At 61.1% G+C, this 55,015-nt stretch carries 56 protein-coding genes and 1 pseudogene (2 of these 57 running past the window's edge); 24 read left to right on the forward strand and 33 right to left on the reverse strand.

Annotation, left to right across the window (positions count from 1 at the left end; translation table 11 throughout):
- Together ACIPZH_RS18805 and ACIPZH_RS18810 are read left to right on the forward strand one after the other, a co-directional pair.
- Positions 1-763: the 3' portion of an ABC transporter substrate-binding protein gene (locus ACIPZH_RS18805; RefSeq protein WP_400637305.1), read on the forward strand. Its footprint begins 206 nt before the window's first position; only the last 763 of its 969 coding nucleotides appear in the window; its start codon lies off the left edge, out of view; its stop codon occupies positions 761-763.
- Positions 760-1,779 (forward strand): FecCD family ABC transporter permease, encoded by a 1,020-nt coding sequence (locus ACIPZH_RS18810; RefSeq protein WP_400637306.1) that lies wholly within the window; start codon positions 760-762, stop codon positions 1,777-1,779. Before ACIPZH_RS18805 ends, ACIPZH_RS18810 begins: the two co-directional genes overlap by 4 nt.
- 42 nt (positions 1,780-1,821) lie before the next feature.
- On the opposite strand, the gene ACIPZH_RS18815 is transcribed toward ACIPZH_RS18810, so the two are convergent.
- The 5 genes from ACIPZH_RS18815 to ACIPZH_RS18835 all read right to left on the reverse strand — a co-directional run bounded on the left by ACIPZH_RS18815 (position 1,822) and on the right by ACIPZH_RS18835 (position 7,039).
- Positions 1,822-3,873, reverse strand: a complete 2,052-nt coding sequence (locus ACIPZH_RS18815; protein ID WP_400637307.1) for a TonB-dependent receptor — start codon at positions 3,871-3,873, stop codon at positions 1,822-1,824.
- Between the two features lie 78 nt (positions 3,874-3,951).
- The gene (locus tag ACIPZH_RS18820) at positions 3,952-4,359 is read right to left on the reverse strand and encodes a DUF2946 family protein (protein ID WP_400637309.1); all 408 of its coding nucleotides are present in this window, start codon (positions 4,357-4,359) and stop codon (positions 3,952-3,954) included.
- Positions 4,360-4,461: 102 nt separating this feature from the next.
- Positions 4,462-4,602 (reverse strand): DUF2474 domain-containing protein, encoded by a 141-nt coding sequence (locus ACIPZH_RS18825; RefSeq protein ID WP_241806925.1) that lies wholly within the window; start codon positions 4,600-4,602, stop codon positions 4,462-4,464.
- 12 nt (positions 4,603-4,614) lie between these two features.
- A complete protein-coding gene (cydB, locus tag ACIPZH_RS18830) occupies positions 4,615-5,622 on the reverse strand; it encodes a cytochrome d ubiquinol oxidase subunit II (RefSeq protein ID WP_241806926.1) in 1,008 nt (335 codons plus the stop codon).
- A gap of 1 nt (position 5,623) precedes the next feature.
- Complete coding sequence (locus ACIPZH_RS18835; RefSeq protein ID WP_400637310.1) at positions 5,624-7,039, reverse strand: cytochrome ubiquinol oxidase subunit I; 1,416 nt, start codon at positions 7,037-7,039, stop codon at positions 5,624-5,626.
- Between the two features lie 290 nt (positions 7,040-7,329).
- Between ACIPZH_RS18835 and ACIPZH_RS18840 the strand changes: the two genes are divergently transcribed.
- From ACIPZH_RS18840 to ACIPZH_RS18855, 4 genes and pseudogenes are all read left to right on the forward strand, one after another.
- Positions 7,330-7,707 carry a DUF2946 family protein gene (locus tag ACIPZH_RS18840; RefSeq protein WP_400637312.1) on the forward strand — a complete coding sequence of 126 codons (378 nt, stop codon included), beginning with the start codon at positions 7,330-7,332 and terminating at the stop codon, positions 7,705-7,707.
- Between the two features lie 160 nt (positions 7,708-7,867).
- Positions 7,868-8,263, forward strand: coding sequence for a DUF2946 family protein (locus tag ACIPZH_RS18845; RefSeq protein WP_241806929.1), 396 nt, complete (start codon positions 7,868-7,870; stop codon positions 8,261-8,263).
- 77 nt (positions 8,264-8,340) lie between these two features.
- The gene (locus ACIPZH_RS18850; protein WP_400637314.1) at positions 8,341-8,916 is read left to right on the forward strand and encodes a putative natural product biosynthesis protein; all 576 of its coding nucleotides are present in this window, start codon (positions 8,341-8,343) and stop codon (positions 8,914-8,916) included.
- 72 nt (positions 8,917-8,988) lie between these two features.
- Positions 8,989-9,234 (forward strand): annotated as a pseudogene (locus ACIPZH_RS18855) (LysR family transcriptional regulator); the annotation flags it as partial.
- A gap of 80 nt (positions 9,235-9,314) precedes the next feature.
- Here the strand turns inward: ACIPZH_RS18855 and ACIPZH_RS18860 are convergent.
- On the reverse strand, positions 9,315-9,803 hold the full coding sequence (locus tag ACIPZH_RS18860; RefSeq protein WP_267823698.1) for a copper chaperone PCu(A)C: 489 nt from the start codon (positions 9,801-9,803) through the stop codon (positions 9,315-9,317).
- A gap of 334 nt (positions 9,804-10,137) precedes the next feature.
- Here ACIPZH_RS18860 and cydB (ACIPZH_RS18865) point away from each other — a divergent pair, with 334 nt between their 5' ends.
- Positions 10,138-11,268 (forward strand): cytochrome d ubiquinol oxidase subunit II, encoded by a 1,131-nt coding sequence (cydB, locus tag ACIPZH_RS18865; protein WP_400637316.1) that lies wholly within the window; start codon positions 10,138-10,140, stop codon positions 11,266-11,268.
- Between the two features lie 176 nt (positions 11,269-11,444).
- Here cydB (ACIPZH_RS18865) and ACIPZH_RS18870 read toward each other — a convergent pair whose 3' ends face one another.
- The 7 genes from ACIPZH_RS18870 to ACIPZH_RS18900 all read right to left on the reverse strand — a co-directional run bounded on the left by ACIPZH_RS18870 (position 11,445) and on the right by ACIPZH_RS18900 (position 19,242).
- The gene (locus tag ACIPZH_RS18870) at positions 11,445-11,876 is read right to left on the reverse strand and encodes a copper uptake system-associated protein (protein WP_267823702.1); all 432 of its coding nucleotides are present in this window, start codon (positions 11,874-11,876) and stop codon (positions 11,445-11,447) included.
- Between the two features lie 54 nt (positions 11,877-11,930).
- A complete protein-coding gene (locus ACIPZH_RS18875; protein WP_241806932.1) occupies positions 11,931-13,847 on the reverse strand; it encodes a TonB-dependent receptor in 1,917 nt (638 codons plus the stop codon).
- A gap of 109 nt (positions 13,848-13,956) precedes the next feature.
- A complete protein-coding gene (locus ACIPZH_RS18880) occupies positions 13,957-14,337 on the reverse strand; it encodes a DUF2946 family protein (RefSeq protein WP_400637317.1) in 381 nt (126 codons plus the stop codon).
- A gap of 182 nt (positions 14,338-14,519) precedes the next feature.
- On the reverse strand, positions 14,520-14,810 hold the full coding sequence (locus ACIPZH_RS18885) for a cytochrome c5 family protein (RefSeq protein ID WP_267823708.1): 291 nt from the start codon (positions 14,808-14,810) through the stop codon (positions 14,520-14,522).
- A 341-nt stretch (positions 14,811-15,151) separates the two neighbouring features.
- Positions 15,152-16,627, reverse strand: coding sequence for a PepSY domain-containing protein (locus ACIPZH_RS18890; protein WP_400637367.1), 1,476 nt, complete (start codon positions 16,625-16,627; stop codon positions 15,152-15,154).
- Between the two features lie 5 nt (positions 16,628-16,632).
- On the reverse strand, positions 16,633-18,786 hold the full coding sequence (locus ACIPZH_RS18895; RefSeq protein WP_400637319.1) for a TonB-dependent receptor: 2,154 nt from the start codon (positions 18,784-18,786) through the stop codon (positions 16,633-16,635).
- A gap of 66 nt (positions 18,787-18,852) precedes the next feature.
- Positions 18,853-19,242, reverse strand: coding sequence for a DUF2946 family protein (locus ACIPZH_RS18900; protein ID WP_400637320.1), 390 nt, complete (start codon positions 19,240-19,242; stop codon positions 18,853-18,855).
- Positions 19,243-19,586: 344 nt separating this feature from the next.
- On the opposite strand from ACIPZH_RS18900, the gene ACIPZH_RS18905 reads away from it, so the two are divergent.
- The 4 genes from ACIPZH_RS18905 to ACIPZH_RS18920 all read left to right on the forward strand — a co-directional run bounded on the left by ACIPZH_RS18905 (position 19,587) and on the right by ACIPZH_RS18920 (position 22,405).
- Entirely contained in the window at positions 19,587-20,252 is a 666-nt protein-coding gene (locus ACIPZH_RS18905) for a metal ABC transporter ATP-binding protein (protein WP_400637322.1), read from the forward strand.
- Entirely contained in the window at positions 20,252-21,112 is an 861-nt protein-coding gene (locus ACIPZH_RS18910; protein WP_241806939.1) for a metal ABC transporter permease, read from the forward strand. Before ACIPZH_RS18905 ends, ACIPZH_RS18910 begins: the two co-directional genes overlap by 1 nt.
- Before the next feature lie 9 nt (positions 21,113-21,121).
- Positions 21,122-21,997, forward strand: a complete 876-nt coding sequence (locus tag ACIPZH_RS18915; RefSeq protein ID WP_400637323.1) for a metal ABC transporter substrate-binding protein — start codon at positions 21,122-21,124, stop codon at positions 21,995-21,997.
- Positions 21,998-22,063: 66 nt separating this feature from the next.
- Entirely contained in the window at positions 22,064-22,405 is a 342-nt protein-coding gene (locus ACIPZH_RS18920) for a hypothetical protein (RefSeq protein ID WP_267823721.1), read from the forward strand.
- 125 nt (positions 22,406-22,530) lie between these two features.
- On the opposite strand, the gene ACIPZH_RS18925 is transcribed toward ACIPZH_RS18920, so the two are convergent.
- Together ACIPZH_RS18925 and ACIPZH_RS18930 are read right to left on the reverse strand one after the other, a co-directional pair.
- The gene (locus ACIPZH_RS18925) at positions 22,531-23,253 is read right to left on the reverse strand and encodes a DUF4198 domain-containing protein (RefSeq protein ID WP_349975472.1); all 723 of its coding nucleotides are present in this window, start codon (positions 23,251-23,253) and stop codon (positions 22,531-22,533) included.
- Positions 23,254-23,267: 14 nt separating this feature from the next.
- Positions 23,268-25,358: a TonB-dependent siderophore receptor gene (locus ACIPZH_RS18930; RefSeq protein WP_400628038.1), complete on the reverse strand. Its 2,091-nt coding sequence runs from the start codon at positions 25,356-25,358 to the stop codon at positions 23,268-23,270.
- A 283-nt stretch (positions 25,359-25,641) separates the two neighbouring features.
- On the opposite strand from ACIPZH_RS18930, the gene ACIPZH_RS18935 reads away from it, so the two are divergent.
- Positions 25,642-25,899 (forward strand): type B 50S ribosomal protein L31, encoded by a 258-nt coding sequence (locus tag ACIPZH_RS18935; protein WP_241806943.1) that lies wholly within the window; start codon positions 25,642-25,644, stop codon positions 25,897-25,899.
- Positions 25,900-26,004: 105 nt separating this feature from the next.
- Here ACIPZH_RS18935 and thrS read toward each other — a convergent pair whose 3' ends face one another.
- Genes thrS through ACIPZH_RS18965 form a run of 6 tightly spaced genes read right to left on the reverse strand, consistent with a single transcriptional unit; the run spans position 26,005 to position 31,606 of the window.
- Positions 26,005-28,011, reverse strand: a complete 2,007-nt coding sequence (gene thrS / locus ACIPZH_RS18940) for a threonine--tRNA ligase (RefSeq protein ID WP_400637324.1) — start codon at positions 28,009-28,011, stop codon at positions 26,005-26,007.
- Positions 28,012-28,051: 40 nt separating this feature from the next.
- Complete coding sequence (locus ACIPZH_RS18945; protein WP_400628042.1) at positions 28,052-28,642, reverse strand: 6-pyruvoyl trahydropterin synthase family protein; 591 nt, start codon at positions 28,640-28,642, stop codon at positions 28,052-28,054.
- Positions 28,636-30,066, reverse strand: a complete 1,431-nt coding sequence (gene cysS, locus ACIPZH_RS18950; RefSeq protein ID WP_400637326.1) for a cysteine--tRNA ligase — start codon at positions 30,064-30,066, stop codon at positions 28,636-28,638. The genes ACIPZH_RS18945 and cysS overlap by 7 nt, the downstream gene beginning before the upstream one ends.
- Positions 30,059-30,970 (reverse strand): GTP cyclohydrolase FolE2, encoded by a 912-nt coding sequence (gene folE2, locus ACIPZH_RS18955; protein WP_400637327.1) that lies wholly within the window; start codon positions 30,968-30,970, stop codon positions 30,059-30,061. The genes cysS and folE2 overlap by 8 nt, the downstream gene beginning before the upstream one ends.
- Positions 30,971-31,020: 50 nt before the next feature.
- The gene (locus ACIPZH_RS18960) at positions 31,021-31,158 is read right to left on the reverse strand and encodes a hypothetical protein (protein WP_400628048.1); all 138 of its coding nucleotides are present in this window, start codon (positions 31,156-31,158) and stop codon (positions 31,021-31,023) included.
- A gap of 46 nt (positions 31,159-31,204) precedes the next feature.
- Positions 31,205-31,606 carry a Fur family transcriptional regulator gene (locus ACIPZH_RS18965; protein ID WP_400628050.1) on the reverse strand — a complete coding sequence of 134 codons (402 nt, stop codon included), beginning with the start codon at positions 31,604-31,606 and terminating at the stop codon, positions 31,205-31,207.
- Positions 31,607-31,735: 129 nt separating this feature from the next.
- On the opposite strand from ACIPZH_RS18965, the gene ACIPZH_RS18970 reads away from it, so the two are divergent.
- Positions 31,736-32,902: an N-acetylmuramoyl-L-alanine amidase gene (locus ACIPZH_RS18970; RefSeq protein ID WP_400637328.1), complete on the forward strand. Its 1,167-nt coding sequence runs from the start codon at positions 31,736-31,738 to the stop codon at positions 32,900-32,902.
- Between the two features lie 19 nt (positions 32,903-32,921).
- Here ACIPZH_RS18970 and ACIPZH_RS18975 read toward each other — a convergent pair whose 3' ends face one another.
- On the reverse strand, positions 32,922-33,908 hold the full coding sequence (locus tag ACIPZH_RS18975) for a GlxA family transcriptional regulator (RefSeq protein ID WP_400637330.1): 987 nt from the start codon (positions 33,906-33,908) through the stop codon (positions 32,922-32,924).
- 131 nt (positions 33,909-34,039) lie between these two features.
- Here ACIPZH_RS18975 and ACIPZH_RS18980 point away from each other — a divergent pair, with 131 nt between their 5' ends.
- Positions 34,040-35,257 carry an S-(hydroxymethyl)glutathione dehydrogenase/class III alcohol dehydrogenase gene (locus ACIPZH_RS18980; protein WP_400637332.1) on the forward strand — a complete coding sequence of 406 codons (1,218 nt, stop codon included), beginning with the start codon at positions 34,040-34,042 and terminating at the stop codon, positions 35,255-35,257.
- Between the two features lie 53 nt (positions 35,258-35,310).
- Here ACIPZH_RS18980 and hemB read toward each other — a convergent pair whose 3' ends face one another.
- Positions 35,311-36,330, reverse strand: a complete 1,020-nt coding sequence (hemB, locus tag ACIPZH_RS18985) for a porphobilinogen synthase (RefSeq protein WP_400637333.1) — start codon at positions 36,328-36,330, stop codon at positions 35,311-35,313.
- Entirely contained in the window at positions 36,327-36,761 is a 435-nt protein-coding gene (locus ACIPZH_RS18990; protein ID WP_400628057.1) for a DUF4440 domain-containing protein, read from the reverse strand. The genes hemB and ACIPZH_RS18990 overlap by 4 nt, the downstream gene beginning before the upstream one ends.
- A gap of 97 nt (positions 36,762-36,858) precedes the next feature.
- Here ACIPZH_RS18990 and hisI point away from each other — a divergent pair, with 97 nt between their 5' ends.
- From hisI to ACIPZH_RS19010, 4 genes are all read left to right on the forward strand, one after another.
- On the forward strand, positions 36,859-37,272 hold the full coding sequence (gene hisI, locus ACIPZH_RS18995; protein ID WP_241806955.1) for a phosphoribosyl-AMP cyclohydrolase: 414 nt from the start codon (positions 36,859-36,861) through the stop codon (positions 37,270-37,272).
- Entirely contained in the window at positions 37,269-38,615 is a 1,347-nt protein-coding gene (locus ACIPZH_RS19000) for a dihydroorotase (RefSeq protein ID WP_400637334.1), read from the forward strand. Before hisI ends, ACIPZH_RS19000 begins: the two co-directional genes overlap by 4 nt.
- Before the next feature lie 36 nt (positions 38,616-38,651).
- Entirely contained in the window at positions 38,652-39,056 is a 405-nt protein-coding gene (dksA, locus tag ACIPZH_RS19005) for an RNA polymerase-binding protein DksA (protein ID WP_241806957.1), read from the forward strand.
- 299 nt (positions 39,057-39,355) lie between these two features.
- Positions 39,356-39,628, forward strand: a complete 273-nt coding sequence (locus ACIPZH_RS19010) for a PepSY domain-containing protein (protein WP_400637335.1) — start codon at positions 39,356-39,358, stop codon at positions 39,626-39,628.
- Between the two features lie 153 nt (positions 39,629-39,781).
- On the opposite strand, the gene ACIPZH_RS19015 is transcribed toward ACIPZH_RS19010, so the two are convergent.
- From ACIPZH_RS19015 to ACIPZH_RS19050, 8 genes are all read right to left on the reverse strand, one after another.
- Positions 39,782-41,761: a response regulator gene (locus tag ACIPZH_RS19015; RefSeq protein WP_400637337.1), complete on the reverse strand. Its 1,980-nt coding sequence runs from the start codon at positions 41,759-41,761 to the stop codon at positions 39,782-39,784.
- A 109-nt stretch (positions 41,762-41,870) separates the two neighbouring features.
- Entirely contained in the window at positions 41,871-43,373 is a 1,503-nt protein-coding gene (locus ACIPZH_RS19020; RefSeq protein ID WP_400637338.1) for an ATPase domain-containing protein, read from the reverse strand.
- A 243-nt stretch (positions 43,374-43,616) separates the two neighbouring features.
- Positions 43,617-44,120 carry a CinA family protein gene (locus ACIPZH_RS19025; RefSeq protein WP_400637340.1) on the reverse strand — a complete coding sequence of 168 codons (504 nt, stop codon included), beginning with the start codon at positions 44,118-44,120 and terminating at the stop codon, positions 43,617-43,619.
- A 101-nt stretch (positions 44,121-44,221) separates the two neighbouring features.
- Positions 44,222-44,914: a DUF421 domain-containing protein gene (locus tag ACIPZH_RS19030; protein ID WP_400637341.1), complete on the reverse strand. Its 693-nt coding sequence runs from the start codon at positions 44,912-44,914 to the stop codon at positions 44,222-44,224.
- Positions 44,915-45,098: 184 nt separating this feature from the next.
- Positions 45,099-45,524, reverse strand: coding sequence for a hypothetical protein (locus ACIPZH_RS19035; protein WP_400637342.1), 426 nt, complete (start codon positions 45,522-45,524; stop codon positions 45,099-45,101).
- A gap of 476 nt (positions 45,525-46,000) precedes the next feature.
- Positions 46,001-47,008 (reverse strand): zinc-binding alcohol dehydrogenase family protein, encoded by a 1,008-nt coding sequence (locus tag ACIPZH_RS19040; RefSeq protein WP_400637343.1) that lies wholly within the window; start codon positions 47,006-47,008, stop codon positions 46,001-46,003.
- A gap of 147 nt (positions 47,009-47,155) precedes the next feature.
- Positions 47,156-47,677, reverse strand: coding sequence for a carboxymuconolactone decarboxylase family protein (locus tag ACIPZH_RS19045; RefSeq protein ID WP_241806963.1), 522 nt, complete (start codon positions 47,675-47,677; stop codon positions 47,156-47,158).
- 23 nt (positions 47,678-47,700) lie between these two features.
- Positions 47,701-48,498 carry an SDR family NAD(P)-dependent oxidoreductase gene (locus tag ACIPZH_RS19050; protein WP_400637345.1) on the reverse strand — a complete coding sequence of 266 codons (798 nt, stop codon included), beginning with the start codon at positions 48,496-48,498 and terminating at the stop codon, positions 47,701-47,703.
- A 104-nt stretch (positions 48,499-48,602) separates the two neighbouring features.
- Between ACIPZH_RS19050 and ACIPZH_RS19055 the strand changes: the two genes are divergently transcribed.
- The 4 genes from ACIPZH_RS19055 (at position 48,603) to ACIPZH_RS19070 (ending at position 52,341) form a co-directional block, all read left to right on the forward strand.
- Positions 48,603-49,553, forward strand: a complete 951-nt coding sequence (locus ACIPZH_RS19055) for a GlxA family transcriptional regulator (RefSeq protein WP_400637347.1) — start codon at positions 48,603-48,605, stop codon at positions 49,551-49,553.
- Between the two features lie 810 nt (positions 49,554-50,363).
- Entirely contained in the window at positions 50,364-51,146 is a 783-nt protein-coding gene (locus ACIPZH_RS19060; protein ID WP_400637348.1) for an EAL domain-containing protein, read from the forward strand.
- Positions 51,147-51,345: 199 nt separating this feature from the next.
- A complete protein-coding gene (locus tag ACIPZH_RS19065; protein WP_400637349.1) occupies positions 51,346-51,672 on the forward strand; it encodes a hypothetical protein in 327 nt (108 codons plus the stop codon).
- 198 nt (positions 51,673-51,870) lie between these two features.
- The gene (locus tag ACIPZH_RS19070) at positions 51,871-52,341 is read left to right on the forward strand and encodes a hypothetical protein (protein ID WP_400637351.1); all 471 of its coding nucleotides are present in this window, start codon (positions 51,871-51,873) and stop codon (positions 52,339-52,341) included.
- On the opposite strand, the gene ACIPZH_RS19075 is transcribed toward ACIPZH_RS19070, so the two are convergent.
- Positions 52,342-53,247, reverse strand: coding sequence for a polyprenyl synthetase family protein (locus tag ACIPZH_RS19075; protein WP_400637352.1), 906 nt, complete (start codon positions 53,245-53,247; stop codon positions 52,342-52,344).
- 203 nt (positions 53,248-53,450) lie between these two features.
- Between ACIPZH_RS19075 and fni the strand changes: the two genes are divergently transcribed.
- Together fni and ACIPZH_RS19085 are read left to right on the forward strand one after the other, a co-directional pair.
- Positions 53,451-54,506: a type 2 isopentenyl-diphosphate Delta-isomerase gene (gene fni / locus ACIPZH_RS19080; protein WP_400637354.1), complete on the forward strand. Its 1,056-nt coding sequence runs from the start codon at positions 53,451-53,453 to the stop codon at positions 54,504-54,506.
- Positions 54,503-55,015 carry the beginning of a glycosyltransferase gene (locus ACIPZH_RS19085; RefSeq protein ID WP_400637356.1) on the forward strand. Its footprint extends 762 nt past the window's final position, so 513 of the gene's 1,275 nt are visible here — the first part of the coding sequence; it begins with the start codon at positions 54,503-54,505; its stop codon lies off the right edge, out of view. The genes fni and ACIPZH_RS19085 overlap by 4 nt, the downstream gene beginning before the upstream one ends.

Raw genomic sequence — 55,015 nt, forward strand, 5'->3', positions numbered from 1 at the left:
CACCCGCCACAAACACCGCGACCCATGGATCGATGACGCGCTGGAGGGCGTGCCGCAACTGGCCAGTCGTTACCCCTCCATCGAAACCTTGCTGGCGGTGGACGCCGACTTGTTCTTCGCTGGCTGGAACTACGGCATGCACGTGGGGGGGCCGGTCACGCCCGCAACGCTGGCAGCGTTTGAGATCCCGGTCTATGAACTGAGCGAGTCGTGCTCCTGGGTCATGCCCCAGCGACGCGCCAGCTTCGATGATGTCTACCGCGACCTGGGCAATCTGGGCCGCATCTTCAGTGTCGAGCCGCAAGCCGAAGCCCTCACGGCGCAGATGCGCCAGCAGGTTGCCGAGGTGCGCAGGCGGGTAGCTCAGGCGCAGCATCGGCCACGGGTATTCCTTTACGACAGCGGTGAAGACCGGCCGACCACGTCGGGGCGCCTGGGCATGCCGCAGGCCTTGGTCGATGCTGCCGGTGGCGTGAATGTGATGCAGGACGTGGCGGCCAGCTGGACGCAGGTGAACTGGGAGAGCGTGGTGGAGCGCGACCCTGAAGTGATTTTGATCGTCGATTACGGCCCTAGCACCTGGCAGCAGAAGCGCGACTTCCTGTTGCGCCAACCTGCGTTGAAGGATGTGCGGGCCATACGCGAGCAGCGCTTTGTCCCCTTGACGTACCTGCAAGTCACCCCTTCGGTGGAAAACGCCGAGGCCGTCGCGAAGATCGCGCGGGCGTTGCATCCGGCGTTGTTCAAGGAGGCAACACCATGATCTGGGGGCGCAGCCCGGGGAGTTATCGCTGGCTGATCGTGATCCTGGTTGTTCTGTTGGTGCTTTCTTCAGTGATCGCTCTGGCATTCGGCCCGGCCTCGGTCCCGCTGGGCCATGTGTTCGGGATCGTTGCCCAGCAGTTGGGCGTCGATCTGCCAGGGGCGTGGAGCAACAGCCAGGCGCAGATCGTCTGGATGATCCGCGCACCGCGTGTGTTGTTAGGGGTAGTGGTAGGCGCGGGGCTGGCATTGGTGGGTACCGCGCTGCAGGCCGTCACGCGCAATCCGCTGGCCGACCCGCACCTGCTGGGCGTGAGCTCTGGCGCCGCGCTGGGCGCGGTGCTGGTCATGCTGTACCTCGGCGAATTCATCGGGGTGTTCAGCCTGCCCCTGGCAGCTTTTGTGGGGGCAGCGGTGAGCATGCTGTTGGTTATCGCCGTGGCCAGGCGTGGAGGGCGCATGGAGAGTGACCGCCTGCTTTTGGCGGGGGTCGCGGTGTCATTCGTCCTGATGGCCTTGGTCAACCTGTTGCTGTACACCGCTGACCAGCATGCTGCAGCCTCGGTGGTGTTCTGGATGTTGGGTGGGCTGGGCGCGGCGCGCTGGAGCGTTATCGGCTTGCCGGCAGTGTGTGTGTTGCTTGGGTTGCTTGCGCTACAGGCGATGGGGCGTGGCCTGAATGCGCTCATGAGCGGAGAGCAGACCGCGATCAGCCTGGGGTTCAGCGGCCGCCGCCTGCGTCTTCATGTATTCATCTGCACGTCGTTGCTGACAGGGGTGCTGGTTTCGCTTTCGGGCGCCATAGGCTTCGTGGGGCTGATGGTGCCGCACGTGGCGCGTGCGCTGGTGGGGGCGGAAAACCGACGGTTGATGCCGGTCAGCGCGCTGCTCGGCGGGCTGTTCATCGTTTGGGTGGATGTGGCTGCGCGCACGCTGATCGCGCCGGAGGACCTGCCGATCGGCATTGCCACTGCAGCCTTGGGTGGGCTGTTCTTCATCGTCCTGCTCAAGCGTTGAGAGCACGGCAAGCGACGGCCTGGTCGCTTGCCGTGCCTTGCTTCAGAAGTCGACGGTGAGCCCGGCATACAGGGCGCGACCGTCGCCGGGGGAATGCAGCGATGCATCGGCACCGTCCGGGTCGTACCAGACGTATTCGTAGTAGCGATCGGTCAGGTTCTTCAGTTGCAGGTCGACGCTCAGCGTTCCGCTGAGCTTGTAAGTGGCGCCGAGGTTCATCAGCACGTAGCCGCCATACGTACCTTGGGTGTTCTCCCGCTCCAGGTAGTAGTTGGTCTGGCCATTCGCCCAGGCAGTCAGCTGCAGCTTTGGGGTAGCCTGGTAGCTGATGCCGGTGTTCCACAGATGGTGGGGCACGTGATCGATTTCCTGGCCTTTGCTGCCTGGTAAGGCGCTGCTGGGCTCAAGGATCTTGGAGTACTGCCAGGAGTAGGACATCCACACCTCAGTGCGTTCGTCCGGGTGCAGGTTGACCTGCAGGTCATAGCCCCAGCGGCGTGTTTCACCAACGTTGTCCGACTCCCCGCTGGGGTCGTTCAGGCGACGGCTCACTTCGCCAGAGGCGTCCTGACGCCAATAAGCCACGCGGCCATCGATCCAGCTGGCCGGGGTGAACTTGACGCCCGTTTCCCAGCCTTCGTTGATCGATGGGTCCAGGTCCTCGTTGCGCGGCGGCACCTTGTAGGCTGCGGCGCCCGTGCCGACCTGGAAGGTCCGGCCCCAGTTGGCGTAAACGCTGGCGAACTTCCACGGCGAATAGACAATGCTGAGCTTGGGCTGCTTGATCAGCCCGTAGTCGTTGATGTCCGAGTCCAGCCCGGTCATCTTGTTGGTGAAGTCACTGCTGATCTTGTCGACGCGATAGGCCGGCACGATCTTCAGCGACTCCACTGGCTCGATTTCAGCCTGCACATAGGCCCCGACCGTGTTGAAGTCGAAGTCCTGGTCACGGGTCTGCGCCTGCCGCACGCGATTGATCGTGCGGTATCGCTCGCTACGGTTCTGCTGTTTCTGCACATCGCTTCCGCCTTCAAGGGCGAACGCATGCAGCCAGTCCACCTGTGGCCGCCAGGTCAGTGAGGTGATGGCGCCGTACTGGTCCTCGTAGGTGTCGCGCTCTTGCTGTGAACTGGTGCGCCAGTACTGCGTCCAGCGACGGTCGTCATAGGTGTTGAGGTAGGTCTTGGCCGACCAGGACAGCGTTTCGGCCAGGTCGGTGTCGAAGTGCACGCTGACCTGGTTCATTCGCCGCGTACCTTTGTCCGTGGCGTTGTAGTCATTGCTCATGCGTGGATGATGGCGGGCGTCATCCTCGGTCAGGTAGCCGGCCTCCTGGGCTTCGGACTCGTAGTGGCGGGCGATCAGGCCAAGGCGATAGCTGCCATCGTCAGGGGTATAGAACCACTTGCCGCCGAAGCTGTAGCGTTCGGTATCGGCATGGTCGCGGTAACCGTCGACCTGCTGGCGGGCGAAGAAGTAATTCTGCGTCCAGTTGCTGGTCTCGATGCCCTTGGCCAGTTGCACCTCGCGGGTGTTGAAGCTGCCGTAGCGCAGGCGCGCCTTGTTGTAGTTGCCGCCGGTGCGGGTGTTGATATTGACGTTGCCGGCGATGTTGTTCAGGCCGTAGCGCGGGTCGCTGGTGCCGCGCACCACCTCGATGCTGTCGATGTCCATGGGGAACACCGAGTCGATGAAGGGCATGTTGCCGTCATTGGTGTTGCTGGGGATGCCATCGATCAGCAACTTCACCGCGTTCACTTCGCCTTCGCCATTGAAGCCGCGGAACGACAATTTGCCTGAGGTGGTGCCCTGATTGAATTCGGTCAGCATTACCCCGGGCGCGCGGCTGAACAGCTCCCAGCTGTAGGTCACGGGCATCTTTTCGAGGATGTCACCGCCCAGAATGTCCACCGAACTGAGCACGCTGCTGGTGGCCAGCGGGCCGCTTTCGGTACTGGTCACGTTGACCGCGCCAAGGGTGAGGGTGGAGTTTTCAGCAGGCAGAGTTTCGGCAACGGCCAGCGACAGGGGGCTGAGGCTGAACAAAGCGAGCACGGGCAGGACAGCGCGTGCGGTGCAACGGAACGCAGGCATGGAAGGTTTCCTGGTCAGACAGTCGGGCAGGGCTGCGCACCGAAGGTCACGGGGCAGCCGTGGGCAAGCAACGACAGGTCAGGCCAGGGGAGAGGCGCGCGGGTTGAGCTTTGGCCACTGCTCGCGCGGCAGCAACAGCGTGTGGCTGGCGCCGAGCAGCAGCGCGTCGGGCCAGTAGCGGGGATAGAGGTGGCGATAATGGTCGCTGGCCAACATGGCATGGCCGGCATGACCACAGCAGCAGTCACCTGCCGGGTGTTTCGTCTCGGACTGATCGCCGAGTTGCGGCAGTTCGGCTTTGAGCTGGGCCAGCAACGATTTGGGCAGGCTCTGCGCACCGTGCAGGCTGCAGAAGCTGCCGAGAATCAGCGATTGGCTGTCGATGCGGGGGGGGGGCAAGGCACGGTCGAGCGGCATCGCCAGCAGGTTGAACAGCATGGCGAGACAGGCGAACAGACAAAGATGTGCACGTGCACGTGAAAGCATGAGTCAACCCGAACGAATATGGCGCGCATTAAGCCGCATCCGTTGCGGGCTGTACAAGTTCCTTGGTGCTCCATTTTGTCGCAGGCGCACCCCGCCGAAGGCTCAATGACTGCGCATGCCGGCGGCCACCATGAACAGTCGGATCAGCCAAGCGAACAGTCCCAGCGCCGCCACGCTGCCTGCCCAGATCAGCACCAGCCAGGCCAGCCGACGCCATATCGGTTGCTTCACACTGGGTGTCATCAGGTAGTACTCCTAGTGATAGCCGTCTTCATGTGTCACCTTGCCGCGGAACACGTAATAGCTCCAGAACGTGTAGCCGAGGATGATGGGCAGGATGAACAGCGTGCCTACCAACATGAAACCTTGGCTCTGCGGCGGTGCTGCGGCCTCCCAGATGCTGATCGACGGTGGGATGATGTTTGGCCACAGGCTGATGCCAAGGCCGCTGTAGCCCAGGAAGACCAGGGCCAGGGTCAGCAAGAACGGCGTGTAGTGCGCGTTGCGCGCCACGGCACGTAGCAGCCCGTAGAACGTCACCAGCACCAGGATCGGCACCGGCATGAACCAGAGCAGGTTGGGCATGCTGAACCAGCGCGCAGCGATTTGCGGGTAGGCCAGCGGTGTCCACAGGCTGACCACGGCGATCACCACCAGCAGTACCAGCGCCAGAGGCCTGGCAACATCGTGCATGCGTTGCTGCAGCGGTCCTTCGGTCTTCATCACCAGCCAGGTGCAACCGAGCAGGGTGTAAGCGATCACCAGGCCCAGCCCGCAGAACAGGCTGAACGGAGTGAGCCAGTCGAGTGCACCTCCAGCGTATTTGCGCTCGACCACCTTGATGCCTTCGATGAAGGCGCCCAGGGCAACCCCTTGGGCGAATGTCGCGACCAGCGAGCCCCAGATGAAGGCCTTGTCCCAGAGGTGACGCTTGGCGGGTTTGGCCTTGAAGCGGAACTCGAAGGCTACGCCCCGGAAGATCAGGCCGATCAGCATCAGGATCAGCGGCAGGTAAAGCGCCTCCAGCACCACCGCGTAGGCCAGCGGAAAGGCGCCGAACAGGGCTGCACCGCCTAGGATCAGCCAGGTTTCATTGCCGTCCCAAACCGGGGCGACGGTGTTCATCATCACATCCCGGTCACGTGCGTCCTTGACGAAAGGGAAGAGCATGCCGATCCCCAGGTCGAAGCCGTCCATTACCACATACATCATCACACCGAAGATGATGATCACCGCCCAGATCAGTGGAAGGTCGATGCCCATGTCAGTTCACCTCTGCCTGATAATCGTCGGCGGCGGACAACGGCCGTGCCGGTGTATGTTGCTGGCCTGGGCCGCCTGGGGTGTGTTGGTCGCCCTCGCCAGGTTTTGGTCCTTTGCGCACGAGGCGCATCATGTAGCCGAGGCCGGTGCCGAACAGGGCGAAGTACACCACCACGAATGTCACCAAGGTGATGCTGAGCTGTGTGGCGTCATGGTTCGACACGCCATCGGCGGTGCGCTGCAAGCCGTACACCACCCATGGCTGACGGCCTATCTCGGTGGTGAACCAGCCGGCAAGTATCGCCACCAACCCGGACGGGCCCATCCACAGTGCCAGGTACAGGAACGGCCGCGAGGTGTAGAGCGTGCCGCGCTTGCGCAGCCACAGGCTCCACAGGCCGACGAAGATCATCAGGAATCCGAGCCCAACCATGACCCGGAACGACCAGAAGACGATGGTCGAGTTGGGCCGGTCCTCAGGCGGGAACTCCTTCATCGCCGGTACCTGCTTGTCCAGGCTGTGGGTCAGTATCAGGCTGCCGAGGGCAGGGATCTCGATCTTGAAACGGGTGGTTTCGGCTTTCATGTCGGGGATGCCGAACAGGATCAGCGGGGTCGGTTCACCCGGCTTGTTCTCCCAGTGGCCTTCGATCGCCGCGATTTTCACCGGCTGGTGCTTGAGGGTGTTAAGCCCATGGAAATCGCCGATGACAGCCTGCACCGGCGCCACGACCAGGGCCATCCACATGGCCATCGACAGCATCTTGCGGATGGCCGGGTTGTCCCGGCCGCGTAGCAGGTGCCAGGCCGCCGAAGCGCCGACGAAGAATGCCGTGGCCACGAATGCGGCAGTGGCCATGTGCATCAGCCGGTAGGGGAAGGAGGGATTGAAAATGACGGCCAGCCAGTCCACTGGAATCACCCGGCCATCGACAATTTCATAGCCTTGCGGCGTCTGCATCCAGCTGTTGGAGGCCAGAATCCAGAAGGTCGAGACCAGTGTGCCAAGCGCCACCATCACCGTGGAGAAGAAGTGCAGGCCACGACCGACACGGTTCCAGCCAAACAGCATGACGCCCAGGAAGCCTGCTTCCAGGAAGAACGCGGTGAGCACTTCATAGGTCAGCAACGGGCCGGTAATGGCACCGGCGAAATCTGAGAACCGGCTCCAGTTGGTGCCGAACTGGTAGGCCATGACCAGACCGGACACCACGCCCATGCCGAAGTTGACGGCGAAGATCTTCGACCAGAAGTGGTAGAGGTCGCGGTAGACCTGCTGGTTCGTTCGCAGCCACAGCCCTTCGAGCACTGCCAGGTAACTGGCAAGGCCGATGGTGATGGCGGGGAACAGGATGTGGAAGGAAACGGTGAAGGCGAACTGAATTCGAGCCAGGTCTAGCGCATCGAGCACGCTCATTATGATGGGGCCTCACGGGGTAGCGCGCGTCGGCGCCGGTTTCGGGAAGCAGAGCCCGGGTCCTGGCCGGCTCTGCGCTGGTGTCTGCGTGGGGTTGCACGGAGCCATTGCGATGGCGGCGCCACTGTAAGGAGCATGGTGGGTCTGACCAACTGCGACAATCTGTCCCTGGGGGGCGCCCGCTCTGGCGAATGGAGGCCAAGTGCGCCAGGTGTGACGGCTTGTCGCAGACGGGGCAGGCTGCAGGTGAAGCTTCTACGAGGCCGGTTTCGATGCTAAAGTCGCCGCCCATGAACCGTCTGCCTTCAAACCGACCCCTCATTGCCTGGGCACTGTACTTCTGTGTCCTGTTCAATGTACTTGGCTGTGGCCTGGCCCACGGGCAGGCAGTGGGGCTGGCGCTGAATGGATTCGGCGGCGCGTTCTGCAGCTTAGGTGGCGATACCGCCCCTCTGAAGGCCAAGCAGGACGGCGCCCTGGCGAGCGACTTGAGCATTCCGTTCAGTTGCCCGATGGGCTCGGCGGCTTTTCTTACCCTGGTCTTTCTCATCGCTGTCGGCTGGCTGCTGGCCAGCAGCGAGCGCCGGCCAATCGTGCGTGAAGTACGCAGCCATGCCCCGCCGCGTTATTGCTGGCCCTCATCCAACCCTCGCGCTTCACCTCTCTGACGCTACCTGCGCCTAGGCGCCGTGGCGGGCCAGTGCCTGCCATTAACACGCCGGATCTACGGTGCATGCTCAGGCATGCACCTGCCGGTTGGTTTGGCCGTCGTTGGAGGTAAGCCCTCATGACCTGTCCAATCTCCACGCCCGCGCTACCTGGCGAGGCATGAACATGCGCCATTGCGGCCTGCGCGCACGCACCTGGGATAGCCTCTGGGTCGCCGCGTTGCTTGCCATGCTGCTCAAGGTATTGGCATTGCCCATGGCCAGTACCCTGGGCGACCTGAGCCTGGCGCAGTTGCTGGCGGGCAGTTATTGCTCGTCGGGCGGCGTTCAGCCGGCCATGCCGGACAAGGACGGCAACCTCAGCGCGAAGACGTCCGCCCCGGGGCATTGCTGTTGCGCCCAGGGCGGCCCTGCACCTCTGCCTGCCTCGTTGATCCTGGCCGGCTTCGTGCTGCCCGTGCTGCCGGTCGACCAGCAGCCCGCCGTTCTGGTGCATTCACCGCGGCACTGCTGGCCGTCGATCAACCCCCGTGCCTCCCCGACGTCGATCGCCTGACCCGCAAGGACCCAGGCCGCACCCGCTGGAAGCGGGGCGTCGGCCTGCCGATGGCTAGCCGTACCCAGGAGCACACGATGTCTCGCACCCTGACCGCTTCAGCGTTGCTGGAGCCCTCCCTTCGCCCGTCGCGCGCGGGCGACTTCCTGTTGCCGTTTCCCGATTACCCCTGCAACGCCCGCAGTTTCGTCAACCTCGATGCGCGCCTGCTGCCTTACTGGCACACGCTATTCGATGTCTGCCCAAGCTTGCTGAAGCTCGACCCGCCTGAGGGGCTTGAGTTGTTCCGACGCTTCATGACATGGGCCTACCGGCACCATCCGGCGCTGGATTGGACGTATTACATCAGCGTTTGCCGCTGGTTGCTGAGCTCCCCCTACCAGGCGCGTGTGACTGAGGAGCACATCGAGGCCTTCATGGTGGCCGCGGCCGCCTTGTGGGTGGCGACTGATGTGTCTCAGGCGCGTGGCTTGGTGCTGGCCTGGCAGCCTATGGGCGAACGGGTCGTGGAGTGGAAAACCGGCGTACAGCCGGCGCTGCCAGCCTCCCAGGCGGACGAAGACTTGCCGTCACCCCCTTGGGAATTTTCCTGGAGCCCACTCAGCGCCAAAGGCCAGAGCAGCTTCCGGCGCTGGTTGCCGGTACCTGGCTAAGGCAGGGCGGCACAGGGGCGGCCTTGCGCCGCCCGTTTTCCTATTCATTGAATGCTTAGCGAGAGACCGACGATGGACATACTCCAAGCCATGCGCGCGTTCAGTTGCGTGGTTCAGGCCGGCAGCCTGACCGGCGCGGCCGAACGCCTCGACACCACCACCGCCAGCGTTTCCCGGATGCTCTCCAACCTGGAGGCGCATCTGCATATTCGCTTGTTGAACCGCACGACCCGCCGCATCGCCCTGACCGAAGCCGGCAACCGTTACTTGAAGCGCTGCCGGGTTATCCTCGAACTGGTGGATACCGCAGAGAACGAGATACAGCGCCACACACTGGACTTGCCCGCGAACGGGCAGGCCAACACCCGAACGGGCGCAGCGCTCCAACTGGGCGCTTGTTAATCGGGTAGGTCGTCTTCACCGCTGGCCAACGGGCGCACAGGCGCATCGACCTTGACCGAGGTTTCGTTACCCGCGTCATCGACCACGGTCAGGGTCAGCGGCACAGTGGCGCCTTCCTTGATCTGCTCTTTGGGGTTGATCAGCATGATGTGGTAGCCGTGGGTGTCCAGCACCACTGGCTGGCCCGCTGGCAGTGACAGGCTCGCCAATGGCTTCATGGTCATTACGCCGTCCTTCATGGTCATCTCGTGCAGCTCCGTCTTGGCGGCCACGGGTGAACTGACCCGAACGAGCTTGACGTCCTCGTTGGCGGTAAGGCGCATGAAGGCTCCGGTGGCGGGCTGGCTGGGTACCGTGGCCCTGACCCAGGGGGCCTCCACCTTCACTTCGACCTGAGCCAGGGCGGTGCTGGCGAAGCTCGTCATTAACAAACCGAACAGGAGGCCATTGGCTTTGCGCAAGCCTTTGAGCGCGAGTGGTTTCATCAGGAACTCCTTGTTGATTGGCGGCGCCAGCCTTGTGTATGAAGGACGCCTGGTCAAATAGCATAGTCGGTGCTGTATGAGGGCGTGGCAGGTGCTGTGCCGGCACGTTGTGGTGCGACAGACTGCCGCAGCGAGCCCAAAGCCACTGCTCGATGCCCGTGCAGTCAGCGCGTTGCGCGACATGCGACGAGCTGTCGCAGTTGGGCGGGCAGCAGACAGCGCCTAGCATGGCCGGCGCCTGTATTCCTTCGTCCCCTTCACGCTGCACGCCAGGCGACCCGCAACGCCCCCCGCCTTTGGGCGGGCCGCTTTATTTCGAGCCGAGAGAGCCGTCATGGACCATGAACTGCTGAAAATCGTCTGGTGGCTACTGATTGGCGTAATGCTGATCAGTTTTATGCTGGGCGAAAGCCTGGACGTGGGCGCGCGGGTACTGGTGCCGTGGTTGTCGGGTCGAAGTGGCGACCCGCTGCCGCAAGCACCGGCGGCGCCAGCGCATATCAACCTGCTGTGGTTGCTGGCCCTGAGTTTCACCCTTGCGCTGGTCTGGCCATCGCTCGGTGGCCTGGCCTGCCTGATGACGGGCCTGTTGGGCCTGCTGGTACTGTTGCGCCGATCTGCCTCGCAAGCCGCCCGGCCACGACAAGCCTGGCGCGTGCTGGCAGTCGGCCTGCTGCCGGCAGTTCTGCTGGGGGGCATGCTGGGCAACGTGCTTCTTGGATTGCCATTGAGTCGCTGTGGCCAGGCGGGAATACAGTTTCACGGGAGCGTGGGCGGGCTGTTCAGTCCGTTCGCCTTGCTTACAGGCGTGGTGAGCCTGGCGATGGTTTGCCAGTTTGGCGCTGCCTGGGTGATGCAGCGCGGCGGCGGCGGCTGGTATCAGCCTGCAAGCCGGGTCGCAGGCGTTGCAGGCGTTATGTTCCTGGCCAGTTTCATAGTGGCTGCGATATGGCTGGCAACGAATGCGCGCGGCTACAGTGTGTGGGCGGTGGAGCGTCCCGCTACCCTGTGCGGGCCTGGCACCTGGGTGGTGCTGGCCAACAACCCTGGCTGGCTGGACAATTTTCAGGCCTGGCCTGCAGCTGTTCTGGCACCATTGTTTGCCTTGTCTGGCACTGTCATCAGTCTGTTCGCTTGCGCCAATGGCCGGTCTAGCCTGGCGCTATTGGGCAGTGGCCTGACGGTGGGGGCAGTGCTGTGCAGTGTGGGGCTCGCGTTATTCCCTTTGATCTTGCCTTCCAGCGTGCAAGTGTCTGCCAGCATGACGCTATGGAGCGCGGCCGGTGACGAAAGAACCTTGGGGACTTTGCTGATTGTTGCCAGTGTGCTGCTACCGATGTTGCTGGCTTACACCCTGGGTGTCAGCCTCAAGGGCTCGCACCTGCTGATCGAGCCCTCGAAGCGAGTTGGAACACGCCAACGCCATGCGCTTTGCTCGATCCAGGGCGATGAACGCATTGCGTGAATCACCCGTTCGAGCGTCATGCCTTGAGATTATCTCTGGCAAACTCCGAACCCTGCCATCGTGAACCAACTGCGTATGTGCGCGCAAACTCCCTGGCCATTGCCTGGACCAGTTGTGCCCGCAAGGCATCGCTGTACCACAACAGGACGGGGGCCTGAAAGCCCCCGGGTTGTTCATCAGTGATTGCCGTGGGCAGCGTCCTTGTCGACCTTGACCACGCCTTGGAACAGCGCGAACTGCTTGACCCGCTCGGCGGGTTGAGCACTTTCGGCCTGGCGTACTGCCTGGCTCAGCTGGGCCGCGTCCTGTTCACTGAGCCCGGCGCTGTGCAGGGTTGCCGGGTCGAGCAGTGAATCGCCGGCGCACAGCACCACGCGCCAGCCGTGAGGCCCTTTACGCAACAAGGCACGGCCGCCGCGCTGGTCTTGCAACCAGCCGGCTACCGCATGCTCGCCCTGGATGGTAACCGGGCCAACGTCCAGTGGCGCATCCGGGCGTTCGAAGTTGTGTCGCATCAGGTGCTGAATGCTCTGCTGCTCGCTGGCGGTATCGGCCACGGCCAGCAGCGGGCTGCAGGCCAGCAGCAGCGCAAGGATCGGTGCTTTCATGTGCTTGTTCCTTGTAAGGCTGCCGACTGCTGTCGGCAGCTTCCGGTGGCGGGCTCAGAAGCCCATCTTCACACCCAGTTGCGCCGAAGTACCGGGCATCGGGTAGTTGGTACGGTAGGCGTAGTCACGGTCGAACAGGTTCTCCACGGCGACGAACACTTCGCCCACCTTGCCCAGTGCGGGTACGGCGTAACCGACGCGCATGTTGACCACGGTGAAGCTATCGACTTTGGAGAAGTTGCTGGCGCCGGCGGTGCGTTCCTCGGCCAGCACGTACATGTCTTTCTGGTACTGCGCATCAGCCGACAGGCGCCAAGGCCCGGTCTCGTAGGTGGTGCCCAGCGACAGCGATTTCTGCGGCGCGTAGGGCAGGGTCTTGAGGGACGGATCGAGCCAGGTGAAGCCGACGAAGCTGCTCCAATTGCTGGTCCAGCGCTGCTGCCAGGTGGCTTCGGCACCCTTGATGTCGTAGTCACCCAGGTTGATGTAGGAGGGGCTCGACACGGCCGGCGGGAAGGCGAACAGATAGCGGTCCTGCAGCTTGTCCTTGAACACCGCCAGGTCCAGGGTGGCGCTGTCGATGGGGTTGAAGCGCACGCCCAGTTCCTGGTGGTCGACTTTCTCGGGCTTCAGGTCCTTCCAGGTTTCACCCAGCGCCGGGATCAGGCTCGACATCACCGAGGCTTCCAGGCCGGGGTAGTTGATGCCGCGCGAGGCGTTGGCACGGAACTCGACATTGCTCGATGACAGCAACAGGCCGGCGTGCGGGGCGGTGGCGTTGTCGAACACATTGTGCTCATACGTGCGTACGCCGACCGAGGGGGTCAAGGTCCAGGTGTCGTTGAGGGCAAAGGCATGGCTGACGGCGAGGTGCGGCGATGTCACGCGCAGGGTGGGCGCATCGAACTTCGCTTGTGGCGCCGGGGCGATGCGCTTGAAGTGGACCTCGCCCTTGCTCTCGTCGATGTCCAGGCCCAAGGCCACTTCGCCGCCTTGCCAGGGGCGCAGCTGTTCTTCCCAGCGAATGCCTTGGAGCGTGAAGTCACTGATGGTGTCGCCGTCCAGGCCGGTCTGGTCAAGGGCCGAACCTCGGCCTTCGTTGTGGTAGACCTTTAGGCTGCCATCGCCCCATTCGTGATTGTGCGCCAAGGACAGCGAAGCGAGTGTGCCGCGGGTATTGAACTCGCCATTCTTGGTTTCCGGCAGGCCTTTCTGCCCGGGGTCAGAGACCTGGTTATTGGCATGCAGCAGCAGCAACCCGGTACTCCAGTTCTCATTCAGCCGGTAACCCAAGCGCGCCATGCCATTGTTCAGCCGGCCATCACCGTCACTGCGGTCACCGTCGGAGTGGGCCGCACCCTGGGCCAGCAGGTAATCAAAATCGCCTTCCCGGCCAATCAGGCTGGCTTGTTCGGTGGCTGTGCGGAAGCTGCCGCCGGTGAGTTGCAGCTCCCCATGGTGGTTGTCGCCCTGCTCGGCAACCTTGGGCGTCAGGTCGATGGCCGCGAAGGTGTTGCCGAACTTCTGCGGCTGCGGGCCTTTGTACACGCTGATGCTCTGCATCGCGTTGATCGGCAGCAAGTCGAGCAACGGGTGGCCCCAGACGCCCATGTAGAACGGAACGCCGTCGATGTAGGTCTTGATCTCGCTGCCCGGGCGGCTGGCACCCATGCCGCGGATGTACACCGCACCGCCTTCGGCACCGCCGAACGAGCCGACCGGGTTGAAGCGCGACACCACTACGCCGGGTGTACGACGCAGGGCCGAGGACAGGTCGAGGGCGTTGAGGTCGCGGATTTGCTCCTGGCCTACCACGGTGGTCAAGCTGCCGAAGCTATCGACGTTGTTCTGGTCGATGACCGAGGTCCCGACCACCGAGGTTTCGGCCAACTCCACCGTGTTGGTCTGGGCCAGCGTGGCACCACTGGATAACGCGAGTGCAGCAGCGCAGCAGATTGTCTTGTTCTTCATGCTCTGGGTATTCCTGAATGCAAAAGTGGCAAGGCGAGCCGTAGTCCACGCGCCAGGCGACATCCCCATGTGTATAGAGCCGGGGGCGTGGTGAGGCTATTGGGTTGATTCAGGCCAGGGCGGGTGAGGCGCGGGGGTTGACTGCAGGCCAAAGGCGACGAGGCCAGGCTGCAGGGGAGGCGGGCAGGGAACTGTCAGGTGTCACCCGGGCGACCGGAAGGTCGCGCAGCAGGGGCATCAATGCCAGGCCGGTGTGGCTGCACAAGGGGCAATCGAGCGTAGCGCCTGCGGCCAAGGTGTCACCCAGCCTTGGCGCGAAGCCAAGCGGACCGGGCGGGGCCCCGGCGTGGCCGCAGAAGGCACTACCTGCACCATTGAGCGTCAGGCCGCTGGTCTGGCCGTGGCCGAGCCCGCAGTGCAGCACGGCAAACAGCACGCTGGCGTAAAGGAGCCAGGCGTAGGCGTGACGACGTCCTGCTGATCGGTGCATATCCCTTGCTCGATGACTGCGGCGGTTGTAATGGGCGGTGCGCGAGTCTAGCAACGCTTGCTGTTCACGCAGGGTGCGACAGCCTGCCGCACCAGAATTTGGCTTGCAAGATACCGCCGCACTGACCCTGTGTAGGCGGTTACCAAGGGCGCGCCTTTCTTAAGGCGGCCCTGGTACGCCAATCACTTGGACATGTAGTCGATCACGGCCTTGTAGTCGTCTGCGGTGCAATCCATGCACAGGCCGCGCGGCGGCATGGCGTTGAAGCCTTCGGTGACGTGCTTGACCAGTACCTCGTTGCCTTTGGCCAGCCGTGGCTTCCAGGCCTCGTGGTCACCTTTTTTCGGTGCCGTGGGCAGTTGACCGTTGTGGCACATCTGGCACGCACGGTTGAACACTGCCTCCGGGTCCTGGGCCGCTTGAGCCAGGCTGGCGGTTGCCAGGCAAGCAAGCATTGCCAGTGTTTTTTTCATGACCGACCTCTCAGGTTTTTTATTGGAAGGCAGAGTCTATGGGAGTACGCATGCCTGTCAGGTGCGACACCCTGCCGCACTACAGGCTGCCAAGGCTTACCTGCCTGGTTGATGCATGGGGTGCGGCAGGATGTCGCAGGGCGGCGTTGAGCCGAGGCCGTGCTACGTTGAAGTCGATCCGGTGTTTGACTCTTGGCAGGGTTTTCATCGGGTCAAACAAAAGCCGGGGCGTATCAACGCCCCGGCTTTTGTCTTTTCAGGTGCTCAGTTGAAATTTCAGGCCGCGAGCACCCCGACGCTGGCCAAGCGGGCGCCCAGCCGATCGCCGCTGCCAAAGCCGTTCAACCGCGGGCTCGAACTGTGGAGCGACGTAGCCTGCGCCAGCCTAAGATGATTCCACTTAGCGAGATCACCAGGCCGCCGATGCTCAAGGCGATGATCAGGCTTTCGCGTAACGCCGGCCTTTGCAGCAGGGGTTGCAGGTCCCAGCTGTGCAAGAGATTGAACAGCCAGCGGCCGGTGCGTTGCCTGGTATCGTGGCTGGCCACCATCTCCCCGCTGGCCGGATCAAGGTAGACCCAAGTGCTGGCGGCGTCGTCGAATCGCAGGCGCAGCACCGGCAACGGGCGGCGCTGGGAGCCATACATGCTCTGGGCGTCGCGGGCGAAGTAGTAGGCGTCGTAGTGGCGCTGCCAATGGGTATGCACTGGGATGCCTGCCGCCATCGCCTGGGCAGCGTTGAGCAGGCGTTGCTCGGACAACTGCCGTACGGGTGCCGCGTCGGCCTCCAGAATCCGACTATCGCCCACGGCATCGCGGGCCACCAGAAAGGTGTCAGCGCCAAGGCGTTGCCACTGCAGTTCCACAGGGGCGAACCCAGGTATCTTGTGCAGGCGGGCCAAGGCCTGGGCAACTGGCTGGCCGATGTCCACCGCACGTAGCGGCCCTCGATGCAGAGCCTGGGTGGCCAGTTGCGAGCGACTGTCGGTGAGGCCCCAAGGGCGCATCGACATGAATCCGCTGAATATCCACAGCACCAACATCCCACCGAACAGTAACCCACCTATATGGTGCCAGCGCAGCCAACCGCCGGGATAAGGGCTGCACGAGCCACTGCGATAGCGCTTGCGCAGCCGCAGGCGCAAGATGCCGACAGCCATGCCCAGCAGCGCCATGATCGTTGCGGCCAGAGACAGCCCGATTACCAGGGTGCGCCAGCCGTGGCTGAACCCAAACCCGCCGCGTAGCGGGTAGAGCCAATGCAGCCAGGCCCCGACCCAGTTCCAGGCGCGCTCCCGGGCTGTGACGTCACGCACCAATTCTGCAGTACGTCCGGACAGGTACAGCCAGGTACCGGCTGCATCGTCGACCTGCACCCGGTGCAAGGGGCGGTCGCTGTCCAAGGCGGTGGAGTGGGTCCACATGTCCTCGTCCACGGTGCCCCGGTACGCCAACCCGACCTCGCCTGCATACTGCCGCGCGCTTTCCAGCGCCCAGCCGGCGTCGACCTGCGCCAGGGGCTGGCCGCTGGCAGCGTCAAGCGCGACGCGGCGGCCATCGGCCAATTCCAACAGGTAGTACGGCCGCCCACCCAGGCTGGTCAGGCGCAGCGCTTTCAGAGGCTGCTGCGCCCACTGCTCGGGTAACTCGGCGCAGCAACCCACAGGCAAAGCCGGCAGGTGGGCAAGGCGTTCGGCCGGTGTCAGCTTGGGGTAGCCGACATACAGCATGACCACCCCAGAGACGAACCACAGCGCCATGAACAGGCAGGCGACGATTCCCAGCCAGCGGTGCCACAGGTAGAGCTGGCGCTTCACGCTCATCAGTAGCGCCACTGCACGGCGACTTCCAGGCTGCGCGGCTCACCCAGGTAGTACTGGGTATTGGTCTGGTGGATGAACCGGGCGTAGACCTCGTCGGTCAGGTTTCGCAACCGCGCGCTGACTTGCACGTGCTTGTCCAGGTCGTGGGTCATGGAAAGCCCGTAAACGGTGTAGGACGGTACCCACGAGGTATTAGCGGTGTTGGCGTACACCGACGACACATAACGGGCGTCGGCGCCGACCTGCCAGCCCGGGGCGAGGTCGTAGGTCAGCCAGAGATTGGCCACCCGATCAGGAATGTTCACCGGGTTCTTGCCTTTGCGCGAATACACCACACCGCTGATGGTCTCGTTGAATTCGTCGTATTCGGCGTTCACCCAGCTGAAGTTACCTGCCGCCAGCAGCTTGGGCGTGACTTTGAACGAAGCGGCCAGTTCGATACCGGTAGAGGTCTGCTGGCCTGCCTGCTCGGTGGTGTTTGGCACGGTCGAGGAGGGCACCGAGATGTTCTTGCGCACGATCCGGTAAGCCGCTGCAGTGGCCGTACCGCGGCCATCGAGGAAGTCGAACTTGCTGCCCACTTCGACCTGGCGCCCGGTACTCAGGTCGAAGTCGCCCACTTGGCTGATCGAGGCACTGGTCAGGGTGCCTCCCGGCGGCTCGGCCGAGGTGCTGTATTGGGTATAGAGGCTGACATTCGGGGTCAGGTCGTAGACCAGGCCCAGGCGACCGGTCACTGCGTCCCAGCGCCGGTCCAGCTTGGCCCGCGCAACGTGGTCGATGACGTCGAAATCGATGTGGTCGTAGCGCAAGGCGGTTATCAATGACAGCTGATCCGTCAGACGGGTACGGTTCTCGACAAAGGCCGAGGTGGTGTCGGTGGTGGTGGTGCGTCCCTTGGCCATGGGCGCGTCCATACCGGGGATATCGAGGAAGTGCCCTGGCTCGAAGCCATTGGGGTCAACCGTGTCGAACGCGCCCTTGGACAGCGGGTAGTTGGTTTGCTGGTTGCTGTTGTAGTCCATGCCGAACGCCCAATCACTGGCCAGGCCGAACAGCTCACCCTGATGGGTCAGCTCGACCCTGTCGCCGTTCACCTCCTGGTCGTGACGCTGGCGGTAGCCGCCCGAGCGAGCGATGGCGCTGTTGTCGGCGTTGTAGCGATACACCTCGAGGTTGCGGTAATCGCGCTGGCCGTTGTAGTGATAGAAGGTATTGCGCAGTTGGGTATTGTCGTCGAAGCGGTAGTCGGTGATCGAGCGTAGCCAGCGAGTGCGCTGTTCGTAGCGACCGTCTTCAACGTTGTAGTTGTTGAAGCGGTTGTGCTTGTCGATGTGCAGGGTGCCGACCAGTGGCTGCAATACCGGAGTGCCCCAGTAGGGGCTGTCTTCTTTCTCTTCCAGGTATTCGATGGCCAGCGTGTGCGAGAGCTGGTCGTTGATGTCGCTGAGCAGCGAGAAGGCCAGGTTGCCGGCCCCATTCTCCTGGCGATCGATGTAGCCGTTGGTGCTGGTGCGGCTGTAATCGAGACGGGCGTAATGGCGCGGGCCGTCGCCCGTGTTGAGCGCCTTGTTGAAACCGACCGAGGTTTCAGTAGTGTCGAAGCGGCCATAACTGACGCGCCCTTCAAACGTGTCTTCGTCTCGGCTTGCCAGCCGGGTGATGAAGTTCAGGCTGCCACCGACAGCACCGCTGCCGTTGAGGAAGGAGGACGGCCCGCCGAGCAATTCGATGCGGTCATAGATCCAGGCGCCCACCGGGCGCGCAGCGCCGCCATACTGCAAATTGATGCCATTGAACAACTGGCTGATCTGCGCGCCATTGAAACCCCGGTACGACACATAGCCGCCCCAGCCTGGCGGCGCCGAGGCGTTCACGCCAGGCAGTGCGTTGGCGGCGTCCTGGAAGTTGCGTGCGCCGATACGCTCCATGGTCTTGCGGTCGGCCACACTGACCGAAGCAGGGTTCTCACGGGCGCTGAGGTTGAGGCGCGAGCCGCTTTCGATGGGGCGGTCGAGGTCCAGGCGCGTGGCCTCGGTGGGTTGGTCAGCGGTGGCGGTAACGGTGCTGGATGGCAAAGTAAGGGTTTTATCCTGCGCCCAGGCGCAGTTTGCGCTGCCAACGAGCAGCGCCAAAGTGGTCATGCGGAGCATGCGAGGCTTCCTGGTTGAAATCGATGAACGCACCGCCGATGCCGGTCGGGTGGCTCGGGGGCGATGTCAGAACGCGGGAAGCGAAGCAGGAGAGGCGCGGGGGTTCACCCGTGGCCAGCGCAGCTTGGGCAGGCGTGGCGTGGGTTGGCTGGGTAAAGGGCTGGCCGACTGTTCGGCGAGCAGGGTCAGCAGGCCGAAAAATACGGCCAGCAGCGTGGCGCTGAACAGGCTGGCTATCACGCAGTCACCGCCGGCAGGCAGCATGGGGTCGGCAGTATCTTGCTCAGCTTTGAAAGCGCCGCTGGCGTCGGCGGAGCACCAGGCGGCGTCATCCAACCCGGCAAGGCGCAACCCGGCCATCTGCCCATGGCCCATGGCGCACAGCAACGAGCCGAACAGAATGCTGAAATACAGCACCCAGGCGACATGCGATCGTGTGTGGCGGGCCAGTTTCATGGCAGTACTCTGGATGGCACTGAATTGTCAGGTTAGATGTGGCGGCGCGATTCTACATCTTCTGAAACATCTGAACAGGGTGTTTTTTAAGGTGTGAGCATTCAACCGAATGATGCAGTTCGCTGCCCGAGCCCAACGGATGTCGAGTAAAAAGTGCTTTGTTGGTATGCGGTAATCACACGCTTTTCTACCTCTGGCGGCGGCCCGGGCCGACTCAGTTGCAATCGTTTGAAAGGCTGTGACTAGAAAGAAAGGCGTTGCTTTCGACGTGTTATAACATATCATTATTCGGGTGAGGCCAGCGTTTTCCGGCCGCGTCATTCCTTTCGTTTTGGAACTCACCCGTGATTCTGTGCCAAGACCTCTTGTGGGGGGCTGCCAAAAGCCCGTTGACCCCGCACCTGAACATCACGCTGCCAGCGGGTAGTTTGACTGCAGTGGTGGGGGCCAATGGTGCTGGCAAAAGCAGCCTCTTGAAGGTGCTTGCCGGCTTGCAGAAGCCTCTGTCCGGGCGCCTTCGCATCAGTGCCGAAGGCACGAAAATTGGCTATCTGGTCCAGCGCTCTGCCATTGACCGGCAGTTCCCCATCAGCCTGGGCGAGCTGGTCAGTGGCGGCTTCTGGGGGCAACGCCTGCACCGTCGGGAGCGCAGCCAGCGGTTGCGCCAGGCATTGCAAGCCTGGGAAATCGAAAAGCTCGCAGCCCACCCGCTCGAAGCGCTTTCCGGCGGCGAACTGCAGCGTGCGCTGCTGGCACGCTTGAGCCTGACCGACGCCAACCTGCTGCTGCTCGACGAGCCGGACTCGGCGCTGGACAAGCCGGGGCAGGCGTTGCTCTGGCGGCATATCGACGCTTGGCACAAAGCTGGCCAGACAGTGGTGGTGGTCAGTCATGACCTGCCGCGCGTGCAAGCGATGGCCGACTATTGCCTGCTGATCGACCGCGAGGGGTGCCAATACGGCCCCAGTCAATCTGTGATCGGGCGTGCCGCACTGGGGCAGGTGCAGTGATGTTGGATATGGCATGGGCACCGTTCGTCGAGTTCGCCTTCATGCGCCGTGCGCTGTTCGGCGGGCTCACCCTGGCGCTGAGTGTCGCGCCGTTGGGGGTATTCCTGGTGGTACGGCGCATGAGCCTGATCGGTGACGCCATTTCCCATGGCATTTTACCGGGCGCTGCTTTGGGCTTTTGGCTGGCAGGGCTGTCCGTGGTTGCCATGACACTGGGCGGCCTGGTGGCGGGCTTGATGGTGGCAGGCTTTTCAGCCCTGGTGAGCCGGCACACCGGTTTGCGTGAGGACGCAAGCCTGGCGGCGGTTTACCCGATTTCACTGGCTTCGGGCGTTCTGCTGCTCGGGCTGGCGGGCAAGCGCCTGGACTTGTTGGGGTTGCTGTTCGGCTCGGCCCTGGCGGTCGATCAGGCGACCTTGCAAACCATGGTGTGGGTAGCCGTAGGCAGTCTCTTGGCTTTTGCCCTGATTTACCGGCCTTTGCTGCTCGACAGCCTGGACCCCCTGTTCCTGCGTAGCGTCAGCCGCTTTGGGCCAATCGCCCATGGCGTGTTCCTGGGCCTGGTGGTCATCAACCTGGTGGTTGGCTTCCAGGCCATCGGCGCCTTGATGGTGGTTGGCCTGATGATGCTGCCAGCCATCGCCGCACGTTTCTGGAGCCAGCGCCTGCCCTGGCTGATAGCCATTTCGGCGCTGATCGGCATGGGCTCGGTCTGGCTGGGGTTGCTGTTGTCCTACTACGCCTCACTGCCCTGTGGCCCGGCGATCGTCGTCGTGGCCGGCTGTGCCTACCTGCTGTCGGTGATGGTGGGGCCGGTCCGCGGGCTGCTGCGTCGTCACTACACCCCTGTCACTCACTGAGGAGCCGCTATGCGCCCGTTGATCGTTGTGCTCATGTTGTTGCTGTCACCGTTACTGTCTGCCGCCGAACGCATCAAGGTAGTGACCAGCTTCAGTATTCTGGCCGATATCACCCGACAGCTCGGTGGCGATCAGGTACAGGTCATCAATATCGTCGGGCCGGACAGCGATGCGCATGTCTACGAAACCACGCCGGATGATGCCAGGCACGTGTTGCAGGCGCGCCTGGTGGTGGAGAACGGCCTGAATTTCGAGCCCTGGCTGGACCGCCTGATCAAGACCACCGGCACCCAGGCTCAGGTCGTCCGGGCTAGCCAGGGCATCCTTCCGCGTACCTTGGACGAGGAGGGCCAGACCATCCCCGACCCCCATGCCTGGAACAGCCTGGCCAACGCCAAGATCTACGCGGCCAATATTGCCAAGGCGCTGGAAGCGGTTGACCCCGGCAATGCGCAGGCCTATCGCAGCCACCTGGCTGCCTACCAGCAGCAGATCGACGCCTTGCTGGCCGAGGTGAAGAAAAGCTTCGCGGCCTTACCGGCGAACAACCGGCGTATCGTTACCTCGCATGATGCCTTCGGTTACCTGGGCCAGGCTTACGGCATCGAGTTCCTGGCACCCCAAGGCCTTTCCACCGACCAGGAGCCTACTGCCAAGGATGTCGCCAGCATCATTTCGATGATCAAGCGCGACAAGATCAAGGCCGTGTTTATCGAGAACATCAAGGATTCCCGGCTGATGCAGCAGATTGCCGACGATACCGGAGCGAAGATAGGTGGGACGCTGTATTCCGATGCACTTGCCGCCCAAGGCCCTGCCAGTACCTACCTGGGCATGTATCGGCAGAATGTGCAAACCCTCACCCAGGCGCTGGCAGGCCAGTGAGGCCAGCGCCTCCAGCCCTTGCCGGCTGGAGGCGGGCAACGGTCATTTGACCACGGTCACCGGGCCGTGGTCGTCGCAGTGATCGCCGTGCGGGTGGTGGAGGTGGCCATCGACCAGGTAATCGACATGATCACCATGGGGGATCGCCTCATGCCCGCAGCCCGGGCCGTGGGTATGGTCGGCAGCATGGCCGCCACATTGGTGGCCGGGGGTGCAACGGTCGGGATTCTGGCCGTTGGCTTCCAGTGTGTGTTCATCGACATGGTCGCCATGCACGTGATGCAAGTGCCCGTCGTGCAGGTAATCGATATGCCCATCGTGCTCGATTGCAGTGTGGCCGCAGCCGGGTTTGTGCTGATGGTCATGGTGGGGATGCTGGTTGCAGGTACCCATTTCGAACGCCTTTAACGAGTGCTGAGACATTCAGCGTAGTTGGCGGGCGCCGCTTCTTCCAACCCGCTGAAGACCGTCGGTCCTTTGGGCTGACATCCCTGCCGTACCTCGGCCGAGATGGCCGAGGTACGCTACTTTCGTCACTCGTGGTGCGGTTCACCCAGGAACGTCAGCGAACTGAAGAAGCTCTGCTGGGCAACGGGGCTGCCTTCGGCCATCGGCAGGGTAGCCTGAGCCGCGATGATGTTGAGCCCTTCATTGCGAACGGTGACACGTGCGCGGCCTTGCTGGTCGGTGGTGGCGCTGACCTGGTGAGGGGCGCCCCGGTAATCGCCCACAAGCGGGATATCCGCAGCCGGTTTGCCATCGAGCAGCACCTGCACTTCCAGCATCTTGCCCGGGCCGACCTGCAGAGGATCACTCAGGGGAACGATCGCCAAACGCAGCATGTCCAGTTTCGGCAGCCGAGCACCGCTCTGGTAGATCGCCAGGCTGTACTTGAAGCTGTGGGTGGAGGCGATCGCATCCTTGATGTGGGTGCGATCCTGATTGACCCACTGCTTGTCCGGGCGCTGCGACCAAGGCCCGTTGTCCAGCAGCACGGCCAGTGCCGCAGGCGGTGTGAGCGGCTGCAGAACAGCATGGTCCGCCAGGCGCTCGACGGTGACCGGGACCATGTCCCCAGTCGCGTCGAACGCCCAGGCGCGCTTGATCTTCTGCGCCTTGTAGGCGTTATCCTCGGCGCCGTGGCCGTACACAACCTCGATATTGCCGCGTCGCTCCTCGGTCCACAGGCCGTGGGCGCCTGCGTTGACGCTGACCATCAGGGTCAACAGGGCGACGACTTTCAACGATGGATGCATGATGATTCCTCGGTTCAAAGGCTTAGGGTCAGGCTGACACTGAAGTTGCGCGGCTCACCGGGCAGCACCCATGAACTGTTGTACGACCGTTCGTAGTACTTGCGGTCGAACAGGTTGTTGAGGTTGAGGCCGACGGTGACCTGTTCGCTGGCCTTGTAATGCGCCAACAGGTCGACGGTGGTATAGGCGTCCAGGGTGAAGTCGCTGCCGGCCTGACCGGAACGTTCGCCGACGTAATTCACCGCCGCCCCAACGTCCGAACCGCGCAGGGCACCTTCCTGGAATTCGTACACACCCATCACGCTGCCGCTGTTACGAGCGATGCCCAACAGGTCGCTGCCTTTTGGCAGGGCCGCGTCGCCCTTGGTGACCTCCGCGTCGATATAGGCGTAGGCACCTATCACGCGCAAGGCGTCGGTCAGCTGACCGCTGAACTGCAGGTCCAGGCCTTGGCTGCGGGCCTCGCCAGCCGCCACGCTCTCGCCAAGGGCGTCAGTGGTGATGACGTTCTCCTTGTCGATATGGAACAGGGCGATGGTCGCGCCCAGGCGGCTGTCGAGCAGGTCGAGCTTGACCCCGGTCTCGTAACCCAAGCCCTTTTCAGGCTTGTAGACCTGACCCTGGGTGCCGATGGTGTTGGGTTTGAACGAGGTGGATGCGTTGGCGAACACGCCGACTTGCGGGGTCAGTTGATACAAGACCCCAATGCGCGGAGTCGCGACGTCCTTTTCCTGGCTGTCGCTGGCACCGGTGGTGCGGTTCTGCGATGTCTGCTCGAAGCGCTCCAGGCGTACACCCAGCAGTCCGCGCAAGCGGTCGGTGAAGGCGATCTGGTCTTGCAGGTTGATCGCGTAGCTTTCAGTGTGCTCGAAGAAGTCGTTGGCACGGGTGATGGCCGGCTTGGGCTTGCCGTATACCGGGTTGTAGATATCCAGGCCATACCCTGCAGAGGTGGCGCTTTGCGGGTACTTCTGGCTGTTGCGGTAGTTTTCGTACTCCAGCCCGACCAGGGTCTGATGCTGCCAGCCACCCAACTCGAACTGCCCGTGCAACTCGGCCTGGGTGATGTTGTCGTTCCATTCGAAGTCGCGTTCGCGATAGAAGCGCGTGATGGTGGTGCCCACCAGGGCCTGGGGCTCGGAGCTGTTGCCCTTGAGCGTGCCTTGGGTGTAGTGGTTGGCCAGGCGCAGCTTCCAGTTGTCGTTGAGCACGTGTTCCAGTGCGACGTCGAGGGTCTGGTTGTCGTTGCGGATCTTGCCGTCATTCGGCTCGCCGAGGAAGGTCGAGCGCTTGACCGAACCCATTTCGCCGTTGACCGCCGGAATGCCACGGTCGAACACCGACTCGGTACGGGAAAACTCGGTGTCGATCATCAGCCGGGTGTCGGGCGACAGCTGCCAGCTCAGGGAGGGGCTGACGATACGGCGCTCGCTGCCGACATGATCGCGGAAGCTGTCGTTGTCCTCGATGGCGAGGTTGATCCGGCCCAACAGGTTCCCTTCGCTGTCCAGCGGCGAGTTGGCGTCCAGGGCGGTGCGGTAGCGATCCCAGCTGCCGGCACTGAGGGTGAGGTTGCTGAACGCTTCGGCCTGGGGACGCTTGGTGACGATGTTGACCAGGCCTCCAGGGTCGCCACGGCCGTACAGGCTGGCAGCCGGGCCTTTGAGCACTTCGATGCGCTCGATGTTGGACGTGTCCGGCGCGCTGTAGCTGCCGCGGTTGATGGCGAAACCGTTCTTGTACAGCTCGCCAGTGGTGAAGCCGCGCACACTGTAGTTGAGGAACGTCAGGCCGCCGAAATTGTTCTGCCGCGACACGCCGCCAGCAAAGTCCAGGGCGCGGTCGATGCGGGTGGTGTTGAGGTCCTTGATGACCTGCGCGGGCACCACATCGATACTCTGCGGTGTGTCGCGGATGTCGGTATCGGTGCGGGTGGCCGTGGCTGAGCGGGTGGCACGATAACCTTGCACCGGCCCGTCGGCGCGCTCCTGGAGGTAAACGTCGGTGATGGCGGTTTCGTCCAGCACCAAAGGTTCTGCCGCTAGAATCGGCTGGCCGAACAAACCCAGCGTCAGGCCGGCCAGAAGGGGTGTACGAGGGTTCACGAAAAGTCTCCGTTTTTCATGCCATAACGCTGCATTTTTTAGTTGTCCTGGCTTGGGCACTGCCCGCGAGTTGGAAAGGGATTACAGGCGATACACGTCAGGTGCCACGGCGCAGGCCTAGCGCCAGGCCTGACAAATGAATCTTGATGAGGAAAGGTTCATCTGTTGGGGCGCGCATTCTAGAAGATGTAATAACGTAACGCCAGGGCTTAATGATCATTTCCAGTTGCAAGTGATTCCTATTGGTAGTGTAATGTTATCCAGTAACGTTAAGGAGTTATTCATGAAACCTGGCATCCATCCCAACTATCGTCCCGTGCTGTTCCACGACACCTCAGCGAACATCTTCTTCCTCATCGGCTCTACGGCCGAATCCGACCGCACCTACCAGCACACCGACGGCAAGACATATCCCTACGTGCAACTGGACGTTTCCAGCGCCTCGCATCCGGTGTACACCGGCCAGCAACGTCAAGCCACGACTGAAGGGCGCATCGCCAACTTCAAGAAACGCTTTTCCGGGTTTGGCGGTAAGCCGTAAGCCGTAAGTCGTAGCCGCAGGCTGGACTAGAAGGCGAACCGTGTCAGCGCACTCTGGAGGGTCGCATGCAATGCTGCCCTCCAGAGGCGTGGGTTCAAGGCGGGGTCAGGCAGTCGCTGAGCGATTGGCAGGCGAGACGCCCGCCCACAAGCGCTCCATCTCCAGTCGCCGCTCAGCCGCATCCGGCGCTTGGCACTGCTGCAACAGCAGGTCGATGGCCGAGCGCAGTTCGAAGCTGCCCATGTCTTGTCCGTCGCGATTGCGAATGGCGATGGTGCCTTCTGCCTGTTCCTTGGCACCGGCAATCAACAGGAACGGAACACGTTGCAAGGTCTGCTCGCGCACCTTGTAGCCGATCTTTTCATTGCGCGTATCGGCCTCGACACGCAAGCCGGCGCCGCGCAACAGCTTCGCCACATCCTGGGCATAACCTGCGTACTGCTGAGTGATCGAGGACACCGCCACCTGTACCGGCGACAGCCAGGCTGGCAGCTTACCGGCATGGTGTTCGAGCAGGATGCCAGTGAAGCGCTCCAGCGAGCCGAACAGTGCACTATGCAGCATCACCGGTCGCTGGCGCTGGCCGTCCTCGTCGACATACTCCAGGCCGAAACGTGCTGGCAGGTTCATATCCACCTGCAGGGTGCCGCATTGCCAGTCCCGGCCAATGGCGTCGCGCAGCACGAACTCAAGCTTCGGCCCATAGAACGCGCCTTCGCCGGGGTTCACCTGATAGGCCAGGTGCATAGCGTTGAGCGCGGTGATCAGCGAGCCTTCCAGCAGGTCCCATGTGGCATCGTCGCCCATACGGTTGTTCGGGCGTGTGGAAAGCTTGATACGCACATCCTCGAAGCCAAACTGGCGATAGATGTCGAGCACCATGGCCACCACCGACTGGCATTCCTGATCCATCTGCTGTGGCGTGCAGAAGATGTGCGCATCGTCCTGGGTGAAGTGGCGCACCCGTAGCAGCCCGTGCAGCGCACCCGAGGGTTCGTAGCGGTGCACCTTGCCGAATTCGCCCATGCGAATTGGCAGATCCCGATAGCTTTTCAGGCCGTGCTTGTAAAGCAGCGAGCCGCCGGGGCAGTTCATGGGCTTGAGCGCCAGTGCACGGCCATCTTCGGTTTCGGTGGTGAACATGTTGTCGCGGTAGTTGTGCCAGTGGCCGGAAATTTCCCACAGGCTGCGGTCCATCACATCCGGCGTGTTGACCTCGATGTAGTCTGCGTCGTCCCGGCGACGACGCATGTAGGCGATCAGCGACTGGAATACAGCCCAGCCCCGTGGATGCCAGAACACCGCGCCAGGCGCATCGTCTTCGAAATGAAACAGGTCGAGCTCGCGGCCCAATTTGCGATGATCGCGCTTTTCTGCCTCTTCGAGACCGCGCAGGTGCTCCGCCAGCTGTCTGGCATCGGCCCAGGCGGTGCCATAGATCCGCTGCAGTTGTTCATTGCGCGCATCACCGCGCCAGTAGGCGCCGGCCAGCTTGGTGAGCTTGAATGCTTTCAGCAGGCGGGTGTTCGGCACATGCGGACCGCGGCACATGTCGACGTATTCCTGATGGAAGTACAAGCCGAGGTGCGTGGCCGTCGGGAGATCGTCGATCAAGCGAAGCTTGTAGGTTTCGTTGCGGGCGCTGAACACGTCGATGGCTTCTGCGCGGCTGAGCATGCGCTTGATCACGTCGTAGTCCTGGGCGACCAGTTCGCGCATGCGGGCCTCGATAGCCTCCAGGTCGGCCGGGGTGAACGGCCTTTCATAGGCGACATCGTAGTAGAAGCCATCGCGAATCACTGGCCCGATCACCATCTGCGCGGTGGGGAATACCTGTTTCAAGGCGTGCCCAAGCAGGTGGGCGCAGGAGTGTCGGATGATTTCCAGGCCTTCGTCATCCTTGGGCGTGATGATCTGCAAGCTCACATCGTGGGCGATAACCTCGCAGGCATCGACCAACTGCCCGTCGAGCTTGCCGGCAACGGTGCTACGAGCAAGGCCGGGGCCAATCGATCGTGCGACGTCGAGCACGGTGACGGGGCTGTCGAAGTGACGCTGCGACCCGTCGGGCAAGGTCACGGAGAAGGCGGGGGGTTGGGCGTTTTCTGGCATTTTTTCAGGCTCGGCGTTCAATAGTGTGGCAGCGGGTCGGTCAACCCAGCCCTTGCAGCTCGGTCTGCAGCATGGCGGAGTGGGATTTGAGGTGCTCGAACACGCCAGGGTTTGCCCAGGCTTGGCAGATGGCGGGCGAAAATTCGATGGCGTGCAGGTCGATCAGGCCCATTCGCGGGTTTTGCGCGTCTGCCCGGAAGCACTGGGCGTAGCCGGTCTCGGTTTCATGCACGATGACCGAATGCAAGCGTACATCCGCCTCGCCATTGCGCATTTCGGCCTGCGACAGCGCTGCGTCGACCAGGCAGAAGAACAGGCGCGAGAATTGTTCGGCGCTGGGCGAAACCGGCACCAGCACCCAGCGTTCCGAATGCCGGCGGACCGACGCCAGGTAGTCGGGATCATCACCGGACCACAGCGCGACGCTATGGTCAAAGGCGTCGATCAAGTCCCTGATGTCGCCCTTGAGCAGGCCGAAATCGTAGACCATCTGGCCATTGTCCAGCGCGTCGGCGTGCAGGATCAGCTCGACCTTGTAGGAGTGCCCATGAATAGAGTGGGAACAGCGCCGGGTGCTGCAGCCCCGCACGATGTGGGCGTTCTCGAATTTGAACAGTTTGCGAATCAGCATGGGTTACCTGCATTGTCGCGGCCGCGGGTGGGCTGCTGGAGGCGGCGCAGTCTTGGCCCTTGAGCGGTATCCTCGGCGGTGTAGCCAGCCTCTTCCAGCTCGCTGCGCAGCCGGTCGGCAGTGGCAAAATCGCGGGCGTTGCGCGCGGCCTCGCGGGCCTCGAGCAAACGGAGTAACGCGGCTTGCGGTGGCGGCTCGTCCCTGTGTGGCTGTAGGGCCCGCAGTGCTGCCAGCGGCGCCTGCTGCAACAGGCCGAGTAGCGCGGCCGACTTGAGCAGCCGGGCCTTGGCCTGGGCACGGGATGCACCGTCACTGGCATTGTCGAGCGCCTGGCGCAGCACATGCAGGCGGGCCAGGGCTTCAGCGACGCCCAGGTCGTTCCTGAGGGCGGCAAGCAATTGCGCGTCGGCTGGCACATTGTCGGCGTCGGGCACGTCGCCGCAGCGAGCCAGGCTAGCGTAGAAGCGGATGAGGCTCTGCACGGCCGCGCTCAGGCGCTCGGCGTTCCAGTCCATCGGGCGACGGTAGTGGGTGGACAGCAACGCCAGCCGAATCGCTTCGCCAGGGGCCTGGCCGAGCAGGTCGCGCACCAGTAGCACGTTGCCCAGTGATTTGGACATCTTCTGCCCATCCACGGTGACGAAGCTGTTGTGCACCCAGGTGCGGCAATACAACGTACCGTGGGCACAGGTGCCTTGGGCAATCTCATTCTCATGGTGAGGGAAGATCAGGTCCTGGCCACCCCCATGGATGTCGATGGTATGCCCAAGGTGTTGCCCGATCATCGCCGAGCACTCCACATGCCAGCCCGGCCGGCCTCTGCCCCAGGGGCTGCTCCAGCCGGGTTGGTCGGCCGTGGACGGCTTCCACAGCACGAAGTCCAGCGCGTCGCGCTTGTAAGGCGCGACCTCCACGCGGGCGCCCGCCAGCATGTCCTTGGTGTTACGGCCGGAAAGCTCGCCGTAGGCTGGGTAGGAGGGCACATGGAACAGGACATGGCCTTGCGCCACATAGGCATGGCCACGCGCGATGAGGGTCTCGATCAACTCGATGATCTGCGGTATGTGCGCGGTGACCCGGGGCTCAAGGTCGGGTGACGCCACCCCGAGTGCCGTCATGTCCTGATGGTAGGCATCGATGAAGCGGTCAGTGATATCGGCGATGGGCACGCCTGCCGCTGCCGCGGCGGCATTGATCTTGTCGTCTACGTCGGTGAAGTTGCGGGCATAGACCAGCTCGGCGTAGTCGTGGCGCAGCAGCCTGGCCAACAGGTCGAAGACCACCGCAGGGCGGGCATTGCCGATGTGCGCATAGTTGTAGACCGTGGGGCCGCAGACGTACATCGTCACTCGCTCGGGGCTTGCGGTGCGCAGCACTTCCTTACGCCGGGTAAGCGTGTTGTGCAGGTAGATCGGTTCAGTCATGTGCAGCGGCCTGCGGGGCGGACCAAGCCGAGGCATCGTGCGGGTGCAGGCTTTCCAGGTGGCGAACATGCACTTGGCTATCGCGGTAACCGTGCAGGCTGAACTGGATACGCCGCGCAGCGTCCTCGACGAACATCAGGTTCTGCCCGTTGAGGGCTGCGAACGCCTGTTCGTCAGCCCGCTTCACGGCGGTCTGAACCGGGGTGCGCAAGGCGCCTTCGACTTGGTCGATGAGGGCCAGCAACCCCAGATCAGGGGCATCGGCAGGCACCGCGACGCGCACCCGGGCTTCGCTGCGTTGGCTGTGCGGCGTGGCCAGCGATGCGTTGCTGCGCAGCCACTGCGCGACGGCGCTGGCTTCGAGCAGTGGCTGGTCTTTGAAGGCTCGCACAAAGCCGTCCTCGATCAATTGCCGGGACAAAGCGGCCGAGCAGGGGCACGTCGAGGAGTAGCCGATCCTGACCTCGATGCTCAGGTTCGCCACCCCACCGACCTTCGTGGCCAGCACATGAACCGGGTACGACTTCCAGCCAGAGAGGCCCTCGGTCACCAGTGCGGGGCGGCGAACCAGAAGGTCGAAATCCAGGCGCAGCCTGGCATTGCGGCTTTCGCAGTCGTGATGGCTATCGATCATGTCCTGCAACAGCGCAAACAGGCTTGCCGGCGACAGCGCTGCAGCCTCCCCCCAGGCGTCCAGCAGGCGGTACAGCCTGGACATGTGAATGCCTTTGACGTGCGGTGCTGGCAGGTCGACCTGGACATCCGCCCGGGCGTGCAGCTCGCGCTGGTAGGCCGGTTCTTCGATCCTTAGCGGCAGGTCGATACCTTGCATCCCGACCCATTGCAGCGGGCTGAGGGTAGGGGCGAGGTCGGTGACGGAAACGTCGGGTAATGCTGAGCTCATCATGTATATCCAGTGGTGGGAGCCTTGCACGTTGCAGCAAGGCGTATGAATCAGGTCCCGCGGGTAAACGGGTTGGGCAGCTTCATCCAGCCTTGCGGTCCCTGGGCCATTTCCTCATCGGTCAGCAGGCAGGCATCGACGCGCGGGCGCAGCGCGGCCTCGTTGCTATCGGGGATGGGGGTGCTCATCGGGACGCCTCGTGATAAAGGGTGGTGCGCATGCGTGCGGCTCTGCTCAGTCCTCGCCTGCATCACGGCGAGTGCAGAGGGCACATGTACCGTGCAACTCGATGACCGAGCTGCACAGCGAAAACACGTTCTGTTTCATCCAGAGCCCCAAGGCCTGGCTCAGGTGCGGCACGTTGAACTCATCGACGTGGCCGCAGCTATCGCAGATGGCGAACGCTCTGAAACCTGCTTCGCACTGGCCTGGGCAGGTGCAACTGACATAAGCGTTCAAAGACTCCAGCCGGTGAATCAAGCCGTGCTCGGCCAGGTGGCCCAGCGCGCGGTAGATCTGCGTCGGCGCCCTGACCCCTTCATTGCGCAGGCTGTCCAGGATGGCGTAGGCACTGAGCGGCTTGTCGGCTTGCCGAAGCGCCGTCAGGACACGTTGCTGATTGCTGGTCAGTTGCATGCTGGCCTCCTTGCGTTTGGCAGGCAGTCTTCATTTTCATCTGAATATCCAATGTTATAAAGTAACATTTAGAGAATGGCCAGCTAAATTGCCCGGGGGCCGCTGGTTCGCAGGTCAACAGGAGTACGTATGGATCGACGCAGAGTGCTGAAATTAGTGCTTGCCTGCCTGGCATTGCCGCTGCCTCTGGCGGCGCAAGCCGGGCAGGCGGTGAAACGGGTCCGGGTGAGCCGGGCGGGCAGCGTGACCAAGGTGTCGCTGGAGTTGACCGGGCCGGTAGCCGCGAAGCATTTCAGCCTCACAGCGCCTGCGCGATTGGTGCTTGATCTTCCTCATGCCACGCTCGAGGCGTCACTGAACGAGCTCGCCCTGGACGGCACTGCGGTCACGGCCGTGCGCAGTGGCATCACCGCCACGGGTGACTTGCGTATCGTGCTCGACTTGGCCGACTCGGCGGTGCGCAGCGAAGTGCGCTCGCTCAACACAGCGAGCCATGGCCTGGAGTTGCTGCTCACTCAGCCAGCGGTGGCCGTTGTGCCAGCGGTTGCCAAGCCCTCGCTGCGCCAGCGCGACCTGTTGATCGTGGTAGATGCCGGGCATGGCGGTAAAGATCCCGGCGCGCTGGGCGCCAAGGGGGAGCAGGAAAAACGCGTCGCGCTACAGATCGCCAGTTTGCTGGCCAAGCGCATCGATGCGCAGCCGGGCTACAAGGCGCGCTTGGTACGACGTGACGATGTATTCATTCCGCTGCGCAAGCGTGCCGAACTCGCTCAGCGGCTGAACGCGGACTTGTTCGTTTCGGTACACGCCGATGCTGCACCGCGGCTCACGGCGTCGGGGGCATCGGTGTTCGCCTTGTCGCAAGGCGGCGCTACGTCGTCGATGGCACGCTGGATGGCGCAGCGCGAAAACGGTGCCGACAGGGTCGGCGGGGGATTACCGATCAAGCTGCGCGAGCACGACCCTATGGTCGCGGGCGTGCTGCTGGACATGTCGATGAACTCGACGATCGCCACCAGCCTGGATCTCGGTCATCAGGTGCTCGCCCAGCTTGGGCAGGTGTCGGGCCTGCATCAAACGCGGGTGGAGCAGGCGGGCTTCGCCGTGCTCAAGTCAGCGGCGGTACCCTCGATCCTGGTCGAGACCGGTTTCATTTCCAATGCTGGAGATTGCCGGCGGCTGCATGATGTGCGCCATCAACGCAAGGTGGCGCAGGCGATATTCGACGGGCTGGACAGCTACTTCCGCCAGAAACCACCGGCTGGCAGCCTGATCGCGGCCAGGGGGCAGGCGTGATCCTTCATTGGCTCAGACGTCATGGAGCGCGGGATTGCTCCCTATAGCGCCGAGGGGTCAGCTTGAGGTTGCGCTGGAACACCCGGCGCATCTGTTCTTCGGAGCCGAAACCGCACTGGTCGGCAATGCGCTTGAGTGCAGTGTCCTCGTCCACCAGTAACCGCCTTGCCTTCTCCATTCGCGCCCGCTCGATGAATACCAAGGGTGAGCAGCCCGACTCCCTGTGGAACAACCGGCGCAAGTTCCGACTGCTCATGTTCGCGCGCTCGGCGAGCAACTCCAGGCTCAGCGGCCGATCAAGGTTCTGCAGGATCCACAACCGTAGGCGCCTGATCGCGGAGTGCTGGGTCATCTGGCTGTCCAGGTGCTGGCTGAACTGCGATTGGCCACCCGGGCGCTTGAGGAATACCACCAGTTCGCGGGCAATTTGCAGGGCCATTTCCTGACCGAGGTCTTGTTCGACCAGCGCCAGGCTCAGGTCGATGGCAGCTGAAACGCCAGCACACGTCCATATGCGCCCCTGCTCGATGAAGATGGCATCGGAGTCGACATTGACCAAGGGGTAATCACTGGCCAGCTTACTGGCGACGCTCCAGTGGGTAGTGACATTCAGGCCGTCTACGACTCCCGCTTGGGCAAGAAAAAAGGCCCCCGAGCAGACGCCAACCAGCCGCTCGATGCGAGAGGCGGCCTGCCTGCACCAGTCGACGATCAACCGCTGCTCGACTATCGCCGTGCCAATGTCACGTGCGCCGACAACCAGTGCGGTGTGCGGGCGTGGGCTGCTACGAAGGTCGTCGGCTTGCAGGGTGACCAAGGTGTCCGAACCTACAAGCCCCGGTTGTGGTGCCACCAGATGCAGGCTGTAGGCCGCAGGCAACCCTTCGGCCGCCTGGCGTTTGTTGGCGTAGTCGAAGACGGTGAGGGCACCTACAGCCTCGATTGATTTGAAGCCGGGGTAGATGACTATGTGCACCCTGCGTTCAGAAGAGGCTTGGTCAAACATTCGCGATCGAACTCCATGGGCGCTTGCGGACAGATTTCGTACGGATCCGGCCACTTTTGGCCGGGTGATCTGGCGCACGGAATCACGCAGGTTAATGTTCTCAAGCGTTATAACATTACATGGAGAGCCACATGAAAACACGTGCAGCTATCGCCTGGGGGCCCAATCAACCTCTTGAGTTCGAAGAGGTCGACTTGCAGGGGCCCAAAGAGGGCGAGGTGCTGGTTCGCATCGTCACCACGAGCCTTTGCCACACCGATGTATTCACCCTGTCCGGTCGTGACCCGGAAGGGAAGTTCCCCTGCATCCTCGGCCATGAAGGCGTCGGTATCGTCGAGGACGTGGGGCGGGGGGTGACCACGGTCAAGCCGGGCGATCACGTGATCCCGCTCTATACACCGGAAGATCCGAACTGCCCGTTCATCAAGTCCGGCAAGACCAACCTTTGCCAGACCATTCGCAAAACCCAGGGGGAGGGGCTGATGCCCGATGGCACCAGCCGCTTCTCCTACAAGGGGCGCACGATCTTTCATTACATGGGCACGTCCACATTCAGCGAATACACGGTCCTGCCGGAAATCGCCGTGGCCAAGATCGATCCTGCGGCACCGTTGGCCAAGGCCTCGATCATGGGCTGTGCGATTCCTACCGGGATCGGTGCCGTGCGCAATACCGCCAAGGTACGCCCCGGTGACACGGTCGCGGTATTCGGCCTGGGCGCCGTCGGTATGGCGGTCATTCAGGGGGCGGTGTTACAAGGGGCGGGGCGGATCATCGGGATCGACGTCAACCCGAATAAGTTTCCGTTGGCCCTGTCCCTGGGGGCGACCGAATGCGTCAACCCAAGGGATTTTCGCGAGCCGCTGCAAAACGTGATCATCGATATGACCAACGGCGGCGTGGATTTTTCGTTCGAATGCGTCGGTAATGTGGAATTGATGCGTGCAGCCCTTGAGTGCTGCCACAAAGGGTGGGGCGAAAGCATCATCATCGGCGTGGCAGGGGGCGGGGAGGAGATCGCCACGCGGCCGTTCCAGCTGGTTACCGGCCGCGTCTGGAAAGGCAGCGCGTTCGGCGGGGTGCTGGGGCGTTCCGAGTTGCCTGGGATGGTGGACGAGTGGTTGCGCGGGGAAATAAATGTCGACCCCTACATCACGCATAACATGGACCACGAAACGCTGAATCACGCGTTCGATCTCCTCAAGCGCGGTGAAGCGATTCGCTCGGTCATTCATTATCGGGAGCATGAGACCCTGAGCCACGATTTGCCTGGGGTGATCCTTGACCGCGACGGGCGCGTGATTGCCAAACCAGCGCCCGGCCGCTCGGTTCCCATTCCTTTGACATGAAGCGCTGAACCGACGCATTCACATCACCGATGTGAATGCGTCTATCAAGGCCGTCACCCCCGCCGCAGTCGCGTGGCGGCCTCCAGGGCGAAGTAAGTCAAAATGCCGTTGCACCCTGCACGTTTGAACGCCATCAATGCCTCCAGAATGACCGTGTCCGGATCCAGCCAGCCCTGGTCGATCGCGGCTTTGAGCATCGAATACTCGCCGCTGACCTGGTAGGCGAAGGTTGGCACGGCAAAGGTTGCCTTGACCCTTTGAATGATGTCCAAGTAGGGCATGCCGGGCTTGACCATCACCATGTCGGCGCCTTCTTGAAGGTCCAGCGCGACTTCACGCAGGGCTTCGTCGCTGTTGGCCGGGTCCATCTGGTACGAGCGCTTGTCGCCTTTGAGCATGGCCGCCGAGCCCAGCGCATCGCGGAACGGGCCGTAGAAGCCGGACGCGTACTTGGCGGCATAGGACATCAGCCGCACCTCGTTGAACCCGGCCAGGTCCAGCGCTGACCTGAGCGCGCCGATGCGCCCGTCCATCATGTCCGAGGGTGCCAAGGTGTCGATGCCGGCCTGGGCCTGGACCACGGCTTGAGCCGCCAGCACCTGCAAGGTCTCGTCGTTGGCCACGCGGCCTTGGCGCAGCACCCCGTCGTGGCCATGGTCGGTGTAGGGGTCCAGGGCGACGTCGCCGATCAGGCCAAGGTTGGGGAATGTGGCCTTGAGCAACCTGGCGGCGCGGCAGATCAGGTTGTCCGCGTCGAGGGCGTGGCTGCCCTCACTGTCCTTGCGCTGCGCGGGGGTAGCGGGAAACAGGGCAATGGCCGGAATGCCCAGCTCGACCGCCCGGCCTACATGATCCGGCAGTTCGGCCAGGCTCACCCGTACTTGGCCCGGCATGGCGCTGATCGCCTCGCGTGTACCTGAGCCTTCCTTGAGAAAGACCGGCCAGATCAGGTCATCGCAAGACAGGCGGTTTTCAGCGACCAGACGACGCGTCCATTCGTCAGCGCGGTTACGCCGCATGCGCGTAGCCGGGAAAGAGCCCGTTGAGTGCGGGAAGTGGGCCACGACCTTCATGCCTCGATGGAGGAATGGTGGCCGGTGATCAGCCACTGCTGCTCGATTCGTTCGAAGGTGAACAAAAAGCGCGCTGGCACTACCCGTTGCTCGCCGTCTTCACGGTAGACGAAGGTGTACTGGCCGCCGACCACCACGGTGCCCAGCTTGCGGCTGACGCGCTTTTTGAACAACTGGATGTCACAGACCAGCCCGTCGTTGGCGAGGAAATTTTCAAAATAGTTGCGACGGCTGTCGTCGCAGTCACGCACTTGGTTGGACAGGGTCGGCACCAGGATCGCATCCGGTGCGTACAGTGCCAGTACCTGATCAACATCACGGGTAGCCACGGTAGCGGCCCAATGGTAGAGCGCTGCTTTGGCACCTGCCAGGCAGGCCAGTTCGGTGTCGGCGTAGGTTTCGGTGCAAGGGCTGGTGCGTGTTTCGGTCATGGCGTTTTACCTGCGCGAGTCGAAAAGATGAACCGTAGGGGCGTTATCTGCTACGTTATAAGTGTTATAACATAACATTTACGGCAGGTCGCAAATCATGTTCCTTACCCTTGAGCAGGCAGCAGCGGATAGCCGCTTTGCCTTGACCGATGTGCTTCGCCACATTCCCTGGAGCCCCCAGGGGCTGATTCCCGCCATCACTCAGCAGCATGACAGCGGCGAGGTGCTGATGCTGGCCTGGATGAATGAAGAGGCGTTGCTGGAAACCCTCGAGACCCGGCGGGCCTGCTATTGGTCGCGTAGCCGCGGACGCTTGTGGCGCAAAGGCGAAACCTCGGGGCATGTGCAGCATGTCCATGACGTGCGGCTGGACTGCGATGGCGACGCGCTGTTGGTGTTGGTAGACCAGAAAGGGGCCGCTTGTCACACGGGGCGCCGTAGCTGTTTCTACAACGCGATCCAGGGTGATCAGGTAGTGGTGACGGGCAACCCGGCGCAGGTGGGCGCATGAGCCGGATCATCATTCGCAACGCCCGCCTGGTCAATGAAGGGGCCATACAGGAGGCCGATGTTCTGGTCGCCCATGGCCGTATCGAAAAAATCGCCCGCAGCATCACGGGCGTCAATGCGCCGATCGAAATCGACGCCCGTGGCCAATGGCTGCTCCCCGGCATGATCGACGACCAGGTGCATTTTCGTGAGCCTGGCGCTGCGCACAAGGGCACCATGGCCAGCGAGTCGCGCGCCGCCGTGGCGGGCGGTATCACCAGCTTCATGGACATGCCCAACACCAACCCTGCCACGCTGGATCTTGCCGCCCTGCAGGACAAGAAAGCCCGCGCCGCCGCCACCTCGGTTGCCAACTACGGTTTTCATTTCGGCGTGAGCAAGGACAACCTCGATACCGTAGCAGCCCTCGACCCACGTGAGGTCGCCGGGGTGAAGGTGTTCATGGGCGCCTCCACCGGTGACATGCTGGTGGATGACCCAAGGGTGCTGGAACGGCTGTTCGCCAGCGTGCCGACTATCCTCCTGGCGCACTGTGAGCACACCCCGTCGATCCTCGCCAACGAAGCGCGCATGCGTGAGCGCTACGGCGACTTCATCCCGCCGGCCATGCACCCGATCATTCGTGATGCCGATGCCTGCCTGCGCTCTTCGAGCCTGGCCGTGCAGCTTGCCAAGCAGTTCGGCACACGGCTGCACGTGCTGCACCTGACCACCGCCCAGGAGCTGAAGTTGTTCCAGCCAGGGCCTTTGCAGGGCAAGCAGATCACCGCTGAAGTGTGCGCACATCACCTGCTTTTCGATGACCGCGACTATGCCAGGTTAGGCCACCTGATCAAATGCAACCCTGCCATCAAAAGCAGGGAAGACCGGGACGCCCTGCGTCAGGCGCTGCTGTGCGACCGCATTGATGTCATCGGTACCGATCATGCACCCCACACCTTGGCAGAGAAACAACGCCCGTATGCCTCGGCGCCTTCAGGTTTGCCGTTGGTACAGCATGCACTTGTGGCCCTCTTCGAGCTGGTGGAGGAGGGCGTGCTGACCGTTGCCCAACTGGTGCGCAAGACCAGCCACGCCGTCGCGGACCTGTTCGCCATCGCAGAACGCGGTTACCTGCGTGAGGGCTACTGGGCGGACATGACGCTGATCGAGCGTTTGCCCGAACCCCGCGCTGTCAGCCTCGATCCAGTCCTGGCGCACTGCCAGTGGACGCCGTTCGAGCACCATCGTTTTCATCACCGAGTAGCCACGACTTTGGTCTCCGGGCAACTGGCCTGGCATGAAGGCCGGCTAGTCGAGGGCTGCCAAGGCTTGCCTCTGGCCTTCAACGCACGACGCGGCTGAGCCCCATTTCTTTTCATTGACTTGAGAACACCTGCAATGACCGAACAAGAGCTGCTATCCCAACCTGCAGACGCTTACATGGACGCTGCGCAGCAACGTTTCTTCCGTGAGCTGCTGCATGCCCAGCGCAAGGAGCTTCAGCAACGCATCGCTGAAGAGTTCGAAGTGATCCGCGACTTCGAACCCACCAGCGATCCTTCCGATATCGGCACGGCGGAGGAGCATCGTCAATGGCAATTGAGGCTGCTGGAGCGGGAGAAAAAACTGCTGGACAAGATCGACGAAGCGCTGGAGCGCATCGCCCGTGGCGAGTATGGCTGGTGCAAGGAAACCGGCGAACCGATCGGCCTGCAGCGTTTGCTGCTCAGGCCAACCGCCACCCTGTGCGTGGAGGCCAAGGAACGCCAGGAGCGCAATGAGCGTCATATGCGCGACGATTGAGGGGGGGGGCCTCTGCTGCTAAAGCACCTCGACCGGCTTCACTCAGAAGTTTACGAAAGGGTGTTCACCACCCTTTATTGCTCGAATGGGGCGGCTGGAGAGCCTGGTTGGCTTCGATGAGCTGAGGGGCGCTGTGGCACCCAGTGCACAGCATCCTCATTTGCCTTGCGGGCACGCGCTTCTGCCGGAGCTCGTGCACCTTGATGATGTCTCAGTTTCCGTACAGCCCCCCACACAAACTGAACGCCGAGAGCAGCGCGGGGGTCGGAACGGTAACTGTCACGAAAAAGGAAGGTAGCATGAAAGCGATGACTCGAGTGTTCACTGGCCTCGCCATGGTTGGCGCACTGGCTACCTCTGCAGCATGGGCTGACCAGCCTGGCGCTGATTGGAAGGTGACCAAGGATCAGGCTGAAGCCACGTTGAAGGGCGCCGGCTACACGCAGATCACCAAGATCGAGGCCGATGACGGTCATTGGGAAGGTGAGGGCATGAAAGCTGACGGCAAGCAGTATGAATTCCAGGTTGACCCGCACGACGGCAAGATCATCAAAGACGCGCTGGATAACTGATCATCCGGCATATGGAGGAGCCCGCGCTATAAGGCGGGCTTTTCCAATCTTGGGAAGATATCTCAGATCTCGAAAGAAGCCATTGCTGGGTAGATCCACAGACCTTAGCTAGCTGCTGGCTCCCCCTGCGGTAGAGGGGCGGCGTCGTGAGACTTAGTTATCCCTGGTGTTCGGCTCCAGCATCAAACTTACATTTTCAGCGAGCGCTTGTAGCGTGAAGGGTTTGGTCAGTAACCTCATGCAGGGGCCTAGAAACGCCTCTCTGTCAGATGCAGCCTGGGCATAACCTGTCAGGAAGAGCACTGGGAGATTGGGATACCTCTGCTGCACGATCTCCGCCAATTGTCTACCGTTCATGCCTGGGAGCCCCACGTCGGTGACCAAAATGTCGACACTCTCCAGGGTCTTGAGCACGTGCAATGCCTCCTCGCCATCGCTGGCAACGAAAATCTCATAGCCCAACTCGGTGAGCACCTCCTGATTCAGCATCCGCACTGACTGATCATCTTCAACCAGCAGCACTATCTGTCCGGTTCCGTGATTCGCTGCATGGGGTGTTTCAACAGGCTGATGAAGCTGGCCGTCAGCGGTTGGGAGGTACAAGGAGATCGTGGTTCCCTTATGTGGAATACTCGATATCTCCATTTTCCCGCGGCTTTGCTTGGCAAAGCCATACACCATCGAAAGCCCCAGACCCGTACCCTGGCCGATAGGCTTAGTGGTGAAGAACGGTTCAATCACTTTTGGCAGGAGATCAGCGCTGATCCCCGTCCCGGTATCCTCCACATCAATCCGGATATACTGCCCGGCTGCGAGCTCATCGGCTTCTGAGGACGCCTGCGCGACGATCACTTCGCGTGTCGATACTGTGATCGTTCCCCCATCCGGCATAGCATCGCGGGCATTGATGACCAGATTGAGTATCGCGTTTTCCAGTTGGTTGGCATCCGCCATGGCGTAGGGGAGGTGGTCGCCGAGTTTCATCAATACCCTGATCTGCTCGGTCGCCGAGCGCTTCAGGAGGTCGTACAGGCTGACGATGAGGTCGTTGGCTGATAGCGGTCTTGTATCCAACGATTGCCTGCGGGAGAACGCGAGTAAGCGTTCCGTGAGGGACGCTGCGCGTTTTGCAGAGGTTTGAGCCGCATCGATATAGCGCTCCAGTGCGTCTAGGTTGCCCTTTTTGAGCCTCAATCGAAGCAGGTCGAGAGCGCTTAGAATCCCCGTCAGCATGTTGTTGAAGTCGTGGGCAATTCCGCCAGTGAGCTGTCCAACGGCCTCCATTTTCAGGGATTGTCGCAGTTGATCTTCAGCTCGCTCCCGCTCTGTGCTTTCCCGGTGGAGTTGCTCGACAGCCAGGGCAAGCGCTTGGGTGCGGCCAGCTACCTGCTCTTCCAATGCTTCATTAAACCCACGAAGCGTCAGCTCTGACTGCTTCTGGTCGGTGACGTCAACAATCACAATGGCTGCCCCCATGATCGTGCCATGGGCACCCCAAAGCGGAACAGCGCTAACCCGGATCCAGGACTCGTTTTGACCGGCAGGCTTGTGCTGGAACACCATGCCGTCGACAACTTCGCCTTTCAAGGCGCGTGCACCGGGGAATGATTCTGGCGTGACTGGCTGGCCATCAGCGCTTATCGAGACCCATTGCTCCCGGCCATTGATAGCCTTGGAGGGAATAACTCGATCCGGGACATATTGGTTATAAAGCGGGTTGCTGATCAACGACACGCCAAAGGCGTCGACGAAGCTGATGCCAACAGGCACATTCTCCAGAAGGATACGAAGCCGTTCACGCTCAATTCCCAATTCCGCAACACGATCGCGCATGTCGAATTGGCGTGCTCGAGATCGCCATGCCGCAGCAATGGCGCTCATCAAGGCAGAGGAGCTCATCGGGCGTTCCAGTACCACTACGTTGGAGGCACTGGAGGGAAGACGCCTGCGAACTTCATCATTGTCCTTCCCGGCGCGGTTTCGATTGGAGGTCAGCAGCAAAATCGGAATGTCGGACCAGGAAGACTGATTCGCTAACGCCTTTCCAAGGTCTGCGATGTCTCCGCTCAAGGCCTCTTCGGTGATCAGGATGATGCCTGTCTCATCACCAATGTTTTTTGCCAGAGCGGTCAAGTCACAATATGCCTGTACTCGGTAAAGTATGCCCGCAACACGCTGGAGCACAGCCGCATCGCCTCGGAATGGCGCGACTACCAGCAACGACCGTTCTTGAGATCGGCGGCTAACGTCCAAAGGGTCGGCCTTCCAGCAAGGGTTCTTGGCTACCAAAATATTCGGGAGTACCCGTCAGCACGCCCTTGAACTTGGTCAGGGGCTCACCAACACGGACGCCTTGGCTATCTATATTCAGTTCGCGAATAGCATCTTCGTGGGCGCCACCACGGTTTTTCAGGACAGAGATCGCTTTGCGCAGACGGCCTTGAGCCTCAAAAAACCGTATGAGGATGACCGTGTCTGCGACGTAAGAGATATTGAGGGTGGTTGTCATCGTGCCGATCAGTCCGCTTTGAGCATTGATCAGGAACGTTGCCACACCATGCTGGGCGAGATAGGACAGCATTTCGTGCATCTGAAGTATCAGCTGTTGCTCCTGTGGCATCGCCGCCAAGTAGCCGTTTAGGCTATCGATCACGATCACCCGGGCATTCCTGGCCTCTACCTGAGTACGGACTCGCCATGAGAATTCCCCTGGCGAAATCTCGGCAGGGTTGATTTGCTCCACATTCAATAGGCCGCTGGCGATGTATTTTTGAAGCGCGAAGCCCATAGCCTCGGCTCTTCTCAACAGCGTGCCGACCCGCTCATCGAATTCATAGACGGTGCAGCACTCACCACGCTCACATGCCGCAGCCACATAGGCGAATGCCACCGTGGTCTTGCCCGACCCCGCAGGCCCGGTGATCAGCGTGCTTGTGCCTCTGAGAGGGCCTCCAGCAAGCAAAAGGTCAAGCGCTGCCACGCCACTGGCCACAGGTTCAAGCTGGAAGGCTGAGTGTTGTCCTCCCGCCATCATCCGCGGGAAGACATGCAATCCTCCCTTTACGATCACGAAGTCGTGATAGCCGGCAACGAAGTCGACACCCCTTAGCTTCTGAACCTGCAATCGCCGCCGAGCCGCGCCGAAATCAAGCGTTAGTCGCTCCAGCGTGATCACCCCATGGCAGATGCTATGGAGATGGTTGTCATGCTCACCATGGGATGTAGTCAGGTCGTCCACCAGCAAGACTGTGATGTTTCGTCCCGCAAAATACTGTTTCAGTGCCAGTACCTGGCGGCGGTATCGAAGGGGGTCTTGTGCCAGCAGCCTCATCTCAGAAAGGCTATCGAACACTACCCGAGTGGGCTTGGACTGCTCCACGCGCTGCTGGATAAGCTTGATAGTGTTTCCGAGCTCAGCCTCCCACGGATGCAGAATGGTCTGCTCTGCGGCCGCGCCGAAAATCTCGTCCGTCTGGGACAGCTCGAACACCTCGATGCCGTCCAGGCTCCATCCATGCGACCTGGCAACACTCTCAAGTTCATCCGCAGTCTCGGAGAGCGTGACATACAGCACCGACTCCTGGTTGGTCACACCACTCAACAGGAACTGAAGCCCCAATGTCGTCTTGCCAGCTCCTGGCGTGCCCTCTACCAAGTAGAGCCTATGCACCGGCAGCCCGTCTTTAAGGATTAGATCCAATCCTTCGTTGCCAACAGATAGCGTTGCGGATGTCTTATGGGGCATTCATTTTCATTCCTGAACTGGATGGCCATGCTTGGGGCAGTGGGCGCCAAGACTGCCGGCGTATTAGCTGAATCTAGCAAACGCGCCTTCACTGCATAAGGTATTGGCGCTGCAGATTCGCGCGATACTCCGCAGTGATATTGATGATTGATCGCAGGGTGCCACCAAAGGTTCATCAGGCGTAGGCTGCTTGAATCGGATGGTCATCGTAGTTCTTGACTGATGCGCCAATGAAAGAAAAAGTCAGGCGCGCTCGCCTCGCAGCCATCGCTGGTGATAATGGGAGAGTCGGGTGAGTCCAAAAAGTGCGCCCTGACGCATCACGTCGGCACGTTCACCAAAGAAGCGCTGAGTTCGTGTAAACACGGCTACCGGCTCGCCGGCGAATGCCCAAGCGAAGCATACGGTGCCTGGTGGTACGCTAGATTCGGGAGTTGGCCCAGCCACGCCGGTGGTGGCGATCACCACATTGGCATCGCTGTCTCTCAATGCGCCCAAGGCCATTTCCCACGCGACTGCTTCGCTGGTGAGGCCATAGCGCTCGATAGTTTCGGCGCTTACGCCGAGCAAGCGCTTCTTCGCACTGGGTGAGTAAACGACATAACCACTCTCCACTACCTCCCCGGCACCGGGTACCCCTGCTAGGAGGGCCACCATGCAACCTGCCGTGCACGACTCCGCAGTCGTCAGGACTAACTGATTGTCTTTGAGATAGCCGAGGGCGGCCAGTACAGCGTCGGTTGCCATTGAAGAATCGACTCGCTTGTTCTTTTGCGGTGGACGCAACCCATCAGGTTTTGGTTCATCGCAGTTTACGTCCGACGTGTCCCACGTCAGTGGCTGGAGCCTTAACGGTTGCGTAAGGTACCAAGGGCAGGTGACCAGACGTTATGACCGCAGCGTTCACACACGACTGAGTCCAGTGGTTCGTGGAAGGTCGTGTAGCCGCAACTCACGCAACAGTGCAGGCCGGCGTTTGGCAGCGCCTGGTACTCTGGACGATGTTCGACTGGCAGCACTGACAGCCCTGGCCGGGTGTCATCAGGCCCGTAGAAATACAGACTGAGATCGCCATCGGTTTCCAATAAACCGAGTCGAACCTGGCCGAGGTGCTCCACACCTTGTTGCCGCAGTTCCATGAACAATTCATTGGACGAGATGTTCAAATTCTGCAGCGAATGAATTTCGTACATCCCGTCCTTTACTACCGTGATGGGTAGCCCATCGATCCAGGCTTCGCATGTTCTGCTGCGCCTCATCAAGTAGACGGTTCCGCGATAGAGCATCAGGAGCGTCAGGAACACCAATCCGACGGGGAGTAAAGGTACATCTTCGTAAAAGGTGACATCACCGGCGGCTGAGCCCAGGGTCAGGATCACGACAAGCTCGAATCGAGACAGTTGCCTGATTCCACGTCGACCACTGAATTTCAAAAAGAAGAACACGGCCAAGAAAGCCGCTGAAACGCGCAGGGCGACCTCCAACAGAAAGGTCGGCGGGAGTTCGCCAATGAGCATCCTGTGCAGATCAAACGAAACCATTGGGTTTGTCCCATATGTCGCAATCGCCGGTTAAAGATTGACCGGCTAAATTCGACGCTAGTTCACGAGGTGACGCCATATGGCGACATGGCCTGAGAGGATGATCACTGGAAAAGCAGGATGCTCCCGCCATAGGGATTTGGCTAACTCGAGACCATCGATGCCCCTCAGCTTGGAAAAACCGCTAGCGCCACAACCGGTCCCATTGATGCAACACGAATAGCCCAGCACTGGCCAGCCAAGCCATCCATGCGATGGTGACCTCCCAATGGCTGAACACGGCCAGCGCTTCGCCCATGAAAAACACCGTCGCGGTCAAGGAGAGCAGCAGCGCCATGCCCGCGAGGGGCACACGCAGCACTGCGGACAACCAGCGCGCAAGACCCCACCTGGTCAGCAGGGTGAGACCACCCAGCAGCAATGAGACAGCGATCAAGATCAATGGGATACCAATCAGAGCCATTGCCGGCTCTGCTTCTCCGCCATCCTCCCCAGGTAGGTAGTAATTCGCGTACCAGATTTCGCGGCACATGACCTGGGTGAAATAGATCACGGCAATTGGCGCTAATGGGAAGATCAGTAGGCTGATTATGAGGTTGCGACGAACCATGGAGATCACTTCCTTGTTGACTGCCGTCCAGCTTACATTGGAGCGGTGAAGGAGGGCAGTACTTAGGTCGAGTGTGGCTGTCAAAGCCAAGCAATCGACGGCGATGACCAATCACACCTTTACGATACGCACGGCAAAACAGGACTGGGCATGAACTACCCCACTCGGGCGGGGGCGGAGTACGACTGTACAAGTCAGAATAGCCAGGAAGGTGCTCGCGATGCTTGCCCAGTAGCACGGGGGTAGCACCCCGATCTTGCTAAATGACCTGTTGCTTCCATGCTTGAGGCGTAATCCCTTCGGATCTCATAAACGTCCGGCAGAAACGCGGCTGGTTGTAGAAGCCGCACTTCAGGGCAATCCTGTGGGTTGGAGTGCTGGCGCTTCCTCCAATTCGCGCCTACCGGTGGGATGTTACTGAGCAGCGGTGCTTTCAGGTTAGCCCGCGTTAACGCGGGCTTTTATTTGAGCAATGATCAGAAACCTTCCAGGACAACTTTGCCCCTGGCTTTACCACTTTCAATCAACGCGTGGGCTCGCTTGAGATTTTCGGCACAAATGCTTCCGAAATGCTCTCCGACAGTCGTCTTCAGTGTGCCCTCGTCAACCAGCTGGGAAACACGCTCGAGCAGTTGGTGCTGTTTGATCATGTCCGCGGTCTTGTACAGCGAGCGGGTGAACATGAGTTCCCAGTGTAGTGACAGCGATTTGCGCTTGAGCGGCATGACATCCAGCTGTGCCGGATCATCAATCAGTGCGAGCTTGCCTTGGGGGCGAAGCACTTCCACCAATTGCGGCAGGTAAGTGTCGGTGTGGGTCAGGCTGATCACGTAATCAATGGGATCGAGCTTGAGCTTTGCCAGCTGAAGCGGGATCGACTCAGAGTGATCAATGACATGATGAGCTCCCAGTTCGTTGACCCAGGCTTGAGTCTCAGGTCTTGAGGCAGTGCCTATGACTGTCAGCTGCGTCAGCTTCCTTGCCAGCTGAACCAGGATCGAGCCCACTCCGCCTGCTGCCCCGACCACCAAAAGACGTTGACCTTTGCCGCTATTTTCTTCGACGGCCAAACGGTCGAACAGCAACTCCCACGCGGTGATCGACGTCAGCGGCAGGGCGGCGGCACTGGCGTCGTCCAAGTTCTTAGGCTTGTGCCCGACGATTCGCTCGTCCACCACATGAAACTCGCTATAGCTGCCTGGTCGATCTAGGGCACCGGCGTAGAACACTTCATCCCCTGGCCTGAAGAGCGTTACCTCTGGGCCAGTCTCGCGGACGACACCGACAGCATCCCAGCCGAGAACGTATGGTTGCTCTGCACCACGGCTGGCGCGAACCTTGGTATCGACGGGATTGACGGCAATCGCCCTGACCTCGACGAGCAGGTCACGTGCGCCGGGGTTTGGCTTCGTGAGCTCCGTGTCATACAGAGACTGAGCGTCGTGAATAGGTAATCCGGGTTGCGTGTAAACGACAGCCTTCATCGCGCTACCTCTAATAAGAATCAAAAGTTGGCACAGGGTATTGTCTTTGGTTAACTCGAAAATCAGCCTCAAAGCAGCAAGGCGTTCTCGCGCGTAATGAAACTAGCGGGAGGCGCTGGCGACCGGTGCCTGGACGCCTCGCGCAGTTCATTGGTTGTCGGTAGGTGGGAAGTCGATGTCCGTCATGGCCACATTGTTGAGGTAGTTGGTCAGCGTCAGGAGGGAGACTTGGGCGATGATATCCACGATTTTCGTATCATCCAGCCCTGCTTCCCGTGCTGCTGCCAGTTGCACCTCGCTGACCTGGCCTCGGCTTAGCGTCACCGCTCTGGCGAACGCAGCAACGCCATCGAGAGTGCCGGCACGAGCAGCCAGCAGCGCACCAGCATCCAAACCTGCCTTTTCGCCGAAGAAACTGTGGGCGGCGATGCAGTAGTCACAGCCATTCACCGCTGATGCAGCCAGCGCCGCTACTTCACGCTCGGCAGGGCTGAGGCTGTTCTTGTTAAGGGCTTGCGAGAGCGCCAGATAGCCAGCGAGGGCTGCCGGCGAATGGGCGAGGGTGGCGAACGCGTTCGGGATAAAGCCCAAGCCTTTCTCCACACCCTGCAGGGCACTACGCGCTGCTGCAGGCGCCTGGTCGAGGGTCAGCGCATTGATTCGAGTCATGATTCAGCTTCCTGTGCTGATGGTCACTTGGCGTTGTAACGCGGCGCGAGCTGGTTACTCGACAACTGGCTGAACAACGCCTGCCGGCTGGCTTCGTAGTGTTGGAAAGCGTGCAAGTCATGCAGCGAAGGGATGGAGATCAGCACGTCGTTGTCGAAATCCTGCAGAGCACCGTCGACCAGATCATGAGCGGACATGACGATGCCGGGGTCGAGGTTCTCGACAGGCAGGCCGCCGATCTGCCAGAAGTCGGTCGCAGTGGCTCCTGGCAGCACCGCCTGGATCTTTATGCCTTTGTCTGCGAGCTCCTTGTGCAGGGATTGGCTGAAGGCGGTCACGTAGGCCTTGCTGCCACCGTAGACACCGTTGAGCAGCTCTGGCGCAAGCCCTGCAATGGACGAGATGTTGATGACGGCGCCTTGCTGGCGGGCGATGAAACCTGGAACGGCAGCGTAGGTCAGGCGGGTCAAGGCGGTGACGTTGAGGCTGATCATTTCGGCCATGCGTTCGACATCACTCTCCATCAGGCTTGTGTGAGTGCCGATTCCCGCATTGTTTACCAGCAGGCTTATGCTGGCGTCCTCACGAAGTTGGCGTTCAACGTTGACCAGGTCAGCGGCGTTGGAAAGGTCTGCCGGAATAACCTCCACGTTTCGCTGGGTCTCGCTGGTAATACGGCTGGCCAGGGCGTTGAGACGTTCCCGGTTGCGGGCCACCAGTACGAGGTCGTAGCCACGGCGGGCCAAACGCTCTGCGTAGATCGAGCCGATCCCGGTGGAAGCGCCGGTGATGAGCGCGGTGCCTTTGGATTGCTGCGTCATGGTCATGCTCCATTGTTTGGTGTGAAGCCATGATGCAGAAGGTCGCTTTCGTCTTGAATGACGCATAAGATACGTTTTTAGGACATCGCGTAGGGAGTCATTCGATGCACCGGGTCGGCTATCTGATAACCGAAGGTTTCCAGGTCATGTCTTTGGCCACGCAATCTGTCTTCGAGTTTGCCAATATCGTTGCCGGCGAAGCGGCTTACAAGATCCAGAATTTTTCCATAAAGGGCGGAACGGTGCGCTCCTCGCTGGGGATGTACATGGATACGCTTCCCTTGGGTGCGCCTGGCTTGACCGACACCTGGATGATTACCGGGACGTTTACGCCACTGACGCCGCCGAGTGAAGAGGTACTTGCCAGTGTGCGAGGTTTTGTGGACGGTGCGCGGCGCACTGCAGGCCTGTGTACGGGGTGCTTCGTGTTGGCGCAGGCAGGTGTCCTGGACAATCGGCGGGCAACCACACATTGGGCCTATGCCAATAAGCTTCGTGAGCTGTACCCGAAAATCGAGGTCGAAGAAGACCGGATTTTCATCGTGGATGGGCCGATATGGACATCTGCGGGTATGACTGCCGCTCTGGACATGGCATTGGGGATGGTCGAAAAGGATCACGGCACTGAGCTGGCCCGGTCGGTGGCGCGAAAACTGGTCATGCATCAGCGCCGCTCCGGTGGGCAATCCCAGCATTCCGAACTGCTGACGCTTTCCCCTAAGTCTGACCGCATCCAGAGCGCCTTGGATTACGCACGCAAGCATCTTGGCCGGCCACTCAGCGTTGAGGAGCTTGCTGAAGTAGTGCATTTGAGCCCCAGGCAGTTCACCCGGGTCTTTACCGCAGAAACCGGACAATCACCGGCCAAAGCCGTAGAAAGCCTGCGCCTGGAAGCTGCCCGGTTGATGATCGAGCAGAGCCGGCACAGCTTGGATGTAGTGGCCAGAGAAACGGGGTTCAGGGATCGCCGACATATGCGGGAAGTGTTCATTCGTGGGCTTGGTGTTCCGCCTCAGGCAGTACGTAGGGATGCCAGGCGAGTGGTAACCGGATGAGGGAGAGGCCACCGGGGCCCTCAGGTAGCCTAGGCCGAGATGAACGCAGCGATGTGACTGGCCGCCGCCTCAGGCTGCTGTATGTGAGCCCCGTGGTCAGCGCGAGGGAAGCTCACCAGCATCAGCGTCGGAGGCTGACAGGGTGCCAAGTGGATGGCACTAGGGCGGGCGACTTTTCTAAGCCCGCTAAGCCACCATCACGCTCCAGGTTCTCTATTTGCAAGCGAAGATCATCGATAAGCTCCGCTGAGGATTTGCCAGATTCCAAGCTCAAGGTCAGTGTCAGTAGCGTCAGTGAGCTCACCCCCAGCCGCTGACTGACCTGCTCGAGTTTATCTAACGTCAGGCTGGCTTTGCCCCCCTCCAGCTTTGAAAGAAACGTCCGGCTGGTGTCACCAAAGTCACGCTGCGTGATTTTTCGCTGACTGCGTAGCGCCCGGAGGACAAGGGCGAAAGACGATTTTAGTGACATATGCGACCTCTCCGCTTGAGCGTGTCTTCGGTGAAATCCACATGGGATTTCTGCGTAACCTCGAAGCCTGTTGGCTAACCCGGGCTTGCGGGCAGGAGGAGCTACCGCTCCAGTGAGATACTGTAGATGCATCCAGTATATCTCGCTAAGCGCGTGCGGAGAACATTTGTACTACTCGCGGTGATGAGCGTATGAACCAGCCAGACCAGCCCTGTTGGTGTTGATGTGGACGGGCGTCCAAGCTGAGCTGCAGCAAGCAGAGTCATGGGAGGAGGTTGGCTTATGATGCATATTCAAGCATCCTGCACAGCCATCCTCATCAAGCTCGACGATATCCCATGAGCAACTCTGTGTTCCCCCAGCCCTTTTCAGCGATGGGCTGCTCCCAGTGTCGTGACCTGGCCAGGCTTGATTTCGAAATTACTATGGCGTTCCAGCCAATAATCCATGTTCCTTCAGGCAGGCCGTTCGCTTATGAGGCGCTGGTTCGCGGTCTGGCCGGTGAAAGCGCTGCGGAGATTTTGGCCAAGGTATCTCCCAACAATCTGTACCGCTTTGATCAGGCCTGTCGCGTCAAGGCCATTGAACAAGCGGCTGCACTCGGCTTGGGGCGGCAGAAAGAGTGCAAATTGAGCATCAATTTCCTGCCCAATGCCGTCTACAGTGCCAGCACCTGCATCCGGGCCACCCTAGAAGCCACTCGAACATTCGACTTCCCCGCCAATCGGCTCATGTTCGAGGTGACCGAGGGCGAGCGGATCGAAGACACCGAGCACTTGAAATCGATCTTCAAGGAGTACGAGCGACAGGGCTTTACCACTGCAATAGATGATTTTGGCTCGGGGTACTCAGGGCTGAATCTACTGGCAGAATTTCAGCCGGCTGTGCTCAAACTGGACATGGCACTCACGCGGGGAATCTGCAAGGATTCAGTTCGCCAAGCCATTGTCGCCGGTATCGTTCTGGTGGCCGAGCGGTTGGGCATTACGCTTATCGCCGAAGGGATTGAGACTGACGAAGAGTGCCAAGCGTTGGCGACGCTGGGGATTGAGTTGATGCAAGGGTATCTTTTCGCCCGACCGCAGGTGAATGGATTGCCGTTGATTGAGCGGCTTTCTTGATGTTGCTCTAATAGAGTCCCTTCTTGCCAAAAGCGGCATCAAGCCGTATTCGAAAGAGAACTAACCAGAGCCACCAAGCGGAGGGCGCTGGGCTGATGGAAAGTCCCCTGGTAGGGGAGACTTCGACCTATGTCCCTCTGGCATGCAGCCAATGCGTCATCTTTGGTGTCCTTGGTGTATCACTCAAGAGATCTGCGTTATGCATCCAACGACACCAGACAGACGCTATTTTGTTGTCAAAGGTCAGCTCTGGCGCTGTACGAACCCGTCACTTAGTGAATGCGAGCGGCAACGCCTTGTGCATGACCTGATGGATGCTCGACGAGATGTCAAAAGGGCCAAGCGCGCTGACGATTCGAAAATGCTCAAAACTGCGCGTGCGCGAGTGAATGCCGCCAAAGTGGGACTGGGCGAGCGGGGGCCTGTTTGGTGGGACGACGACAGTCCTGACTACAATCGTTGTCGGGTGGAACATACGCCCTACGCTGATTGGTACGACGCTTTGGATGCCACTAAGGATGAGTAATGCACGTCGAAAAGACTTGGCCGAGGTCGGCCTCGACTGAGCGACCGACTGATTGAGCAAGGCTTGATTGATCTGTAAACCTGGATGATCGACTCAACCGCAGTACGCGCATGAAAAGTTGCGCGATTCCTATTTATCTCGATCGTCTTCAATTTGCTGTAAAGTAAAAGTCCTTCTGGCTTACCAAGGTCTTGATCGATGCGCCATCTTGTTTTGCTCGCAGGGGCTCTGCTGAGTTTCAGTGCTTTGGCCGACAGCGCGATTATTGAGCCTGTCAAGAAGTGGACATTGCTGGATCAGAACGATAAAGCCTACACCCTTGATGACGATGCTCAGGTGCTGCTGGTGGCACGAAGCATGGCGGCGGCTAAATTGGTGAACGCGGCAATTGAAGATGAGCCTGCAGGCTATCTGGAGTCACGTCGTGTGATTTATGTCGCAGACATCGAAAAGATGCCATCGGTGATCAAGCTAGTGGCCGTGCCTGCTATGCGTTCCGCCAAATACCGAATCTTGTTGGACCGCGACGGCCGGGTCGCCAGTGCCTATAAAGGCGATCGTGAGTCCGTTCAATGGTTGGCCTTACAGGGCGGCGCCGTTGTGCAAGAGCAGCGGTATACAGATAGCCAGGCGCTCAAAGAGGCCATTGCTCAGCGTTCGCAGCGGTGATCAGCTGGTCACCGCCGCTTTCTTGAACATCGAGGCAATGAAGCCTGCGATCACGTCAGCATCAACGAATACAGTGCGCAGTTCTTTTTCGGCATTGGAAAGATGCATTTGCAGATTCGCTTGCAGCTCTTGTTCACCGTAGATCGACAGGAATGTCGACTTACCGCGGTCTTTGTTCGAGTCCTTGCCGGTATCACAGCGGACGTCACATAGGTCGTCGTACATCTGAAACGCCTGGCCTAGCTCCATGGCGAAGCGTTGCAAGCTTGAACGAGTGCTTTCATCGCTGTCACTGATAAGCCAGGCCATGTCCACAATGGCACCGAACAAGACCCCTGTCTTGAGGTTATTGGTGATGGCAATGTCTTCGGGGCTCCGGGGTTGCTGACCGTCCCTCAAATCCTGAAACTGGCCACGCACCAGGCCTTGCATGCCTATAGCATTGGAAGCCAGTTCGACCAGTTCGCTCCTGATCGCAGGTGGCACTTCACGGGTAGCCGCGATGATACCGAAGGCGCGGCTCAGCAGTGCTACCGCAGTTAGAATTGCGACATCCTCGCCAAATTTCAAATGCACCGTGGGCCGGCCTCGCCTAAGCGAGGCGTTGTCCATGCACGGCATATCGTCGAGCACCAGTGAGGCGGCGTGGATCAGCTCCACTGCGCAGCCCAGGTCACGGGCTGCCGAGCCCTCGTGGCCCAGGCCACTTGCAATGAGCATTAGCAACATGGGGCGCATTCGCTTACCCGGAGCCAGCGTCGATTCGCGCATGGCGAGCGCGACGAGATCACGTTCGTTACCTGTGTCGGGCAGTAACTCATCCAGGCGTTGTTCGATCGAAATCCGTATCTGCGAAAGGCGGTCAGTGGAGCCGAGGTCGGAAAAAGCTACGAGGGCGGTGGTCATCGTGATGTATGCCTCTGCTGTGGCCAAATTGGTCGAATGTTTTTTTGATCTGCCACACTGGAATTCGGGGAACGACTCAACCCCGCAGCTGCCTCAGTCTCAATCAATCTTGTACAAAACCAGCGCCGCTGCCAATGTTGTATAAGTTTTATCCGTAGAAGACCACGCTGGGTACGAAATGATTCAAGCAACCGGAGCTTGATATGAGCGACAGCGAATTGAGTAAACGCAAGGACGACCACCTCGACATTGTGCTGAGTAGGCGCACAGAGCCACGTGGCATGGGCACCGGTTTCGATGCGTTGCAATTGGAGCACTGTGCTTTGCCAGAGCTGAATCTGGACGCCATCGATCTGGGTAGTGCGCTGGTCGGGAAATCGCTTCGGGCGCCGATACTGATCAGTTCCATGACCGGGGGTGCAGCCCGCTCGACCGCGATCAATCGCCACCTGGCCGAGGCTGCACAGGCACTGGGGATCGCCATGGGTGTGGGTTCGCAGCGCGTTGCTCTGAGAAGTGGTAATGACCAAGGTCTGACGCGAGGTCTGCGCCAACTGGCCCCGGATATACCTTTGCTCGGCAATATCGGCGCTGCGCAACTGCTGGAAAAAGACGGCCTCGACCTGGCGCACCGGTGTGTCGAAACGCTGCAAGCCGACGCGCTGATCATTCATCTCAACCCGTTGCAGGAAGCGGTTCAGCCTGAAGGTGATCGGAACTGGTGCGGTGTTCTGGAGGCTATTACCCGCACGGTGGCAGCGGTAGGTGTACCGGTTGTTGTCAAGGAGGTCGGCGCCGGGATATCGGCGCGGGTCGCATTAGCCCTCAGCGAAGCTGGCGTACAAGTCATTGATGTTGCGGGCATGGGCGGCACGAGCTGGGCGGCGGTCGAAGCAGCTCGGGCGGTGCGTCCGCTGGATCGTCGCGTAGCTGAAGCTTTCAGTGGCTGGGGTATACCGACGGCCATCGGCCTGCAGCGCATCAGACGTGCGCTGCCAGAGATACCCTTGATTGCTTCGGGCGGGATTCGAGATGGCGTCGATGCAGCCAAAGCCATTTGCCTGGGCGCCGATGTGATCGGTCAGGCGGCGGGTGTTCTCCACGAGGCGACTCAGTCGACGTCGGCGGTCGTCCAGCATTTCGAGATGCTCATCCGGCAGCTGCGCATTGCTTGCTTCTGCACGGGCTCGGCCAACCTGGCAGCGTTGCGCAGCGTGCGCGTGCTGCCATCCGGCCCCACTGCGTCGGTTATCCCATGAGCCGTTTCGGCGTGGTCGCGCCGGCGTTCTATAGCCATTTTCAGGCTTTTCAGGCACTGGCATCGGCGTTGATAGACCGCGGGCACGGTGTCACTTTCTTTCAGCAGGTCGATACGCGTCGCTGGCTGACTGATCCACGCATCGGTTTCGTCGCAGTGGGTAGTGACAGTCATCCCCTTGGCAGCCTTGACCGGTCATTGCAGCGTGCTGCAACGTCCAATCACCCGTTGCGCCTGCGCGGCGTAATCCGTGATTTATGCGCCAACACTGGGATGCTGTGCCAAGCCTTGCCACCGGCCCTGAACCAAGCCGGGGTCGATGTGGTGCTGTGCGACCAGATGGAAGCGGCTGGCGGCCTGGTGGCCGAAGCATTGGGTATGCCGTTCTTGTCCGTGGCCTGCGCACTCCCGGTCAACCGCGAGCCTGGCATTCCGTTGGCGGTCATGCCGTTCGCGTACGGGGAAGATGAGCGCCAGCGACGGCTTTATGAAGGCAGCCAGCGTGTATAT

The sequence above is a fragment of the Pseudomonas sp. NPDC089758 genome, from assembly GCF_044748705.1.
GTDB classification, from domain to species: Bacteria; Pseudomonadota; Gammaproteobacteria; order Pseudomonadales; family Pseudomonadaceae; genus Aquipseudomonas; species Aquipseudomonas putida_X.

Bases quoted from the DNA above. Each gene is read 5' to 3' on its own strand.
- ACIPZH_RS18810 (WP_400637306.1), top strand. From the start codon at position 760: ATGATCTGGGGGCGCAGCCCGGGGAGTTATCGCTGGCTGATCGTGATC.
- ACIPZH_RS18815 (WP_400637307.1), bottom strand. From the start codon at position 3,873: ATGCCTGCGTTCCGTTGCACCGCACGCGCTGTCCTGCCCGTGCTCGCT.
- ACIPZH_RS18820 (WP_400637309.1), bottom strand. From the start codon at position 4,359: ATGCTTTCACGTGCACGTGCACATCTTTGTCTGTTCGCCTGTCTCGCC.
- ACIPZH_RS18825 (WP_241806925.1), bottom strand. From the start codon at position 4,602: ATGACACCCAGTGTGAAGCAACCGATATGGCGTCGGCTGGCCTGGCTG.
- cydB (WP_241806926.1), bottom strand. From the start codon at position 5,622: ATGGGCATCGACCTTCCACTGATCTGGGCGGTGATCATCATCTTCGGT.
- ACIPZH_RS18835 (WP_400637310.1), bottom strand. From the start codon at position 7,039: ATGAGCGTGCTCGATGCGCTAGACCTGGCTCGAATTCAGTTCGCCTTC.
- ACIPZH_RS18840 (WP_400637312.1), top strand. From the start codon at position 7,330: ATGAACCGTCTGCCTTCAAACCGACCCCTCATTGCCTGGGCACTGTAC.
- ACIPZH_RS18845 (WP_241806929.1), top strand. From the start codon at position 7,868: ATGAACATGCGCCATTGCGGCCTGCGCGCACGCACCTGGGATAGCCTC.
- ACIPZH_RS18850 (WP_400637314.1), top strand. From the start codon at position 8,341: ATGTCTCGCACCCTGACCGCTTCAGCGTTGCTGGAGCCCTCCCTTCGC.
- ACIPZH_RS18860 (WP_267823698.1), bottom strand. From the start codon at position 9,803: ATGAAACCACTCGCGCTCAAAGGCTTGCGCAAAGCCAATGGCCTCCTG.
- cydB (WP_400637316.1), top strand. From the start codon at position 10,138: ATGGACCATGAACTGCTGAAAATCGTCTGGTGGCTACTGATTGGCGTA.
- ACIPZH_RS18870 (WP_267823702.1), bottom strand. From the start codon at position 11,876: ATGAAAGCACCGATCCTTGCGCTGCTGCTGGCCTGCAGCCCGCTGCTG.
- ACIPZH_RS18875 (WP_241806932.1), bottom strand. From the start codon at position 13,847: ATGAAGAACAAGACAATCTGCTGCGCTGCTGCACTCGCGTTATCCAGT.
- ACIPZH_RS18880 (WP_400637317.1), bottom strand. From the start codon at position 14,337: ATGCACCGATCAGCAGGACGTCGTCACGCCTACGCCTGGCTCCTTTAC.
- ACIPZH_RS18885 (WP_267823708.1), bottom strand. From the start codon at position 14,810: ATGAAAAAAACACTGGCAATGCTTGCTTGCCTGGCAACCGCCAGCCTG.
- ACIPZH_RS18895 (WP_400637319.1), bottom strand. From the start codon at position 18,786: ATGCTCCGCATGACCACTTTGGCGCTGCTCGTTGGCAGCGCAAACTGC.
- ACIPZH_RS18900 (WP_400637320.1), bottom strand. From the start codon at position 19,242: ATGAAACTGGCCCGCCACACACGATCGCATGTCGCCTGGGTGCTGTAT.
- ACIPZH_RS18910 (WP_241806939.1), top strand. From the start codon at position 20,252: ATGTTGGATATGGCATGGGCACCGTTCGTCGAGTTCGCCTTCATGCGC.
- ACIPZH_RS18915 (WP_400637323.1), top strand. From the start codon at position 21,122: ATGCGCCCGTTGATCGTTGTGCTCATGTTGTTGCTGTCACCGTTACTG.
- ACIPZH_RS18925 (WP_349975472.1), bottom strand. From the start codon at position 23,253: ATGCATCCATCGTTGAAAGTCGTCGCCCTGTTGACCCTGATGGTCAGC.
- ACIPZH_RS18935 (WP_241806943.1), top strand. From the start codon at position 25,642: ATGAAACCTGGCATCCATCCCAACTATCGTCCCGTGCTGTTCCACGAC.
- thrS (WP_400637324.1), bottom strand. From the start codon at position 28,011: ATGCCAGAAAACGCCCAACCCCCCGCCTTCTCCGTGACCTTGCCCGAC.
- ACIPZH_RS18945 (WP_400628042.1), bottom strand. From the start codon at position 28,642: ATGCTGATTCGCAAACTGTTCAAATTCGAGAACGCCCACATCGTGCGG.
- cysS (WP_400637326.1), bottom strand. From the start codon at position 30,066: ATGACTGAACCGATCTACCTGCACAACACGCTTACCCGGCGTAAGGAA.
- folE2 (WP_400637327.1), bottom strand. From the start codon at position 30,970: ATGAGCTCAGCATTACCCGACGTTTCCGTCACCGACCTCGCCCCTACC.
- ACIPZH_RS18960 (WP_400628048.1), bottom strand. From the start codon at position 31,158: ATGAGCACCCCCATCCCCGATAGCAACGAGGCCGCGCTGCGCCCGCGC.
- ACIPZH_RS18965 (WP_400628050.1), bottom strand. From the start codon at position 31,606: ATGCAACTGACCAGCAATCAGCAACGTGTCCTGACGGCGCTTCGGCAA.
- ACIPZH_RS18970 (WP_400637328.1), top strand. From the start codon at position 31,736: ATGGATCGACGCAGAGTGCTGAAATTAGTGCTTGCCTGCCTGGCATTG.
- ACIPZH_RS18975 (WP_400637330.1), bottom strand. From the start codon at position 33,908: ATGTTTGACCAAGCCTCTTCTGAACGCAGGGTGCACATAGTCATCTAC.
- ACIPZH_RS18980 (WP_400637332.1), top strand. From the start codon at position 34,040: ATGAAAACACGTGCAGCTATCGCCTGGGGGCCCAATCAACCTCTTGAG.
- hemB (WP_400637333.1), bottom strand. From the start codon at position 36,330: ATGAAGGTCGTGGCCCACTTCCCGCACTCAACGGGCTCTTTCCCGGCT.
- ACIPZH_RS18990 (WP_400628057.1), bottom strand. From the start codon at position 36,761: ATGACCGAAACACGCACCAGCCCTTGCACCGAAACCTACGCCGACACC.
- hisI (WP_241806955.1), top strand. From the start codon at position 36,859: ATGTTCCTTACCCTTGAGCAGGCAGCAGCGGATAGCCGCTTTGCCTTG.
- ACIPZH_RS19000 (WP_400637334.1), top strand. From the start codon at position 37,269: ATGAGCCGGATCATCATTCGCAACGCCCGCCTGGTCAATGAAGGGGCC.
- dksA (WP_241806957.1), top strand. From the start codon at position 38,652: ATGACCGAACAAGAGCTGCTATCCCAACCTGCAGACGCTTACATGGAC.
- ACIPZH_RS19010 (WP_400637335.1), top strand. From the start codon at position 39,356: ATGAAAGCGATGACTCGAGTGTTCACTGGCCTCGCCATGGTTGGCGCA.
- ACIPZH_RS19020 (WP_400637338.1), bottom strand. From the start codon at position 43,373: ATGCCCCATAAGACATCCGCAACGCTATCTGTTGGCAACGAAGGATTG.
- ACIPZH_RS19025 (WP_400637340.1), bottom strand. From the start codon at position 44,120: ATGGCAACCGACGCTGTACTGGCCGCCCTCGGCTATCTCAAAGACAAT.
- ACIPZH_RS19030 (WP_400637341.1), bottom strand. From the start codon at position 44,914: ATGGTTTCGTTTGATCTGCACAGGATGCTCATTGGCGAACTCCCGCCG.
- ACIPZH_RS19035 (WP_400637342.1), bottom strand. From the start codon at position 45,524: ATGGTTCGTCGCAACCTCATAATCAGCCTACTGATCTTCCCATTAGCG.
- ACIPZH_RS19040 (WP_400637343.1), bottom strand. From the start codon at position 47,008: ATGAAGGCTGTCGTTTACACGCAACCCGGATTACCTATTCACGACGCT.
- ACIPZH_RS19045 (WP_241806963.1), bottom strand. From the start codon at position 47,677: ATGACTCGAATCAATGCGCTGACCCTCGACCAGGCGCCTGCAGCAGCG.
- ACIPZH_RS19050 (WP_400637345.1), bottom strand. From the start codon at position 48,498: ATGACGCAGCAATCCAAAGGCACCGCGCTCATCACCGGCGCTTCCACC.
- ACIPZH_RS19055 (WP_400637347.1), top strand. From the start codon at position 48,603: ATGCACCGGGTCGGCTATCTGATAACCGAAGGTTTCCAGGTCATGTCT.
- ACIPZH_RS19060 (WP_400637348.1), top strand. From the start codon at position 50,364: ATGAGCAACTCTGTGTTCCCCCAGCCCTTTTCAGCGATGGGCTGCTCC.
- ACIPZH_RS19065 (WP_400637349.1), top strand. From the start codon at position 51,346: ATGCATCCAACGACACCAGACAGACGCTATTTTGTTGTCAAAGGTCAG.
- ACIPZH_RS19070 (WP_400637351.1), top strand. From the start codon at position 51,871: ATGCGCCATCTTGTTTTGCTCGCAGGGGCTCTGCTGAGTTTCAGTGCT.
- ACIPZH_RS19075 (WP_400637352.1), bottom strand. From the start codon at position 53,247: ATGACCACCGCCCTCGTAGCTTTTTCCGACCTCGGCTCCACTGACCGC.
- fni (WP_400637354.1), top strand. From the start codon at position 53,451: ATGAGCGACAGCGAATTGAGTAAACGCAAGGACGACCACCTCGACATT.